Annotated in this window: 55 protein-coding genes and 1 tRNA gene (1 of these 56 only partly in view); 40 read left to right on the top strand and 16 right to left on the bottom strand. The window is 42.0% G+C overall.

Annotation, left to right across the window (positions count from 1 at the left end; all coding sequences use genetic code 11):
* From PNC201_RS05640 to PNC201_RS05675, 8 genes are all read left to right on the top strand, one after another.
* Positions 1-306, top strand: partial view of a DUF4402 domain-containing protein gene (locus tag PNC201_RS05640; RefSeq protein ID WP_233525220.1) — the 3' portion only. It extends 153 nt beyond the left edge of the window; only the last 306 of its 459 coding nucleotides appear in the window; its start codon lies beyond the left edge, outside the window; its stop codon occupies positions 304-306.
* Between the two features lie 63 nt (positions 307-369).
* Positions 370-1,092, top strand: coding sequence for a fimbria/pilus periplasmic chaperone (locus tag PNC201_RS05645; protein ID WP_017218096.1), 723 nt, complete (start codon positions 370-372; stop codon positions 1,090-1,092).
* A 19-nt stretch (positions 1,093-1,111) separates the two neighbouring features.
* Positions 1,112-4,054: a hypothetical protein gene (locus PNC201_RS05650; protein ID WP_233525221.1), complete on the top strand. Its 2,943-nt coding sequence runs from the start codon at positions 1,112-1,114 to the stop codon at positions 4,052-4,054.
* Complete coding sequence (locus PNC201_RS05655) at positions 4,041-4,646, top strand: SPOR domain-containing protein (RefSeq protein WP_102056449.1); 606 nt, start codon at positions 4,041-4,043, stop codon at positions 4,644-4,646. The genes PNC201_RS05650 and PNC201_RS05655 overlap by 14 nt, the downstream gene beginning before the upstream one ends.
* An 81-nt stretch (positions 4,647-4,727) precedes the next feature.
* Positions 4,728-5,282 carry a FlgO family outer membrane protein gene (locus PNC201_RS05660; RefSeq protein ID WP_233525246.1) on the top strand — a complete coding sequence of 185 codons (555 nt, stop codon included), beginning with the start codon at positions 4,728-4,730 and terminating at the stop codon, positions 5,280-5,282.
* A 14-nt stretch (positions 5,283-5,296) separates the two neighbouring features.
* The gene (locus tag PNC201_RS05665; protein ID WP_017218092.1) at positions 5,297-5,950 is read left to right on the top strand and encodes a FlgO family outer membrane protein; all 654 of its coding nucleotides are present in this window, start codon (positions 5,297-5,299) and stop codon (positions 5,948-5,950) included.
* Between the two features lie 10 nt (positions 5,951-5,960).
* A complete protein-coding gene (locus PNC201_RS05670; protein WP_233525222.1) occupies positions 5,961-6,602 on the top strand; it encodes a FlgO family outer membrane protein in 642 nt (213 codons plus the stop codon).
* A 333-nt stretch (positions 6,603-6,935) separates the two neighbouring features.
* Positions 6,936-7,010, top strand: a tRNA-Arg gene (locus tag PNC201_RS05675).
* A 108-nt stretch (positions 7,011-7,118) separates the two neighbouring features.
* On the opposite strand, the gene PNC201_RS05680 is transcribed toward PNC201_RS05675, so the two are convergent.
* Positions 7,119-8,315: a flagellar assembly protein T N-terminal domain-containing protein gene (locus PNC201_RS05680; protein WP_102056452.1), complete on the bottom strand. Its 1,197-nt coding sequence runs from the start codon at positions 8,313-8,315 to the stop codon at positions 7,119-7,121.
* A gap of 204 nt (positions 8,316-8,519) precedes the next feature.
* On the opposite strand from PNC201_RS05680, the gene PNC201_RS05685 reads away from it, so the two are divergent.
* The gene (locus PNC201_RS05685) at positions 8,520-8,996 is read left to right on the top strand and encodes an LPP20 family lipoprotein (protein WP_010606298.1); all 477 of its coding nucleotides are present in this window, start codon (positions 8,520-8,522) and stop codon (positions 8,994-8,996) included.
* Between the two features lie 74 nt (positions 8,997-9,070).
* Here the strand turns inward: PNC201_RS05685 and flgN are convergent, their stop codons facing one another.
* The 3 genes from flgN to flgA all read right to left on the bottom strand — a co-directional run bounded on the left by flgN (position 9,071) and on the right by flgA (position 10,595).
* A complete protein-coding gene (gene flgN, locus PNC201_RS05690; RefSeq protein WP_102056453.1) occupies positions 9,071-9,499 on the bottom strand; it encodes a flagellar protein FlgN in 429 nt (142 codons plus the stop codon).
* Positions 9,492-9,815 carry a flagellar biosynthesis anti-sigma factor FlgM gene (gene flgM / locus PNC201_RS05695; RefSeq protein ID WP_010369298.1) on the bottom strand — a complete coding sequence of 108 codons (324 nt, stop codon included), beginning with the start codon at positions 9,813-9,815 and terminating at the stop codon, positions 9,492-9,494. Before flgM ends, flgN begins: the two co-directional genes overlap by 8 nt.
* A 72-nt stretch (positions 9,816-9,887) precedes the next feature.
* Positions 9,888-10,595 carry a flagellar basal body P-ring formation chaperone FlgA gene (gene flgA, locus PNC201_RS05700; RefSeq protein WP_102056454.1) on the bottom strand — a complete coding sequence of 236 codons (708 nt, stop codon included), beginning with the start codon at positions 10,593-10,595 and terminating at the stop codon, positions 9,888-9,890.
* A gap of 140 nt (positions 10,596-10,735) precedes the next feature.
* Between flgA and PNC201_RS05705 the strand changes: the two genes are divergently transcribed.
* The 23 genes from PNC201_RS05705 to PNC201_RS05815 all read left to right on the top strand — a co-directional run bounded on the left by PNC201_RS05705 (position 10,736) and on the right by PNC201_RS05815 (position 34,969).
* The gene (locus PNC201_RS05705) at positions 10,736-11,668 is read left to right on the top strand and encodes a chemotaxis protein CheV (RefSeq protein WP_010606301.1); all 933 of its coding nucleotides are present in this window, start codon (positions 10,736-10,738) and stop codon (positions 11,666-11,668) included.
* Positions 11,669-11,683: 15 nt separating this feature from the next.
* Entirely contained in the window at positions 11,684-12,517 is an 834-nt protein-coding gene (locus PNC201_RS05710; RefSeq protein WP_010369291.1) for a CheR family methyltransferase, read from the top strand.
* Positions 12,518-12,797: 280 nt separating this feature from the next.
* On the top strand, positions 12,798-13,208 hold the full coding sequence (flgB, locus tag PNC201_RS05715; RefSeq protein WP_010369289.1) for a flagellar basal body rod protein FlgB: 411 nt from the start codon (positions 12,798-12,800) through the stop codon (positions 13,206-13,208).
* 2 nt (positions 13,209-13,210) lie between these two features.
* Positions 13,211-13,642 (top strand): flagellar basal body rod protein FlgC, encoded by a 432-nt coding sequence (flgC, locus tag PNC201_RS05720; protein WP_010606302.1) that lies wholly within the window; start codon positions 13,211-13,213, stop codon positions 13,640-13,642.
* Positions 13,643-13,659: 17 nt separating this feature from the next.
* Positions 13,660-14,343, top strand: coding sequence for a flagellar hook assembly protein FlgD (locus tag PNC201_RS05725; protein ID WP_010369284.1), 684 nt, complete (start codon positions 13,660-13,662; stop codon positions 14,341-14,343).
* A gap of 41 nt (positions 14,344-14,384) precedes the next feature.
* Positions 14,385-15,785, top strand: a complete 1,401-nt coding sequence (gene flgE, locus PNC201_RS05730; protein WP_102056455.1) for a flagellar hook protein FlgE — start codon at positions 14,385-14,387, stop codon at positions 15,783-15,785.
* 123 nt (positions 15,786-15,908) lie between these two features.
* Positions 15,909-16,673, top strand: a complete 765-nt coding sequence (locus tag PNC201_RS05735) for a flagellar basal body rod protein FlgF (RefSeq protein WP_102056456.1) — start codon at positions 15,909-15,911, stop codon at positions 16,671-16,673.
* A gap of 16 nt (positions 16,674-16,689) precedes the next feature.
* Positions 16,690-17,478: a flagellar basal-body rod protein FlgG gene (flgG, locus tag PNC201_RS05740; RefSeq protein ID WP_010606305.1), complete on the top strand. Its 789-nt coding sequence runs from the start codon at positions 16,690-16,692 to the stop codon at positions 17,476-17,478.
* A gap of 16 nt (positions 17,479-17,494) precedes the next feature.
* The gene (flgH, locus tag PNC201_RS05745) at positions 17,495-18,178 is read left to right on the top strand and encodes a flagellar basal body L-ring protein FlgH (RefSeq protein WP_010606306.1); all 684 of its coding nucleotides are present in this window, start codon (positions 17,495-17,497) and stop codon (positions 18,176-18,178) included.
* A gap of 19 nt (positions 18,179-18,197) precedes the next feature.
* Entirely contained in the window at positions 18,198-19,298 is a 1,101-nt protein-coding gene (locus tag PNC201_RS05750; protein ID WP_010606307.1) for a flagellar basal body P-ring protein FlgI, read from the top strand.
* Positions 19,299-19,407: 109 nt separating this feature from the next.
* On the top strand, positions 19,408-20,382 hold the full coding sequence (flgJ, locus tag PNC201_RS05755) for a flagellar assembly peptidoglycan hydrolase FlgJ (RefSeq protein WP_102056457.1): 975 nt from the start codon (positions 19,408-19,410) through the stop codon (positions 20,380-20,382).
* 1 nt (position 20,383) lies between these two features.
* The gene (flgK, locus tag PNC201_RS05760) at positions 20,384-22,396 is read left to right on the top strand and encodes a flagellar hook-associated protein FlgK (protein WP_102056458.1); all 2,013 of its coding nucleotides are present in this window, start codon (positions 20,384-20,386) and stop codon (positions 22,394-22,396) included.
* A gap of 2 nt (positions 22,397-22,398) precedes the next feature.
* On the top strand, positions 22,399-23,634 hold the full coding sequence (gene flgL, locus PNC201_RS05765; protein WP_102056459.1) for a flagellar hook-associated protein FlgL: 1,236 nt from the start codon (positions 22,399-22,401) through the stop codon (positions 23,632-23,634).
* A gap of 317 nt (positions 23,635-23,951) precedes the next feature.
* Positions 23,952-24,914 (top strand): flagellin N-terminal helical domain-containing protein, encoded by a 963-nt coding sequence (locus PNC201_RS05770; RefSeq protein ID WP_010369260.1) that lies wholly within the window; start codon positions 23,952-23,954, stop codon positions 24,912-24,914.
* Between the two features lie 504 nt (positions 24,915-25,418).
* Entirely contained in the window at positions 25,419-26,384 is a 966-nt protein-coding gene (locus tag PNC201_RS05775) for a flagellin N-terminal helical domain-containing protein (RefSeq protein ID WP_010369253.1), read from the top strand.
* A 162-nt stretch (positions 26,385-26,546) separates the two neighbouring features.
* On the top strand, positions 26,547-27,509 hold the full coding sequence (locus PNC201_RS05780; RefSeq protein ID WP_017218082.1) for a flagellin N-terminal helical domain-containing protein: 963 nt from the start codon (positions 26,547-26,549) through the stop codon (positions 27,507-27,509).
* An 82-nt stretch (positions 27,510-27,591) separates the two neighbouring features.
* Positions 27,592-28,002 (top strand): flagellar protein FlaG, encoded by a 411-nt coding sequence (locus tag PNC201_RS05785; protein WP_102056460.1) that lies wholly within the window; start codon positions 27,592-27,594, stop codon positions 28,000-28,002.
* Positions 28,003-28,020: 18 nt separating this feature from the next.
* Complete coding sequence (fliD, locus tag PNC201_RS05790; protein ID WP_010369248.1) at positions 28,021-29,430, top strand: flagellar filament capping protein FliD; 1,410 nt, start codon at positions 28,021-28,023, stop codon at positions 29,428-29,430.
* A 17-nt stretch (positions 29,431-29,447) separates the two neighbouring features.
* Positions 29,448-29,876, top strand: coding sequence for a flagellar export chaperone FliS (fliS, locus tag PNC201_RS05795; RefSeq protein WP_010369245.1), 429 nt, complete (start codon positions 29,448-29,450; stop codon positions 29,874-29,876).
* Positions 29,866-30,162, top strand: coding sequence for a hypothetical protein (locus tag PNC201_RS05800; RefSeq protein ID WP_010606314.1), 297 nt, complete (start codon positions 29,866-29,868; stop codon positions 30,160-30,162). Before fliS ends, PNC201_RS05800 begins: the two co-directional genes overlap by 11 nt.
* A gap of 18 nt (positions 30,163-30,180) precedes the next feature.
* Entirely contained in the window at positions 30,181-32,268 is a 2,088-nt protein-coding gene (locus tag PNC201_RS05805) for a motility associated factor glycosyltransferase family protein (protein WP_102056461.1), read from the top strand.
* Entirely contained in the window at positions 32,259-33,593 is a 1,335-nt protein-coding gene (locus tag PNC201_RS05810) for a DUF4910 domain-containing protein (protein WP_233525223.1), read from the top strand. The genes PNC201_RS05805 and PNC201_RS05810 overlap by 10 nt, the downstream gene beginning before the upstream one ends.
* On the top strand, positions 33,590-34,969 hold the full coding sequence (locus PNC201_RS05815) for an NAD(P)-binding protein (RefSeq protein ID WP_233525224.1): 1,380 nt from the start codon (positions 33,590-33,592) through the stop codon (positions 34,967-34,969). The genes PNC201_RS05810 and PNC201_RS05815 overlap by 4 nt, the downstream gene beginning before the upstream one ends.
* A gap of 13 nt (positions 34,970-34,982) precedes the next feature.
* Here the strand turns inward: PNC201_RS05815 and PNC201_RS05820 are convergent, their stop codons facing one another.
* Both PNC201_RS05820 and PNC201_RS05825 read right to left on the bottom strand, forming a co-directional pair.
* Complete coding sequence (locus PNC201_RS05820) at positions 34,983-35,960, bottom strand: GNAT family N-acetyltransferase (protein WP_102056464.1); 978 nt, start codon at positions 35,958-35,960, stop codon at positions 34,983-34,985.
* The gene (locus tag PNC201_RS05825; RefSeq protein WP_102056465.1) at positions 35,950-36,627 is read right to left on the bottom strand and encodes a class I SAM-dependent methyltransferase; all 678 of its coding nucleotides are present in this window, start codon (positions 36,625-36,627) and stop codon (positions 35,950-35,952) included. Before PNC201_RS05825 ends, PNC201_RS05820 begins: the two co-directional genes overlap by 11 nt.
* A 416-nt stretch (positions 36,628-37,043) precedes the next feature.
* Here PNC201_RS05825 and PNC201_RS05835 point away from each other — a divergent pair, with 416 nt between their 5' ends.
* Positions 37,044-38,126, top strand: coding sequence for an FkbM family methyltransferase (locus PNC201_RS05835; RefSeq protein ID WP_102056467.1), 1,083 nt, complete (start codon positions 37,044-37,046; stop codon positions 38,124-38,126).
* Complete coding sequence (locus PNC201_RS05840) at positions 38,123-39,283, top strand: hypothetical protein (protein ID WP_102056468.1); 1,161 nt, start codon at positions 38,123-38,125, stop codon at positions 39,281-39,283. The genes PNC201_RS05835 and PNC201_RS05840 overlap by 4 nt, the downstream gene beginning before the upstream one ends.
* A gap of 22 nt (positions 39,284-39,305) precedes the next feature.
* Here the strand turns inward: PNC201_RS05840 and PNC201_RS05845 are convergent, their stop codons facing one another.
* From PNC201_RS05845 to PNC201_RS05870, 6 genes are all read right to left on the bottom strand, one after another.
* Entirely contained in the window at positions 39,306-41,606 is a 2,301-nt protein-coding gene (locus PNC201_RS05845) for a glycosyltransferase (RefSeq protein ID WP_102056469.1), read from the bottom strand.
* Between the two features lie 12 nt (positions 41,607-41,618).
* Entirely contained in the window at positions 41,619-42,296 is a 678-nt protein-coding gene (locus tag PNC201_RS05850) for an acetyltransferase (RefSeq protein WP_102056470.1), read from the bottom strand.
* Between the two features lie 62 nt (positions 42,297-42,358).
* Positions 42,359-43,408 carry a DegT/DnrJ/EryC1/StrS family aminotransferase gene (locus tag PNC201_RS05855; protein ID WP_158299108.1) on the bottom strand — a complete coding sequence of 350 codons (1,050 nt, stop codon included), beginning with the start codon at positions 43,406-43,408 and terminating at the stop codon, positions 42,359-42,361.
* A gap of 29 nt (positions 43,409-43,437) precedes the next feature.
* Positions 43,438-44,310 carry a glucose-1-phosphate thymidylyltransferase RfbA gene (gene rfbA / locus PNC201_RS05860; protein WP_102056472.1) on the bottom strand — a complete coding sequence of 291 codons (873 nt, stop codon included), beginning with the start codon at positions 44,308-44,310 and terminating at the stop codon, positions 43,438-43,440.
* Positions 44,311-44,312: 2 nt separating this feature from the next.
* Complete coding sequence (locus PNC201_RS05865; protein WP_102056473.1) at positions 44,313-45,350, bottom strand: NAD-dependent epimerase/dehydratase family protein; 1,038 nt, start codon at positions 45,348-45,350, stop codon at positions 44,313-44,315.
* 50 nt (positions 45,351-45,400) lie between these two features.
* Entirely contained in the window at positions 45,401-46,126 is a 726-nt protein-coding gene (locus PNC201_RS05870) for a cytidylyltransferase domain-containing protein (RefSeq protein ID WP_102056474.1), read from the bottom strand.
* Positions 46,127-46,275: 149 nt separating this feature from the next.
* Between PNC201_RS05870 and pseI the strand changes: the two genes are divergently transcribed.
* From pseI to PNC201_RS05890, 4 genes are read left to right on the top strand one after another with little or no spacing between them, the layout of a single operon-like run.
* Positions 46,276-47,313, top strand: coding sequence for a pseudaminic acid synthase (gene pseI / locus PNC201_RS05875; RefSeq protein ID WP_102056475.1), 1,038 nt, complete (start codon positions 46,276-46,278; stop codon positions 47,311-47,313).
* The gene (locus tag PNC201_RS05880) at positions 47,310-47,579 is read left to right on the top strand and encodes a hypothetical protein (RefSeq protein WP_102056476.1); all 270 of its coding nucleotides are present in this window, start codon (positions 47,310-47,312) and stop codon (positions 47,577-47,579) included. The genes pseI and PNC201_RS05880 overlap by 4 nt, the downstream gene beginning before the upstream one ends.
* On the top strand, positions 47,560-49,122 hold the full coding sequence (locus tag PNC201_RS05885) for a pseudaminic acid biosynthesis protein PseG (protein WP_102056477.1): 1,563 nt from the start codon (positions 47,560-47,562) through the stop codon (positions 49,120-49,122). The genes PNC201_RS05880 and PNC201_RS05885 overlap by 20 nt, the downstream gene beginning before the upstream one ends.
* Complete coding sequence (locus PNC201_RS05890; RefSeq protein ID WP_102056478.1) at positions 49,119-50,627, top strand: class I adenylate-forming enzyme family protein; 1,509 nt, start codon at positions 49,119-49,121, stop codon at positions 50,625-50,627. The genes PNC201_RS05885 and PNC201_RS05890 overlap by 4 nt, the downstream gene beginning before the upstream one ends.
* 28 nt (positions 50,628-50,655) lie before the next feature.
* On the opposite strand, the gene PNC201_RS05895 is transcribed toward PNC201_RS05890, so the two are convergent.
* Genes PNC201_RS05895 through pseB form a run of 3 tightly spaced genes read right to left on the bottom strand, consistent with a single transcriptional unit; the run spans position 50,656 to position 53,979 of the window.
* Positions 50,656-51,789 carry a Gfo/Idh/MocA family protein gene (locus PNC201_RS05895; RefSeq protein ID WP_102056479.1) on the bottom strand — a complete coding sequence of 378 codons (1,134 nt, stop codon included), beginning with the start codon at positions 51,787-51,789 and terminating at the stop codon, positions 50,656-50,658.
* A gap of 10 nt (positions 51,790-51,799) precedes the next feature.
* Positions 51,800-52,981, bottom strand: a complete 1,182-nt coding sequence (gene pseC / locus PNC201_RS05900; RefSeq protein WP_102056480.1) for a UDP-4-amino-4,6-dideoxy-N-acetyl-beta-L-altrosamine transaminase — start codon at positions 52,979-52,981, stop codon at positions 51,800-51,802.
* Complete coding sequence (gene pseB, locus PNC201_RS05905) at positions 52,978-53,979, bottom strand: UDP-N-acetylglucosamine 4,6-dehydratase (inverting) (protein WP_102056481.1); 1,002 nt, start codon at positions 53,977-53,979, stop codon at positions 52,978-52,980. Before pseB ends, pseC begins: the two co-directional genes overlap by 4 nt.
* 223 nt (positions 53,980-54,202) lie before the next feature.
* On the opposite strand from pseB, the gene PNC201_RS05910 reads away from it, so the two are divergent.
* Positions 54,203-54,988 (top strand): flagellin N-terminal helical domain-containing protein, encoded by a 786-nt coding sequence (locus PNC201_RS05910; RefSeq protein WP_039492535.1) that lies wholly within the window; start codon positions 54,203-54,205, stop codon positions 54,986-54,988.
* Between the two features lie 148 nt (positions 54,989-55,136).
* Positions 55,137-56,576, top strand: coding sequence for a sigma-54 dependent transcriptional regulator (locus PNC201_RS05915; protein ID WP_102056482.1), 1,440 nt, complete (start codon positions 55,137-55,139; stop codon positions 56,574-56,576).
* Positions 56,577-56,844: 268 nt separating this feature from the next.
* Here the strand turns inward: PNC201_RS05915 and PNC201_RS05920 are convergent, their stop codons facing one another.
* Positions 56,845-57,444 (bottom strand): DNA-3-methyladenine glycosylase I, encoded by a 600-nt coding sequence (locus PNC201_RS05920; protein WP_102056483.1) that lies wholly within the window; start codon positions 57,442-57,444, stop codon positions 56,845-56,847.
* Positions 57,445-57,671 lie beyond the last annotated feature (227 nt).

A 57,671-nucleotide genomic window follows, 5' to 3' on the forward strand; every position in this document is an offset into this window, starting at 1 on the left:
CAAACCTCAAGCAATATTCTATTCGTAGAGTTTGGTCATGCGGCAGAAATCCTCTTGACCGATTTTCCTCACAATCGCCAAATTAGCGTCCAATCTACCATTTACAACGACTGGTTTGGATATTGGAATCTTGGTGCATCCGATGCCTTCCAATTGACAGAGCTGTATCACGAGAAGGCGATTTACACCGATAGTGTTGGGTCTGGTGAGTTTAAGGTCGGTGGTCAATTGCGCTTTGCTGGCAATGGTAAATCGCTATCGGATGGAGTGCAAACCTTGAACGTTGAAATAACTTTGTCTTACTAAATTATGAATAAATTAATATTAACGCTGCTTTTGTTTTGTTGCTGTAAAGTAAGCGCCAATCTGATGATCACCCCAACACGGGTTGCTTTCGAAGAGCGTCAGAGAATTGAGAGGGTTACAATCATTAATAATGGTGATGTGACCAAATCTTATCGACTTGAATTTCAAGAGAAGCTAGCACTTAAAGAAGGTGGTTATGCCAACTTTGCCGAGCAAAAAATGAACCCTATGGCTGCAAGCCATTTCATTCGTATTTCACCTAGGCAAGTAACACTAGGGCCTGGTGAGCGTCAGGTAATAAAGCTGGCTGTGCGCAGAAAGGCGAATATGGAACAAGGAGAGTATCGCTCACATTTGCTTTTTAGGGAGCTGCCGAATAATAAAGGCAAGCTGCAAGAAGGTATCAATATTGACGTGCTGATGAGCTATAGCATTCCGGTGATGCTACGAGTTGGCGATGCGAACCCGCAAGTACAGCTTGAGGATGTCATTGTAAGCAACGCGAAAAATGGTCGTCAGGCAATTACGGTACTACTTAATCGAACCGGGAAATATAGTAGCTTTGGCGAATTATCCGCTTATTGGCAGGGGAAAAATGACGTTAAACCAGTGCGGATCGGAGTATTAAATAAGTTTGCCGTATATCCAGAGCTTAATCAAAGGAGTGTAGAATTCTCGATAGACCCTGCAATTAAGCTTGGGCCATCAGGCAAGGTCTTAATCAAGTATGTGGGTGATGAGGAGTACACTGACCGCACCTTTGTAGATGATTCGGTATCTTTGTAGTTTAGGGTAAGCGAACGTAATGAGAGCCCCCGCTATTTGGCGCGCGTTACTAATTGGCATACTATGCTATCAACCTGCTATGGCATCGCAGGTTGATACTTTGCAACAGCTATTAGAACGGGTTGAACGAGTGAAAGCAAAACTTGCGATACAGCAAAGTGAGCGGGTGGTCTCTCGGGTTGATGTTGGTACGGAACTGTTTTTATCCGCTTATAAAGGAAATTTATATTTAGGTGAAGTGATCGCGGTGACGTCGGAACAAGGCGTCAATGTGGAACTCTTGAGCTTGTTTTCAGCTTTGGGCTTTGTGGTATCAGAAGATGTATCAGGAACTTTTGATGGCTGGTTCTTCGCACCTGAAAACACCTTTAGTCTTAATGCCAAAGCGCATTTAGTTGAGAGCAAAGGGCAGCGAACGCAATTGAGTGATAAGGAAGTTCAGGTTATCAATGGTGAGGTATTTCTCGCCGATTATATCGTTGCGACCTTATTCGATGTGAGCCTGTTTACCGATATACAGGATTTATCTCTTACGGTTAAAAGTAGGCTAATTCTGCCAATAGAAGCGCAGCAACAGCGATTAGGAAGAGAAGTTGTCAGGTTTGACCGCAATGCCAGCGCAACATTACCGTGGCGACCAAGTCCTTATCAAAGCATCGGTAAACCAGTGCTGGATGCTCAGATAAATGCGCAGGTGACTGAAGACATTAGTCAGACGTCTTATTCCCTTATTGGTTCGCAAGACATCGCCTATTGGCAAGCTCAGTATTTTATTGCTGGTAGAGAGGGAGATGTGATTAATCGCTCACGATTATCCCTAAACCGTGCTTCTAAAAAAGCCGATGTTTTACCGTTTGGCAACTTTACCAAGGTATCGCTCGGTGATGTACAGAGTGTTCAAGTTGGAGTTGATGCGCTAAATGAAGAAGGGCGAGGAGTGAACTTCAGTAACGCGCCGTTAGATAGCCGCACTAACCGTCAGCGTATTGTCATCTCAGGTCCTGTTCAGGTAGGGTGGGACGTAGAGCTTTATCGAAATGGATTGCTAATAGGGCAAGAAAATAATGTTCAATCTGGGCGCTATGAGTTTGAAAATATTGATTTACTATTTGGTGAAAATACCTTTGAACTGGTGATGTATGGAGGGCAAGGTCAAGTATCAAAAGAAGTGCAGACCTATTATGTTGAACAGAGCACCGTAAACGAAGATGAAGGCTTTTTTGCCGTATCAATTACTGAGACGGGCAAAAGTATACTGGGCGACAAGACTGCGGTATCAGGAGCATCAAGCTGGCAGGTAAATGGTCGATTTGACTACGGTCTTACTAAAAATTTTGCGGTGTATGCAGGCTTGCAGCATCGTCAAGGTGTAAAAAATAGCGCCTCAGAACAATACTTTTCTACAGGATTTAACACCAATATTAATAAACGACTATTACTGGATGTTGACTATAGTAAGAGCGAAGCGAACCAACGTCTCTCTGCAAATACTCGAACCCGTCTATTTGGCCAGCAGGTAGGTGCTAAATTTGAGCTAAAGGAAGATTTAGAACGGGATGAAAATGCGACCGAGATAAAATTAACGGCGGCGGGAGATTGGTCTCTTTTTGATGCCGCTAAAATTTACTATCGTGCTGAATACTTTCAGCTTAATAGAGCTAATATAGACACCACCGAGCAAGCGTCGCTGCTGTTTAGCACGGGGAATTATTGGGGCACTTTCAGTAACCAATTTGTGTGGCAAGCGCAGACAGATCAAGCCAGCGATGTGAGTGGCTACTTGCGCTGGCAGCGAAGGATTTTTGGGATATATAGTCGTTTTACTACTTGGTATGACATAAAACCTGCTAATGAAATTACAGCCGCTGAGCTAGAGTTGAGCAAAGCGCTAAGTCCTGAGCTTGCTCTTGGCATTACCTTATACAAAGACTTTGCTGCGGAATACTATAAAACCGAACTTGGATTGAGCTGGAACCATGATAAGTTTCGGTTGTTAACAGACTTGCAATACGATAACGATGATAACTGGCAACTAGGCCTCTCTGGACAAGTAAGTATTGGAGCAGGCGAAACCGTAGATCAGGTTTTTTTAACTGGCAAACGCTTGTCGCAGTTTGGCTCTTTGATGATTCGTGCTTTTATCGACCAAAATAATAACGGCTATCTTGACGATGGGGAGTTACCGCTGAAGGGGGTAACTATAAAAGCATTGCAAAACTTTGCACAAGGTAAAACTGACGACGACGGTGTGGCTCTATTACCCGCAATGGTTAATTACAAACGAACAGATATTATTGTTGACAAAGAAACGATCCCCGAACCCTTTTTAATTCCCGCTAACGATGGCTTTTCATTCACTCCAAGACCCGGTCATATTGAATATGTTGAAATACCATTTGTAAACTCGTCGGAAGTTGAAGGTATTGTTGAAATCAATGAGGGTACTGAGCGCCGACCTGCAGGGTTCACCACCGTTAGTTTACTTGATGAAATGGGTAACGAAGTCGCGCGCACTCAGACGGCATATGACGGCTACTATGTATTTACTAGTTTGAAGCCTGGGACTTACCGTACAGCGATAAGTGATGCGAAAAGGCTCGCGGTAGCCAGTACTCAACAGATAGAAGTGGAGTTAAGTGCAGAGGGAGACTTGCTGCTTGATGTAAATCACGAATTACAACGACAGCGCGCAACCACGCAAGAGTTTGCTGTAGTTGGACGCTTCAAGACATTAACGATATTAAAAGTGTATGCGGCGATTTTGGCTAAGCGTTATCCCGCGTTATTAAGCGGTGGTTTTGGGTATGCGCAACAAGAAGGCGACGCCACTTATTTACTTATATTAAGAGATGACACCACACAAAATGCGGCAAATATTTGCCAAAATCTACTTCCCTTCAAAGTTTCTTGCACGGTGGAAGCCTTAACTATTTATGAAAGAGAAAACAATGCAATCAATTAAGTGGCATCTCATTATGCTCAGTTTCGTTGCGTTAAGTGGTTGCCAAGCAACTGCGAGCAAGAGTCAACTTGACTCATTACAAATGAAGAAGCAGCTATCTTTACTGGAACAGCAGGTAAGCACCTTACAACAAGAAGTAGAACAGCTCAGAGCGCTAAAACAGCAGGTTGCTAAGTTTGAAGAAGTGCAGGAAGATTTAGATGTTATTGCGATGCAGCTATCAAATTCGCTTGCAAAGCAAAAGTATGCTGAGCTTTTAGCAGAGCAACCCGAGCAAGTGATAGAGCAAAAAACAAAGCCCACCGAGAAACAAGAACAGCCTGTCGAGATAGCTGAATTCGCAATTCAATTGGCCTCTACAACGGAATATACCAAGCTTAGGCAAACCTACGAGCAACTCAAGGATAAGTTACCGCAAGACTTTGCAACAAGCGAAGTGAATATCGAGCAAATAGATATTCAAAATACGAAATATTATCGGCTCAAATTAGGTGCATTTGCAGATAAGGCCTCTGCATACAAAGGTTGCCAGCAACTTAAGCGTGCAGGTTTAAGCTGTTTGGTTAGCCATTACACCAGTCATCGACTTTAAAACTTGGTGCGTATTTTGCATTTTATCCAATAAGTTTATCGTGGGCTTGGTGAAATGAAATATCTAGCACTCATAGTGATTATGTTGTTGGCAGGGTGTACAAACAGCCAACAGGTCGGCAAAAGAGAAGCGACCCAGCAGCAAGAAATCTTACCTGACTTAGATGGGTTTGGCGCTCAGTTAGCCGCGGAACTCGGGCGGTATGTACGGCCGTTCAAGCCGAACTCAACGGTTGCTGTGACAAGTTTTTTTAAGGCTAATCAGCTGGATGATACCGTTGCTGGGCAAGGTTCAGGCTTGAGCGTGGCCTTGCAAGAATCCCTCATGACCCATTTAAGTCAAATGGGGGCAGATGTCGTGGAATATCGACTCAGAAACGCTTTATCTTTACAAAGTTCTGCCGATAGTATGTTAAGTCGAGAATTGAATGTGCTGAATCAGCGCCAGAAAATTGACCTCGTGGTGGTCGGGACAATCGTAGAAAGTCGGGATATCTATTTGGTCAATGCGCGTCTGGTCGATACGTTACATAATCGAGCCGTCTCAGCCGCATCAATCAGCATTCCAAAAGCTGTTATGTGGGGTACGGAGCGTGTCACAAATCGTGACGGTCAGATTATACGAAGCCAATATTAGTGGAGATGAAAGTAATGAAAAAAGTATTAAGTTTGGTTTTGCCGCTTTCATTGATGGTTGGCTGTGCTCAGAGTAACTTTTTTGCGGTGGATAATGCTCAGGCTGAGCCCGTGCGTAATGGCTTTGAAAAATCTTCGATGTATCAAAGTAATCCAAACGGTATGAAACAATTCTCTGTTTCTCAGCAAATGGCTGGTAAAAATGTCACTCACTATGTCCAGTCTATTATGCAAGACATGGTTGCAAACTTGAAACACGTGAATGAGAAAACGCCGGTAGCAGTGACAAGCTTTGTATTTTTAGATAAAGAATTTGATAAAGGTTCCTTGCTGGGTAACCAGTTGGCTGAAAGCTTTATCCATGAGCTTCATGCATTTGGGATCCCTGTTGTGGACTTTAAAACAACAGACTATATCCGGGTGACACCTGAAGGCGATTTCATTTTTAGCCGTGACTTTTTAGAGCTATCTGACGACCATCCTTTTTTGTATGTGCTAGGTGGTACTTTGGTGAATCATCAGGGCGGGGTTATGGTTAATGCCAGAGTGGTTGGGCTTAGAAGTAAAAGTGTCGTGGGTTCTGCTCAAGGCTTTTTACCGCAAAACGTAGTTAACGCCCTACAAGATGGTGCGGCATACGATGGCATTCGTATAGAGCGTGCGAACTAATTCGGAGGCGATGATGAAAAATGTAGTGCTATTCGCGACGACACTTGCATTACTCGGTGGCTGCGAAATGACAAAACAAACGGCTTCCGAACCTACAGAAACGCAGCAATCCGACATGGAAATATTGTATGCCATGATGGAAGAGCAAGAGCGTAATGAAGATTCACAAGCCTCGGTATTGCAAGATATTGGTTTCGTTAGCTATCGTCATCGCAAAGAAATTGCTAACTACGCCAATCAAATTGCGTTGGAACTGTCAGATACTGTATTAGGGCAAAAGCCTGAGTCGATAGCGGTAGCCAGTTTTGTCAACTTTAATGAATCATTAAGGGATACAAACCAGCTAGGAAACCAATTGGCTGAGTCCTTAATGCATCAAATGCAAAAGCTGGGTTATCAAGCGTTAGACTTTAAAGCATTGGGGAAAATTGAAGTGACATCCAGTGGTGACTTGACTTTTTCGCGTAAAGCAAGCCGCTTGAAAAACACGCAATCTCCCAGCCATTTGCTCACAGGCACTATGGTTTACCGTCCACGAGGCGTGGAGGTAAATGCAAGATTGTTAGAGTTTAACACTAACTTAGTGATCGCAAGCACGGTGGTGACCATCCCGTATTTTATCCTTGATGATCAGGCAACCGCTGCAAGGTAGTACTTCAAATAGCGGTTTTTAGAAGAAAATACCGTTTAGGTTTTATTAAACGAAGAACTATCCTACTTCTTATTCACACCTCAAGTGAAGTAACTGATAGCGCAGTAGTGGGTCTTAACTGCTGCGTATTCACCTACTGAGCCAGCTCATTTATTACCGCGAATAAATTGACTATTAACCTTTAAAAGTTCATTAAGATCAGTATACTAAAGCGAAGTCACTGAGATGCAGTACAACAGAGAATCAACAATTCTCGACTTTCATTGGTATTAAGTACCGCAGATCCCGCTAGTGAAGGTCAAAAAAGGCGATTGTTATCTGACTTTAGAGATTGTCCCCATAGTTTAATGGATAAAACAAGGCCCTCCTAAGGCTTAGATGTAGGTTCGATTCCTACTGGGGACGCCATTGGTATCACTTTTGCGTGGAATTACCAAAGTAAATGGGCGGCGGAAGCATGATGTAGAGTGTGTAAAGTCGTCGAAAATCTTGTCAGCGTCATAGGTAGTCTTAACCTTACAGTTCAAACTCATTTTCATTTTCTATTTGAATTTCAACCAAATCATTAATTTGCACATTGTGAAGTGGGCGATTACTGATATTTACCGCAATGGCGTTTTGCGCATTCACCTGGATCACTTGCAGTTTATTAATGGTTTTAATTTGATGCATAAATATTTTACCATCGATATTAGTCAGCGGATTACTATGCGCTACGTTAAGGATCTGGCCATTCTCTAAGCCATGCATGCGGCCCAAATTAATAACGACTTGTTCATCATCGATATGTAGGATTTTGCCGTTGGTTGGTAAGCAGGCCACCGCTGCGTTTAAATCAGTTGCGATTTGTGTCAGCGTGGTTTGGATCTCATCAGCATAATCTGTCTGCCAAAAGCGCTCACTGTACACATCAATTAATTTGGTCTTCTTAAACGGCCACACGCCTTGAGTGGCATATTGCTTTTGCCACACCCTTTCATGAGAAAGTGCATCAAACAGCGCAAAGTCTACCTTGAAGCTTCTTAAATATTTATCACTTTGCCAAAATGCGAAGTCGCTATTAAGTTTATCGACACCTGCAATATCAGTAATTTGACTCAGTAATACAAATTGGCTGTTCGTATTTGCCGTAATGGTCTCGATTAGCTGTTCATTATAATCAAACCGCTGGCTGAAAAAGCGGTTAACGTCTATGGTCTGTGCGAAATAAGGAACAGGTTCTAAGCTCAACTTTTGTTCAGACATTGTCTGGTATAGGCGCTCGCTCACCGCTTTATTTATGTCAAAAATTTGACCTAGTGTTGCTTGGTGTTTATTTTTTAACTGACTTTGTGTGACTGCAACCTGTTTGTCGTAAGCACTAGTAGGGCACTGAGCACTCTGTGGGGTAATATCGATATGTAATGTCACCTGCCATGAGTCACCAACTTTTGCTTCAGCAATTACGTTGGCACTTTGGATTTCAGCATTTGAGCGGATCTTAAGTTGATCTTGGGTGAGTACACCATCGGTGACGGTTTGCACACTACTCACCGAAGCGCCAGAAAACAGCAAAGCTTGTGTGATGGCGTCATTTACCGCCTTTCTTTTGGCTTTTTGATGGTCGCCATTTTTAACGTCAGCTATGCCGGTAACTTCAAACCATTCAGCATAAGCTGGATGAACCAGGGTGATACACAACAGTGATAGACTGGTCGCGAATTGCTTTTTCATGTTTAAATGCCCAGATCAAAAACTACTCTTCAACTCAGCAATACCTGTGCCAAATTTTGGCAAGGTTCGTGCATAATCATACATTATGAAAGTTAATTTTATTTCTTGCCAATACTCAATGAAACCACGACAACCCTTGCGAGACCAAGATGTTGGGGAAGTGCTTAATTTTGATTGGTATATATTGTAGCGGAGTGTGGTGAAATGCGTATCACTAATTCTATCAGTTCAGTTGTTATGGTTTGTTCGCTAGCAGGGCTCAGCGGCTGTTCAAGCCTCGTTGATAAGCATATTGAATATGAAACAGTGCAACCGGAAACTTTTCCTGTTTTACGGGCTGTGGGGTACGCTCCTTTGAGTGCTCAGCCGGGTAAAACTGCGGGTGAGAAGCAGCTAATGGCCATTAAAGTGTCAAAATTAGAAGCGTATCGTGAATTGGCTGAGCAACTGTATGGCCAGAATTTGACATCCACTATTACGGTAAAAGGAGCGGTTGCGCAAAACGACGGTCTTAAGAGCCAAGTAAATGGACTTGTTCGTGGGGCTAAGGTGCTGAAAAGTTACGCAGTTGGTGATACTTACGCGACGGAGTTAGAGCTTGATATGAAACGCGTTTATGATTTGTATATTACTCAAGTCAAGCCGCAGAAAATTAAGAAGATATCTTATAGCTTTAAGTAAGCACTCATCACATATCGCTTACTTAATGCGCTTCACTTCGATTGTTCTTCAATACTAAAATACGACAGGCGTGGCTACGCCTTTAGGTTACGTACCAATTCACTGTCGCTACTTTTCACGCTGCCATCTTGACCATATGTAATCGAAGTTGGTGCGCCAATTAAGATCCCTTTTAGTTCACGTGTGCTTACATTAGCCTGATGAGCCGTTTTAGCATTGATTTCATTTTTGGTTTGGCACTCACTGAGTAGTGCTCGCACTTTAGCAACGAGCGGGGCTACTTCACTGCTTTCAAAGACGTGAGACTCAGTTTTTGACAATTCATTGTCGAGCTTTTGCAGTTTTGAAATGAGAGTTAGCTTTTCACGAGCGATTTCTTTTAAGTTGTCGCCACGCCGAGACGCGAGCTCGTCAAGCTCACGAGCCAGAAGCTGGGTCATCGCTTCTAGCGTCGAGATTTGTTCTGAAAGTTTGTGGTGGCAGAGCCGAACCAAATCATCCATATATTTCGAACTCAAATGCAGCTATGTTTTTGGCTAGTTTTTCCGCGTCAACTTGATACTTGCCTTCTGCAATCGCTTTTTTCAGTTCTTCGACTTTCTTGTCGTCAAAGCCTGATGACTGCTGCGCTTTTTCGTTGACCGTTTTCAGCTGTTGCGCTTGTGGAGTCAGGCTCACTGAATCCGCAGCTGCTTTCGGTGTAGCTGGTGATTTAACTGACGCACTATTAGCATCATTTCTTTGCAATTCAGCCTTCTGTTGCTTAACATTATTAGCAACGGATGTAGACTGATTCTGACCGTTAACTTGATTAACCATGATTGTAGACCCAATAAAATTATACTCTCAGCCTTGTTATCGGCGTTTAATAGTATTACTTTAGCAAATTTTTTATAAATTCACCTCTACTGTTTCCACTTCTATTACTCTAGCACGTAAGGTTTTGCCAGAGCGAGCGTTTTTAATATTAATAAGTTCACCACGGTTGCCATCTTGCTGCGCTTCTCCTTGAGTTTTGATCACAAGCCCACCTGATTTAGCAATAATCGTCACCGTATCGCCTTTGCAGACCATACAAATATGAGCCTGAGTAAAGGCTTGACCTTCTCTGATATTACGTTTGCTTCTACTGCCTATTAGTATCGACTTATCTTCTATATAGGAAACTCTACGAAAACGTTTCGGCTGATACTCTATTTTCACATCGCCATCCTGAATAACACGGCCTTTTTCTAACATGGTCGCGCTAACTAAAATAGGGAAGAGGTGATCGATACGCACGTGGACGTATTGAGTCCAGCTGAGGGTATCGTTGCATCTAATTTGTACTGTCACTTGAGTGTCAAAAGGCGGAGTCATTGCTGTACTATATTGCAACGGCGATTGACAATCCCTTGCTGGAATTCTTGAATCAAGTGGTATAGCAGTTAGTGATAGCTGGCTGTCGGGATCTTGCTCTACATTTGGTTCAACAAATTCTATTGCGCTTTGTTCTAAAGTTTTGTTGTCATATTGCTGACAATAACCATAGTCAACGCCTATAAAATAAGCGAACAAACAAAAAAACTGAATGTAATGGGTTTTTTTTAACAAACTCATGATGTTTCGACTATGCTTATGGGGTGAAACAAGGTATAAAGATTCTGCTTTAATAACTGCACCTAATCAAGGGTGGTAAACCATATCAGAGTCGAAGCAAAGATCGTTCCGATTAGCGGTTTATACAGTAGGAGATTGAAATGGCAGGTATTTTAGACTCGGTTAACCAACGTACACAGCTGGTTGGACAAAACCGTCTCGAGCTATTACTTTTTCGACTTCAAGGTCGACAGCGCTTCGGCATTAACGTTTTCAAAGTCCGAGAAGTGCTTCAATGTCCAGCATTGACAAGCATGCCCAAGTCAAACCCTTTGATTCGAGGGGTTGCTCATATTCGAGGCCAAACAATATCCGTAATTGACATGTCACTTGCGGTTGGTGGGCCTCCTATTCAAGATATTCGCAATTGTTTTATTGTAATTGCGGAATACAACCGTTCAGTTCAAGGCTTTTTAGTCAGTGCGGTAGAACGCATTGTGAATATGAACTGGGAAAAAATAATGCCCCCGCCATCTGGGGCAGGCCGTTATTCCTATTTGACAGCGGTTACAGAAATTGAAAACGAGCTAGTTGAAATATTAGACGTAGAAAAGATCCTCAATGAAATTTGCCCGATCAACACGGAAGTCAGTGCTGACATTGTCTCTGATGGTGAAATGCAAAAAGATTTAGGCGAACGTATTGTCTTTATCGCTGATGACTCTGCGGTTGCTCGTAATCAGGTCAAACGTGCATTGGAGCCATTAGGTGTTCAGACTGAGCTGGCAAAGAATGGTAAAGAAGCACTTATCAGGCTTCGTGAAATTGCCGAAATGGACTGTCAAAATAATGTCACCGAGCGAGTTGGGCTATTGATTTCTGACGTTGAAATGCCAGAAATGGATGGTTATACGCTAACGGCTGAAATAAAAGCTGATCCAAAATTAGCGCCATTGCATGTGATACTCCATACTTCACTGAGTGGTGTATTTAATCAGGCCATGATTGAGAAGGTTGGCGCTGATGATTTTATTGCTAAGTTTAACCCAGATGAATTAGCTTCAGCGGTTAAAAAATGGGTTCATTGTGATTAAAGCTGGTGGTAGCACTTGGAAAATAAGCATTTAGAGCAAAAAGAGTACGACCAATTTAGAACCTTTTTGGAGCAACAGTGCGGTATTGTACTGGGTGACAATAAATTGTACTTGGTCAAAAGCCGACTCGCTCCTCTGATGGCTCGCTTTGGTGTGGAAACACTATCGTCTTTAGTAGCTAAAACACTCAGTCCCCATGAGCGGCAATTGCGTGCCGCTGTGGTGGATGCGATGACAACGAATGAAACACTTTGGTTTAGGGATACTTATCCGTTCGAGCTAATTAAATCGAAAATCTTACCAGAGTTTAAAGACTTGAGACGTCCAGTTAAGATTTGGTCGGCGGCAAGTTCATCAGGACAAGAGCCATATTCAATTGCGATGTCTGCGAGTGAATATGTGAGTAAAAGCCCAGGCGCGCTGAAAATGGGTGTTCAGATCGTCGGTACAGACATTTCTAACACGATGCTTGATATGTGTAAGAATGCTGAATATGACGCGTTGGCGTTGGCGAGAGGGTTGTCGCCTGAGCGCAGAAAGAAGTTTTTTATGGATAGCGGTAATGGAATGGCTAAGGTAGTTGAACCTATCCGTAAAATGGTCAGCTTTAGACATTTAAACTTGCTAGATTCTTACGCGTTGATGGGTAAGTTTGATGTTATTTTCTGCCGTAACGTCCTGATCTATTTTTCACCTGAAGTGAAAGCCAAAATCATTTCGCAATTTGCTCAGTCGTTAAACCCGAATGGCTATTTGTTTTTAGGGGCGTCGGAATCGATGGCGGGGTTGAGTGACGACTTTAATATGATCCGTTGTAATCCTGGGATTATCTATCAGAAAAAGACTTAATACTCACATATAGCGGCAGGGATAGTCGCTATAGCTAGTATTTGCAATGTGTAACGTAATTCTAATAACCATCTCCTACCTTTTAGCCTCAAATTGCTTCAGCCAAGTTGTCAATTATTCGAATATTTGCTCTTATTTACGTTACCGACTCAACATTGATTCAAGTTTAATTATTCCAAAAATATAGTTTAATTGTATGAAATTTAAGGGATAAATTTAACCTTAAAACTGGCCTAAAGATTGCTTTGTCATACCTGAGTCAATTTTTTGGAGTCAGATAATGGCAATTAGTTTCGATAAAGCGTTGGGTATACATCAGCATACTATGCTGCTTCGCTCACAACGCGCTGAAATTCTAGCAAGCAATATCGCAAACGCAGACACTCCAGGATACAAAGCTAAAGATATCGACTTTGCTAGTGCTTTGAAAGCGGCAAAGACAATGCAAAGAAGCGGCAATGATATGGTTAGAACAGATGCAAAACACCTCAGTGGTGGTACTAAAATGAGTAACTCATCTGAACTATATCGTTCGCCAAATCAAGCAGATACAGGTGATGGTAACTCAGTAGATATACAAGTGGAACGAAATTTGTATGTACAGAATGCATTAGAGTACCAAGCCAGTTTGCAATTTCTTGGTGGTAAGTTCAGTGGCCTTAAGAAGGCACTCGGCGGACAAGGGGCATAATTATGAGTTTATATAACGTTTTCGATATTGCGGGTTCAGGGATGAGTGCACAGAATGTGCGACTAAATACCACCGCAAGTAATATCTCGAACGCAAACTCAGTGAGTTCTAGTCAAGATAATGTTTATCGCGCTAGACACCCTGTATTTGCCGCTGAACTTTCCAAAGCTTCAGCTTCCCAAAGCAATGTCGCGGGATCGTCAGTTGGAGTAAAAGTATTAGGTGTGGTTGAGAGCGATAAGCCGCTTCAAGTTGAATATAACCCAAACCACCCAAGTGCTGACGCAAATGGCTACATTTATAAACCGAATGTGAATGTGGTAGAGGAGATGGCAAACATGATTTCTGCTTCTCGCTCTTACCAAACCAATGTTCAAGTTGCAGATGCTGCAAAGCAAATGCTTAGTAAAACATTGCAACTAGGCCAGCGCTAAATTGGGAGTAACAGCTGATGAGTAATAATGTAAATGCCACTTCTTCAACGGGTGTAGATTCACTCTACTGGGACAGGCAGAAACAGGCCGAGGAGAAAAAGCCCAGAGATGAGCTATCGCAAGAAGATTTCTTCTCGCTGCTTACTCAACAGCTCTCTTTCCAAGATCCAAGTAAGCCTGCGGACAACGATCAAATGATCGCGCAGATGACAAGTTTTACCATGGCCGAGGGGATCTCAAAGTTAAATGAGAACTTTGACTCGTTAGCTGCATCGATGACTTCTAACTCGGCGCTTCAAGCATCAACGCTGATTGGTAAGAAAGCATTACTCGAATCAACGACGTTAGAACATGGTGACGATGCACTTACAAAAGGTTCTGTGATTGTACAGGAACCAGTTCAGAATCTATCAGTGGGTATCTATGATGAATCTGGAGCGCTTGTAAAGACGCTTGAATTTGGCGAACAAAGTGTGGGCGCTGTGCGATTCGATTGGGATGGTAAAAATAAAGACGGTGAGATGATGCCTCCAGGTGAATACACCATAAAAGCGGAGGGTATGATTGAAGGTGAATATCAAACTTTACCGTCGGCCACATTTAGAAATATAGACAGTGTTAATGTTAATGGTGCTAACGGCATCGTCATTAATACCAAAGAAGGCGCGGTGCGCTTAACTGATATTGCTGAAATAGCATAGTAGTTTTAAAGAATTAACCTTAAGAACTTAGAGGTGAGAGTATGAGTTTCAATATAGCACTGACAGGTATTGCCGCCGCGCAAAAAGACTTGGACGTAACAGCAAATAACATTGCTAACGTGAACACGACGGGTTTTAAAGAGTCTCGCGCAGAATTTGCTGATGTTTACGCGTCTTCGGTTTTTAGCTCTGGCAAAACGAAAAATGGCGATGGTGTACAAACTACCATGGTTGCACAGCAGTTTCACCAAGGATCATTAAAGTTTACGCAAAACTCGCTAGACTTGGCGATTGAGGGCGAAGGCTATTTTGCCATGTCAAACTCGCTCCAGTCACAAGATTTCACCTATTCTCGAGCGGGTGCATTTAAGCTCAACAAAGACAACTTTATCGTGAATGCTAAGGGTGATTACTTGCAAGGCTTTCCAGTCGATCCATCTACAGGTGATACCACGTCTTTGAGTTTAAGCACAACATCACCCGTTCAAATTCCAGATGCATCAGGTTCTCCTCGTGCAACATCGCAAATCTATACCTCGTTTAACCTAGATGCGACTGCGCAACCACCTACGATTGCTTTTGATCCTGAGCAACGTGCCTCATATAATTCAAGAACAGCAATTACGGTATATGACTCGTTGGGTGAATCACATACATTGCAGTTATTCTTCAGAAAAACAGCGGATAATGAGTGGTCTACTTACGCAACAATGGACGATAAACCTTTTAACCATAATGCGCAGCAAATTGATCCAGCAGCAACACCACCTGTTCCTTATACGCCAGTTAGTGTGTTCCGTTTCGATGCTAGCGGTATTCCATCACAGACGGCTGCCGATCCTTCAGCTACGCCGCTTGTTTTTAACAACAATACTGGCTCGACATTTAACCCCTTAAGTCTTGCTGGACCTCAAGATGCAGTTGACCCAACTATCGGTATGTCAAACTTGCTTGATAACGGTGCAACTTTTCCGAATGATATTGTTGTTAACTGGCGTGATGAAGCAAATACTGCTCAAAAGCTACCAACGCAATATTCATCAGGTCGATTTGAAGTCAAAGCATTGGAACAAGATGGTGCGACCGTCGGCCGTTTAGCAGGTATTGATATTGGTACTGATGGTAAAGTTGTGGCTTCATATACTAACGGCGACTCAACGTTCTTAGGGCAAGTCGCGCTAGTACGCTTCCCGAATTCTCAAGGCCTTCAGGCGATTGGTAATACTGAGTGGAAGAAGAGCCTATCTTCTGGTGAGCCACTTGCAGGCGAGCCAAACACAGGTACTCTCGGTGGTATTAGTTCATCTGCGTTAGAGCAATCGAACGTCAACCTCACAAACGAGTTAGTTGACCTTATCAGCGCCCAACGTAACTTCCAAGCGAACTCTCGAGCGCTTGAGGTTAACTCAACATTACAACAAAATATATTACAGATCCGATAATATATTATGCCCTCCAAAGGCTGCTACAAAGGCAGCCTTTTTTATGTCCGTCAAAAACATCTCGTCACTTTGGCACTGTGCTTGCATTAACTAGACTAAGTTTGAATTTTATAGGTCATCGTCATGGATAAAATGGTGTATATCGCAATGTCAGGCGCTAAGCAAAGCTTACGTGGTGTGGCACTTAAGGCGAATAACCTTGCTAATGCCAATACGACTGGCTTCAAAGCAGATTTTGCTCAAGCGCGCTCAATGCAGGCGTTTGGTGAAGGGCTACCTACACGGGTTTTTGCTATGCAAGAACGCCCAGGGACCAATATGACCGGTGGCGCAATCGTTGAAACTGGCCGTGAGCTAGATATTGCAGTAGATGATAAATCATGGATCAGTGTTGTTGATGCCTCGGGTGAAGAAGCTTACACCAAAGTCGGCACGCTCAATATTCGTAATGACGGCGCGTTGGTCACAGCTCATGGGCGTCAACTTATTGGCGAAGGTGGACCTATTGTCTTACCTATCCCCGTTGATAAAGTGGTGTTTAGTGACGATGGCTCTATTCAAGTGCGTCCACAAGGCGCTCCTGCTAACTTTCTTGAAGTGGTTGATCGGCTGAAAATTATTGAAGCAGATAATAATAAGCTGCAAAAAGGCAATGACGGCCTTTATAGACCAAAAGAGGATAAGCTAGAAGATGGGATCTGTGGCTTTTGTGAAATATCACCAACCGCAAAAGTGATGAGTGGCTTCTTAGAGATGTCCAACGTCAATCCCGTTCATGAGATGGTGGATATGATCAACCATCAAAGACAATTTGAAATGCAAATTAAGCTGATGAAAACAGCTGAAGAAATAGATGAGCGACACACTTCGCTCCTACGCATAGTTTAAGAGTGAGGTAGAGATCATGAATCCGGCATTGTGGATAAGTAAAACAGGCTTAGATGCTCAGCAAACTGATATTTCAGTTATTTCGAACAACTTGGCGAACGCCAGTACCGTCGGCTACAAAAAGAGTCGGGCGATATTCGAAGACTTATTATATCAAAACATCAATCAGCCAGGTGGCCGCAGCTCTCAAGATACAGAATTACCGTCTGGTTTGATGCTTGGTGCAGGTGCCAAAGTAGTCGCCAACCAAAAGAACTTTTCTCAAGGTAATATGTTAAGTACCGAAAACTCTTTGGATTGGATGATCCAAGGCCCGGGCTTTTTTGAGATTCAGATGCCAGATGGCACAACTGCGTATTCAAGAAACGGTCAGTTCACGACGGATGAAGAAGGTCGAATTGTTACCTCAGGTGCGGGTTTTCCTGTGTTACCTGAGATGAACGTACCCGACGATGCACAGTCAATTACTATTTCTCAAGATGGTGAAGTATCGGTGCGCGTTGCAGGACAAGCTGAAAACGTTGTTATCGGACAGTTGACGATCAGTGACTTTATTAATCCATCAGGTCTTGAACCGATTGGACAAAACTTGTACACAGAAACTGCGGTAAGTGGTGCACCAGTACAAGGTAATCCAAGCGTTGAAGGGCTAGGTAAGATTGTGCAAGGCGCACTTGAAACGTCAAACGTTAATGTGACCGAAGAGCTTGTAAATCTAATTGAGACACAACGCGTGTATGAGATGAACTCAAAAGTGATTTCAACGGTAGATCAGATGCTGAGCTACATTAATCAACAGCTGTAATTGGGTAGGGGGTATTATGCGTGCATTATATTTAGCCATCGTAACGGTCGCTGCATTATCTGGATGTAGTACAACACAAAATAAAAATGTGGTGCGTGACGATCCGTATTATGCGCCTATCTATCCCGAGGATAATCAAGCCCAAATGGTGGCAACAGGGTCATTATTTAATACGCAGTTTTCCAATGATCTTTATGCTGACAAAAAAGCGTTAAGAGTCGGCGATATTATTACCATCGTACTCAGAGAAACGACTCAGGCGACCAAAGCTGCAAATTCTGAGCTGGATAAATCCAGTGATTCGAGCTTAGACCCTGTGATTGGTCTTGGTGGCAATGCCATCAATATCGGAAAGGAAGCGATACAGTTTGGTGCTAAATCCAGTTCTTCTTTCTCTGGTGATTCGAAGTCTAATCAGTCAAATAGCTTATTCGGGAATATATCGGTCAATGTAACCCGAGTATTGCCTAACGGTAATTTAGTGATCCGCGGTGAAAAGTGGTTAACCCTCAATACTGGCGAGGAATTTATTCGCTTAGAAGGGTTGGTAAGACCTCAGGATGTGACCGCAGATAACACTGTTGAGTCTAATCGAGTGGCAAATGCCAGAATTCAATATTCAGGTAAAGGTGACCAACAAGAAGTGCAAAGTGCAGGTTGGTTAACGAGTTTCTTTATGAGCGCGCTGATGCCGTTTTAAGGTGCTGAAAATGAACAATATGCTTAAGAATATTTTGCTTATCGGTGCGGCCATTACGTTGGTTGGTTTTTCTTCTTTGGCTTCTGCTGAGCGAGTTAAAGACGTCAGTATGGTTGAAGGTGTTCGTTCAAACCAACTGGTTGGCTACGGCCTAGTTGTAGGCTTGCCTGGTACCGGTGAGCAAACCAGATTTACCGAGCAAAGCTTTAAAGCGATGTTGAATAGCTTTGGCATAACGATGCCCGCAAGCTTAAAGCCAAAAATTAAAAATGTTGCGGCTGTTGCGGTTCACGCAGATCTGCCACCTTTTGTTAAGCCCGGCCAAACCATTGACGTTACCGTTTCATCTATTGGTAGTGCTGGTAGTTTACGAGGCGGTACTTTACTTCAGACCTTTCTAAAAGGGGTCGATGGTAACGTATATGCAATTGCGCAAGGAAGTTTGATTGTTGGTGGTTTGGGTGCTGATGGTGCCGATGGGAGTCGAGTTGTGATCAATACGCCGACTGTTGGTCGGGTGGCAAACGGCGCGACAGTGGAGCGAGCGGTACCGAGTCCGTTTACTCAGGGTGATTACATTACCTTTAACTTGAATAGACCAGACTTTACTACTGCAAAACGCTTGGCCGATACTATCAATGGCCTTGTTGGACCAAATAGTGCAAAACCTATGGATGCAGCCTCAGTTCGAGTAATTGCACCAAGAGATCCGTCTCAGCGCGTTGCGTATTTATCTACGCTAGAGAATCTTGAATTCAAACCAGCGGATACCGCTGCGAAGATCATCGTTAACTCGCGCACTGGCACTATCGTTATCGGCAAAAATGTCAAGTTGCAGCCTGCGGCAATTACTCATGGCGGCCTTACCGTAACAATTGCTGAGCAGCAAAATGTGTCACAACCTAATGCGCTGGCGAATGGCGAAACAACAGTGACGCAGCAAAGCATTATCGACGTAAATCAGGATGACTCTCGAGCGTTTGTGTTTGACCCAGGCGTGAGTCTTGATGACTTGGTTAGGGCAATTAACCAGGTTGGCGCAGCACCTGGCGATTTAATGGCGATCCTTGAAGCGCTAAAAGAAGCAGGCGCGATAAATGGTCAATTAGTCGTCATTTGATGTTCCATTATTAATCAACTAGTTAGCCCCGCAATTGTGGGGCTTTTTTTTTGGCTCGGATTTTGCATTTCTATTTGTATAGTTATTAACGTCAAACAGTGCTGAGTGTATGAACACCGACCAATTGAAAAATCAAAGCTTTTTTGACCTAGGAAACCTTGATTCGATCCGTAAAGAGGCGCTGAAAGGTGCTGGCGATCAAGGTGCCTCAGATCAGGCATTGAAGAAGGCGGCACAACAGTTTGAGTCTATCTTTACGCAAATGTTGTTACAAAGCATGCGTAAAGCGAATGAGGCGCTAGAGGATAAAGACAGTCCATTTAACTCTAGTGGTGTCAAATTTTTTGAAGAAATGCATGATCAGCAACTTTCGATGCACTTATCTGAGCAAGGCAGCTTAGGACTGGCAGATCTGATTGTGCAGCAGTTGTCTCCTAACTCTGAAAAGTATAAGCCTGCCTCAGTAATGAGAGCTGACGGCGATATTTCCTTTAAAAAGCAGGCTACAGCGAGTGAGAGTGTGAATAAACCCGAACCGCAGGTTGTCAATGTAAAGGCAGATGCCTCAAGCGATGAACAAACAGGCTTTGGTTCTCCTGAGGAATTCGTCGACAGAATTTGGGAATACGCTCAAACAGCGGCGAAAAAGTTGGGCTTGAACCCTGCGGTAATGGTTGCACAAGCTGCACTGGAAACCGGTTGGGGTAAACACATCATCAGCAAAAAGGATGGTAGTAGCAGTTTTAATCTATTCAATATTAAAGCGGATAGCCGCTGGAGTGGTGAAAGCGCCAGAAAATCGACACTTGAATTTGAGCAAGGGTTACCGGTGCAAAAGCAAGCCGATTTCCGTGCTTATAAGTCGCTTGAACAAAGCTTTGATGATTATGTCAGTTTCCTAAAAGGTAATCCGAGATACGAGCAAGCCTTAAATAAGGCTGGTGATAGTCACGCCTATTTAAGTGAACTTCAAAATGCAGGCTATGCGACCGATCCGAATTATGCCAACAAAATTAAGTCAGTTTTAAAGCGTATTGATGTATCCGATTTCTTATCCGGTGCGCTAACAAAGGGAGTCAGATGAGATGTCATTTGATCTATTAAATATTGGTGCAGCAGGGGTTAGGGCTAACTCCGAGTTACTACAAACCACCAGTAAAAACATTGCTAACCTAAATACCAAAGGGTATATCCGTGAACGGACTGAGCACGGAACGATGATAGGTGGCATGGTTGGTCGTGGTGAAACGGTGCGTTTGATCAACCAATTTGCGCAGCAGCAATTAAATCGTGATATTTCTAATCAATCTTACTATGAGCAGTTTGTCACTGAGGCAAGCCGCGTTGATACGTTGTTTGCACAAGACTCAAACAGTCTGAGCAAGAGCATCAACTCGATGTTTAATAATTTACAAAGCGCGATTAACTTACCTTCATCGACAACTAACCGCTCTTTATTTATGACGGGCGCTCAAGGCCTAGTCGATCAAATGGATAGATTGTCAGGTATTGTTGTTGATCAAAACAGTATCGTGAACGAGCAATTGGATATTTTCTCGGAAGAAGCCAATAACCTTGTTCAAAAAATCAGTGAATTGAATAAACAAGTGGCGAGTAAGTCGGCGCTCAATCTTAACAATGTCGATCACAGCGTGCTTAATGAGCGAGATCAAGCAATTAAAGAGCTTGCTGAGCTCGTAGATATAGAAACACTCGACGGTGAAAATGGCGAGAAGCTCGTATTTTTAGGCACTGGGGATGCGCTTGTGATGCAAGGTGGTGCCTTCAATTTATTCGCGATGAAAGGCAATCCAGATCCTAATCATAAAGAACTAATCCTAGACATTAAAGATAAAAATGTTGTGCAACTCGAGTTAGATAGCGGCAGCTTGAAAGGCAAAATCGGCGGGTTACTGGCATTTAGAGATGAAGTGTTGATCCCGGCACAAAACCAACTAGGTCAAATTGGCCTCGCATTGGCAGATGCTTTTAATCAGCAAAATAGATTGGGAATGGACTTAGATGGCAATATAGGTGGAGATATATTTAAAATACCCACCGTGGGTGGCTTTGCTTACAGCGAAAATACAGGCACTGCAGCGCTTACGGCAACACTTGAGCCTGGGCGCGGCAATGAGTTGCCAGCTACCGATTTTCAAGTTACTTATACCAGTGCAACAACCGTTGAAATAACAGCTGTAGATGCCAAGGGCAATCCTATCGGTACGCCGACGACTGGTAATATTGCAGGTGGAGTCATCACAGGAACGGGCGATTATTTTGGCTTACAGATGAACGTAACTGGTAGTGGTGCAACAGGCGATAGATTTCTTGTGAAATTAAACCAACAGGCTGCAACTGGGTTGGAGCTTGCAACTCAAAGACCAGAAGCTCTCGCATTAGCGTCGCCAATTCGTACTGAAAAATCAGCAGACAATAATGGTACGGCGACCATTTCAGCTGGGGTTGTCACTGATACCGATCCAGCAACCAGTGCGTTTACTGCGGGAACGCCGCCAACGTTGAATGATGGTCCTTATACTTTGACTAAAACAGCCAATGCTAACGAATATACGTTAACCAGTAATTCAGGTACAACGCATACCTTTACGGCTCCTGCCGATGGTAAAGATATTCTCTCTGGAGTGGGAGTTGCACCTGCACCTTTTGATAATCTTGGCTTCACTTTCGATATCGAGGGTACACCGAATACCGGTGATAGTTTTGAGATTAGTTTTAACACCGGTGGTTTTGATGACAATCGTAATGGCGCGGCGCTCGATGGTCTGAAATCGTCGGATTTAGTTAGGCAAAATGTAGAGTCTACAGGTAGTACCGAAAGCCATAAAACCTTTAATGAAGCATATGCCGATATTGTCACTGGTGTAGGGGTTATTACCAATCAAGCGAAAACCAATGGCGCGGCATTTGAAGCGCTGGCTAATCAGTCGAGTGCATGGTTTGAGTCTCTATCGGGTGTAAACCTAGATGAAGAGGCGGCCAACTTGTTACGTTTTCAACAGTCTTACTCGGCTTCGGCTCAAGTCATTTCGGCAGCGAGAACTGTGTTCGATACCTTATTAAGTGCAGCGAGGTAATTATGCGTTTATCTCAAAATCAAATTTTTAATTCTAATCTTAATTCTATTTTGCGTAATCAGCAGGACGTGAATAAAGCAACACAGCAGCTGAACACGCAAAAGCGGGTACTGAGTGCTTCTGATGATGCTTCAGCGACTGCTAGAGCCATGCTTTTTGACGACCGGATCCAAGCAAACGATCAGTTTACCAAGAACCTGACTATGTTGTCTTCGAGATTAGATACTCAAGAATCAGTGCTTGAAAATATTAAAACGGCCATTGATAGCGCTTATGCGAAGTCAATACAGGCAGGTAACGGTGGGTTATCTGACGTTGACCGTGAAGCGATTGCTGATGAGCTAGAGTCCATCCAAGATACTATTTTGGATTTAATGAACTCAAAAAGTGAGGATGGTAAGTTTATATTTTCCGGCTACCAAGATAATACTCAAACCTACAGCTTTGATTCTGCCACTGGAAAGTACGTATATAACGGTGACCAAGGACAGCATAAAATAAAAGTTTCTGAAGGGGTTGAAATACGCTCAAGTGATAACGGTTTTGATGTATTTGAAAGTGCAGAGAAGCGACTGAATATTACGTCAAATACAGGTGTGGTTTCTGGTGGAATTACATCTGCATCGGTTTATGTAGATGAGCAAGCTGTGTTTGATAAGTTTCATAAAGCAAATTACAACGCCGATCCTAGTGCGCCTGCAGGTGCAAACACCTTTGACTTAGTGGTGACAGCGGGTACGCCAAATACTTACCAGCTTGAGCAGGGGGGAACGGTTATTTCAACAGGTAGCTTTGAAGGTAATTCGGTCAAAGTAGCAGGTATGGAATTTAAATATGAGGGTGCCGGTTCTGGTCAAATCAGTTTTGATTTAGAAAAGCCCCAGAAGGAAAACATTCTAAATACATTAGAATCTATGATTACGTCATTAAGAGACCCCAGTATTACGGGCGATGATTACAAACAGGTACTTGCAGATGGGATCTCTGGACTAGACAATGCCAAAATCAAGATATCGCAAGGACAAGCGGGGCTTGGTGGTAGGTTAAATGCTGCTAAGCTTGTATCTGATGCAAATTCAGACTTGGACGTAGATAATAAGGCAAATAAAGCGGCTTTAATAGAAGTCGATTTTTATTCTGCGATTTCAGAACTCACCAAGCATGAAACTGCGCTGCAGGCCTCTCAGGCAACATTTGGCCGCCTAACTAACCTTTCTCTATTAGACTATATTCGTTAAAAGACGGCCTTTACGGGCCGTTTACTCTCACACCGCTCTAAACTCAACTTTTCCTCGTAACAAGCTGAATAATAATACAGTTTTATATAATTACCTGACCGTAACCTAGGTGCGTCAAAACTTTGCCATATTTGTTTGAGCAATAATAAAAGCATATAGAAATCATGACGATAATTTTTTTTTAAAAAAAATACTAAAGGAAATTTTTTGCCGACCGATAACTTAATTAACCAAGCCGGAGAGTGAAAAACATTCAAAGGTTGGAAAAGAATCTAAGTTTGAGAGTGAAAGACTCGATTTAAAGTGGGAGAACCATCATGGCACTTTATGTAAATACTAACGTAAGTTCATTGAACGCACAAAGACAATTAATGCAATCTGGTAATTCACTAGATACATCATTCAAACGTCTATCATCAGGTTTTCGTATCAACAGCGCTGCTGATGATGCTGCAGGCCTACAGATTTCTGACCGTTTGAGTTCACAAATCAATGGTCTAAACCAAGGTAACCGAAACGCGAACGACGGCATTTCACTAGCGCAAACAGCCGAAGGTGCGATGGATGAAGTAACGTCAATGTTCCAGCGTATTCGTACACTGGCACAACAAGCATCAAACGGCTCAAATACAGACGAAGATCGTTTGGCGATTCAAGAAGAGATTCGTTCACTATCTGAGGAAGTAAACCGAGTCGCTGCTGACACGACCTTTGGTGGTCAAAACTTACTGGATGGCAGTTACTCAGCAAACTTTCAGGTAGGTGCTGATGCGGTACAAACTATCGGTTTCAGTATGCAGAATGTTGCTGGTACAGCAAATGATATGCAGGCAAACGGCGGTTTTACACTGTCAGGTATCGCGGGTATCGCAAGTGGAGTAACAGGTGTAGCACTAAGTGCAACAACAGGAACTATTAGTACAAACATTGGTACTGAAGCTGATGCAAAAGTATTCTCAGATGTATTCACAGCTGGCGGCATCTCAGTATCTTCGCAAGCGAATGCTCAGGCTGTACTAGCTGGTATGGATAACTTGATTGCGGTAGTTGATAAGAAACGTGCAGAGTTAGGTGCGGTTCAAAACCGATTCCAATCAACGATTCGTAACCAAGCAAATATCTCTGAGAACTTGTCGGCTGCGAAATCACGTATCAAAGATACTGACTTCGCTCAGGAAACTGCAAGCTTAACCAAGATGCAAATCCTTCAACAGGCTAGCCAAACAATCCTAAGTCAGGCTAACCAACGTCCTCAGGCTGCTTTAAGTCTTCTAGGATAACAGTTGGAAGGTAAAGGTGCCTAAGCCGAATGGGGTATTTGCTTAGGCACCGAATTGGATGATAAAGCGGAGGTGCTTAAATCCAATAGCGTTCATTAAAACAATGAACACGTTAATTAAAGCATTAAGTATGCCAACTTTATGCTAGAAAAATGACACTCACTCTCAAATTTATCTAAAGAGGCCAACTGGCCTCTTTTTATTTCCCTACACTTTGAGCTGAAGCCTCTCCACCCATCAAAAAAGCCGCGGCTAGATGCCGAAATGCTAGTTAGTCGTTCCTCGATAAACAAAGTATTTAATACCTATTTTTAAGTTCCCTGTGTTATTTAATCATAGCTTTGGATTTTTGGCCTGCTATTTGCTTGCTACTAGTTACAGTAAATTCTGGCGTCAAAGTGGCAATTGGTTGCCTTAGTTGGTTGAATACCCGATGCATAAGTGCCGCTTTGTCATTTAACTATCTATCAATTAGATATTGATTTGACAAAAAGAGAGTGAATTATGGCTTTATATGTAAATACAAATGTTAGTGCTATTAATGCACAGAGACAGCTAACTAACTCGGGCAATGAACTAGATACATCTTTCAAACGTTTGTCATCTGGTATGCGTATTAATAGTGCTGCTGACGATGCGGCCGGGTTACAAATCTCCGATCGATTACAATCTCAAATTTTAGGTTTAACCCAAGGGAACCGAAACGCCAATGACGGAATTTCATTGGCTCAGACCGCTGAAGGGGCAATGGATGAAATCACTTCTATGTTCCAACGTATCCGTACCCTATCTCAACAGGCAGCGAATGGTTCTAACACTGATGAAGATCGCTTAGCCATTCAAGAAGAAATTAGACAGTTAGCCTCTGAGGTTAATAGGGTAGCGTCTGATACCACTTTTGGTGGACAGAACTTACTTGACGGTTCTTATGCTGCTAATTTCCAAGTTGGTGGTGATGCGGTTCAAACTATTGGGTTTAGCATGCAATATGTAGGTGCGACAGCAAATAGTTTGGCTGACAATGGTGGCTTTACACTTTCTGGGATTGCAGGGGTAGCTAGTGGTGTTTCTGGCGCTGCATTAAGTGCAACAACTGCTACGATTAGTACAAATATTGGTACTGAGGCTGATGCCAAAGTGTTCTCAAATGTTTTCACAGCAGGAGGGATCTCGGTTTCTTCACAGGCCAATGCACAAGCTGTTATGGCAGGTATGGATGCGCTGATTGCGGTAGTTGATAAAAAGCGTGCAGAGTTGGGTGCTGTACAAAACCGATTCCAGTCAACAATACGGAACCAAGCTAATATTTCTGAAAACTTGTCGGCAGCAAAATCGCGAATTAAAGATGCTGACTTTGCACTAGAAACAGCCAAATTAACTAAGAATCAGATATTACAGCAAGCAAGTCAGACGATTCTCGGCCAGGCAAATCAGCGTCCACAAGCGGCACTGAGCCTACTTCAGGGCTAGAAATGAATAAAAAATAAAAAAATTACAAATAAAGCTCAAGCTTTCGCTTTAGCAGCCGATAGCAGAATTAGAGAACTATAAATTTAGGACTCTTATTCATCGTTGGTAGCAGGGTAGGGGTATCCCGCTCCAGCGAGTTATGTTGATAAAGCGGAGGCTATTATGGCTTTATATGTAAATACCAATGTGAGTTCATTGAACGCACAGCGGCAACTAAATAAATCCTCAGGTGCGTTAGATACATCCTTTCAACGCTTGTCGTCAGGTTTGCGCATTAACAGCGCAAAAGATGATGCTGCAGGTATGCAAATCACAAACCGTCTAAATGGTCAGATCAATGGTCTGAATCAGGGCATGAGAAACGCCAACGACGGTATTTCATTAGCGCAAACAGCCGAAGGTGCACTGGATGAAACCACTCAGATGTTCCAGCGTATTAGAACGCTTGCTCAGCAGGCTTCGAACGGTTCGAATACGGATGAAGATAGGCTTGCACTACAAGAGGAAATTCGTTCATTAGCTGAAGAAGTAAACCGCGTCGCTGCGGATACGACATTCGGTGGTCAAAACTTGCTTGATGGCAGTTATGATGCGAACTTCCAAGTCGGTGCCGATGCAGTTCAAACTATCGGCTTTAGTATGCAAAACGTAGCAGGTACTGCAAACGATTTACAAGCGGATGGCGGCTTCACACTGTCTGGTATCGCAGGCATTGCAAGTGGTGTAACTGGTGTGGCACTCAGTGCGACTACAGGTACAATTAGTACCACGATTGGTACCGAAGCAGATGCGAAAGTCTTCTCAAATGTATTCACGGCGGCTGGTATTTCTGTATCTTCGCAAGCGAATGCCCAGGCTGTATTAGCTGGTATGGATAACTTGATTGCGGTAGTTGATAAGAAACGCGCAGAGCTGGGTGCGGTTCAAAACCGATTCCAGTCAACTATTCGTAACCAATCGAATGTTGCTGAAAACTTAACGGCTGCACGTTCTCGGATCCAAGATACAGACTTCGCACAAGAGACTGCAAACTTGACTAAGATGCAGATTTTGCAACAAGCAAGTAGTTCTATCTTGAGCCAAGCGAATCAAAGACCGCAAGTAGCTTTATCGCTACTAGGTTAATTGATTAGTATTGTAGCGTCAGGTTTGTGAATAATTCTCAAACTTGGCGTATACTTTACGGTAAAAGGTTTGGAGGTGTGTTGTGAAAGAAGTTCAAGCGTCTACACCAAATGGATTCGTCAATCATACAAAACCAGAAGAATTAATTAGGACGGCATCTTCTGCTGAGACGACTCGTGCGGTTGAGTCTACTAGCAAAACAGAATCTAGTACGAAGCAAAGCGAGGAACAAGGTGCTGTAAAGCCTGACATTTTGGAAGAAATTAAAAACAACTTAGAAAAGCTGAATCAGTTTATTCCTGTTACAGCAACTAATTTGTCTTTCGAGTTTGACGAACGTGGAGATCCTCCCGTTGTAAAGGTGATCGATACGAACAATGATGAAGTAATACGGGAAATTCCTTCCGAGGAGTTTCGTGAAATGGCTAAAGCTCTCGAAGAGTTTGCCGATAAGGTGTCAAGTAGAGGATTGCTGTTTGATAAAACAGCTTAATATTGGGTTGGAGGTTGTATGCCATTAATTACATCTGCGGGTATAGGCTCGGGGCTTGACTTAGAAAGCATCATTAAAGCGACAATTGATGCTGAAAATGTTCCTAAGTTACAAGCGTTTGCCAAAAAAGAAGACTCTTTAAAAGTGGAGTTATCTGCGGTTGGTGAGTTAAAGTCAGCAATCTCTAAACTCAAAGATACGATGGCGAAGCTTGCAGATCCTGACAACTTTGGTAAGCGAGTAGCAAACATTACCCAACCTAGTGGCGGAGATATAATCAGCGTTACTCCAACATCAGATATATCCGTAGGAAACTTTAAAGTTGCCGTCAAACAATTGGCAGAGGGTAGCCGAATCATTTCAGCAGACGACGCATTTGCATCGACTGATGCGGTCGTTAGTGCATCCGGAGGTACACTTTCGTTCGGAGCTGGGCCAGATAAGTCATTTGATTTAGATGTGACAGCGGGAATGACACTTGCTGAACTCAGAGACGCAATAAACTCTTCTGAGTCTAATTTCGGGATAACCGCGAATATCGTGAATACGGGTAATGTTGGTTCCAAGCTTGTACTTACTTCCAATGTCACCGGCGACAATAACGACTTAACAATAACTTCGGATACTGCAGAGCTTGATGCAATCAGCACAACTGCATCTGGTGGTGGTGCTGGTGGAATGACAACAGTTCAAGCTGCGCAAAACGCAATTATTACTGTTGATGGCCTTGAAGTGACAAGTGATAGCAACACATTCAAGGATGCGGTGCAAGACATGACGATTAGAGCCCTTGAAGTTAGTGAAGGTAACGATACTGATGGTTATGCGACAGCTAAATTAAATATTGATTACGATCGTGAATCTATTAGCAAAATGATTGACGAGTTTATTGCAAATTATAATAATTTGATTGGCACTATTGGTCTTCACACTCGAGTTGGTAGACCGTTAAACGGTGACTCCTCAATGAGGACATTGAGCGACCAGATGATATCGACTCTATCGTCAGAGCTTACAGACGCAGGTCCATTTGGTTCCATTTTTGATATTGGCCTAGGCGTTAAAAAAGATGGATATCTTGAAAAATCTTCACTGGTAAGAAGTCTTAATGAAGCTATGGACGATAACTACGATGATATTGGCAAGGCTTTTGCAGGTGATAACGGTGTAGCTAAACAACTTGAAGAGTTGCTAGGTAATTACGTCGATTCTAAAGGCATATTGAAGCAACGTGAGACGAGCTTAAATAGCCAGTTAGATGATTTAGAAGATGACGTCCTGAATCATGAATATCGAATGAAATCGATGGAAGAAGGGTTACGTCAAAAATATGCTGGTCTAGACGTGTTGATTGCTCAAATGCAACAAACACAGTCCTATTTAGGTGCTCAATTAGCAAATTTACCTGGCTTCACTAAATCTAAGTAAACTAAGAGGCATGTGATATGTATAACGCCCGAGTCAAAAATTACCAAAGAGAAGCATTGAAAACGAGAGTTGCAGGTGCAGACCGTTATGAAATAATTCAAATGTTGATGGCTGGTGCCGTTGAAAAAATGGTACTTGCAAAGGTATCTATTGAAAAGCGTCACCTCGAAGCCAAAGCAGAACATATTTCTAAGGCTTCAGCCATCATTGAAGCACTTCGTGGAAGCTTAGACTTTGAAGTTGGTGGCGAAGTAACAGAAAATCTGTATGCCCTCTATTCATACATGTTAGACAGGTTGTTAGATGCTAGCATGCAAAATGACCCCGCTATAGTTGATGAAGTATCGAATTTGCTGAAGGAAATCAAGTCTGCTTGGGACGCGATTCCAATTGATGTACGTAAGCAGACACTGGATGCTAACGGCGCGGATGCTAATGTCGGCTGAGTTAGCTCACATAGAAGCAACCCTCAATAAGCTGGATGCTGCTTGTCAGGCAGGTGAGTTGGAAGAGGCTCAATGTCTTTTCATTCAGATAGACAAACAGCTCCGGACAACATTAACAGCTGATGTGTTAGCTGATTCAGAACAAGCTCAACAATCGGCTTTAGTCATATTCAATCATATCCAATCAATAATGAGCCAGTTGCAGCAGGAAAAAAGCGCTGTTGCAAAAGAACTATCACAAGTTATTGGCAATAAAAAAAAGATCAAAGCGTATAAAAATATTTAATACGACACCGGCAAATGTATGAACAAAGACCCCTTATCACAACAATTAGAGTCTCTGAGTGAGCAACTTTCGGATACCGCTGCTCATCAGGCTAAAGAAGCCAAGTTTGCTGAAGAAGCTAACGAACGTTTTAATCTAAATTTAAAAAGTTTCGAAAAATATTTCCCCAGTATTGCACAGACCATCAAGGAGTATCATGTTCGTGAAGACTTTTGTCTGCACGTGACTGCATCAGGGCATGGTAACTTTATTCCAAAGGGCTGCACAGCGCCAATTTATTCTCAGTCACCGATAGAACAAACCCAAACTCAAGTTGAGAAGCAGCTCAGTAAACCTGTACTAAGTCTTACTGATTATACCGGATACGGTCAAAATCAAGAAGATGATCGCCTGCATGTCCGTTATATGACCGAACTGACTAATTTGATGGTTGATATTCGAAACCAAGGCGAAGAAAAACTAACTAATTTACCTGAACATTTCCCAACAGCAATTATTTTTGGTATTGGTTTGGGGTATCACATCCCATTATTGTTTGAACGGACTCAGTTTGATTATACTTTCCTAATAGAGCCCGACTTTGAGCAGTTTTTTGCGAGCCTATTTTGTACCGACTGGTACCAGATTATTTCAGATATTGACGAGCAGGGTGGATGCTTATTTTTTCACTTGGGAGTTGACCACAGTACGTTTATCCGAGACATTGAAAAAATAGCGGAAGATGTTGGTGCATTTGCTCTTGTTAGAAGCTTTTGTTATCAGCACACACCAGATGCACGATTGAATGTGCTTATTCAACAATGGGCGAAGGATTATTTCCGCTTTCAGTTTGGACACGGGTTTTACAATGACGCCGTGACAGGATTAGCTCACAGCATTCACCATGTTAGAAACAAAGCGGCATGGCTTACCAAAGCAAGCACAAGCTTAAATAAAGACACACCTGTTTTCATTATAGGCAATGGTCCTTCGTTAGATGAAGCTGAAGATTTTATTAAGCGCAATCACAAAAAAGCAATTGTAATTGCTGCAGGCACATCGATCGCCACTTTGTACAGAAAGGGGATCCCAGTTGATTTCCACGTTTTAGTAGAAAGGCCATATTCAAATTACAAAATCTTTGGTGATATTGTTCCACCAGAGGTTTATCAAAATACCAATCTAATCGGGTTAAGCACCTTATACCCAGATACAAATAAAAGATACAAATGGGCTGGCATCGCTGCGAAAGGCTCTGAGGCTGGTACTTCGATGATGGACATTATCGCATTGCGCTATATGTCACAGACTTTGCCAAAAATCCCGTATAGTAATCCAGTTGTTGCGAATACCGCTTTATCATTTGCCTTGTATTTAGGGTTTAGAAATGTGTACCTATTTGGCGTTGATAATGGAAAAGACCCAAGAGGTGCTCATCACAGTAAAGACAGTATTTACAGGCCTAATAATGGCGATGATGAATCTTTAGGCCACGCTCACTTGGAGATACAGGGCCACACTTTAGAAGGTAACCTCGGTGGTACCGTTGTATCAAACGATCTATTTATGATCGCTCATGCCCAACTAGAAAAGCTGCTTAATTATTATGATGTCAATACATGTTTAAATATCGGGAGCGGCGCTAAAATTGAAAAGGCACTACCAGTAAAAGCAGATGACTTACTCGATATTGAAGAAGATTATGATATTACTGAAACTGTAGAGTTAATTAAGTCTGATTGCTTTGATGTATTTAATCTTGATGATGTAAGTGACGAATTTATTGCACTAGATAGCCTTAATGAACTTGTTTTGCATATTTGTGAGATAGCGTCAGAACCCGTGAAGTCTAGGCAAGAAGCAGCGGATCAGCTAAGACGTCAATCACGCTATTTGTTTTCATATCGAGACTCTATTCTGGGACACCTATTTCACTTGGTAAAAGGGTCGCTACTGTATTATCACTGTCCGATGATAACCTTACTTTATACATACGAAGATGAAACTTTTTGTTTAGCACAATATGAAAGGTTGAATCAGCTTTGGATGAGTTATATCGAGGAAATTTATACTCATTTTTGTGATCATTACACTGAAAAATGTGATCTAGGAAAGGAGTGGCAGTAGTGCACTACGAAGAAAGTGAGCAATTTTACAGTGACCTTTATGACGAGTTGTTTCCAATCTTAAGGTCTATCACAGGGCCTGGGCTCAGACAAAGTTACGACATTTTTGGACGATATATGCCATTGGAGAGACTATCTATTCCAACTGGTACTGCTTTATTTGACTGGCAGGCCCCTCAGGAGTGGCACTGTGATGAGGCTTACTTGGTGGGCCCTGACGGCGAACGTATTGCTGACATAAAACGGTTTAACCTTGAAGTTGTTAATTATTCTGAGCCAGTAGATAAGATCTTAACGCTAGAAGAACTCCAGCCTCACCTGTATAGCTTACCTGAATTACCAGAAGCTGTTCCCTATGTTACTAGTTATTATAAAAAGCGGTGGGGCTTTTGCCTGAGCCAGACACGTAGAGACGAACTAAAGGCTGGTCAGTATCGAGCTGTAATTAAAAGCAAATTTGTGGACGGTCATTTAGATATCGAGCACACGCTGCTTGCAGGGCAATCTAAACAGGAAGTGCTACTTAGCTCTTATCTATGTCACCCCTCTATGGCGAACAATGAGCTTAGTGGTCCTCTGGTGTTGCTTGGGCTTTATCATCGAATAAAGCAATGGCCAACGCGCCGCTACTCATATCGTTTTGCGCTTCACCCCGAGACCATTGGAAGTTTGGGGATGTTACATGTAATGCAAAATCATTTCCGCCAAAACTTAGTTTCAGGGCTTGTACTGAATTGCTTGGGCGGAAGTCCACGGGAGCTAGTGTTTAAGCACAGTCGAAATGATAATGGGTTATTAGATAAGCTGCTTTATCATCTTAGCGAAGAAGGATATGGCCATAGCAATATTCCGTTCACACCACTGAGTGGCTCTGATGAGCGTCAGTATAATGCCCCTGGGTTCCAGTTTCCAGTTTGTTGCGTCAGCCGCAGTTTCCACACAGGTTACAAAGAATACCATACATCATTAGATAACAAAGAATATATGGGGATCAAGCCGTTATTAGATAGCATAGACAAACTGGAAAAGATCTTCCTAGCCTTTGAGCAAAGTGCGCGGTTTGAAAACACGCATCCTTATGGTGAGCCCAATTTGGGTAGTCGTGATTTATACCCAACTCTCAGTTTTTTTAGTGAAGAGCGAACCCGCCAGCTGGATGAACTAAATCATATCAAGATGTTACTTTGCTACAGCGACGGGGAACATGACACGATAGATATTGCACGTAAGTACAGTCAACCGGTTACGGAGTTTGCAAGTGCAATCAGTAAACTTGAGGGGCATGCGCTGCTAAAAATGTTATCTCCTAATAGGGAGGAGTCATGATGGCAAATAGTCAAGCGGTAGTCGTTGGGGGAGGTATATGTGGTCTGGTCGCAGCTTTACTGTTAAAACGACGCTTTACCAATGTGGTACTGATTGAACAGGCAGAAACCGTTGGTGGTTTGTTTTGTTCCGTGAAAGATAGCTCTGGTGCTGCTTACGATATGGGTTCGCATATACCTAATGCTACAGGAATAGAAGAGCTTGATAAGATTTTGTTTTCGGATGCTGATAGTGGCAGTTGGAATAAAATATCTAGACTACGCTCAGGAAACTTCTTCGGCGGTAGTTGGGATTTGAACAGTCCATTTCCAGATGCGACTAAGTTACCAAAAGAGACTTACTTAAGTGGCTGCGGTGAACTGATCAATTGTACAGAACTACCGGATACTGACCTGATTTACGATTATTGTGTAGACTCCTTAGGCATTGTTTTTACTGAAAGTATTGTGCTGCCTATTTTAGAAAAGCTCTATGGTAAGGATGCGCCACTGAAGGAGTTAACAATGGCCGCGGGGTTGTTTGGATTTACACGCATTCTTGCATTACCTGCAGATGTGACTGCGAACCTCAAGCAGTTACCAGCATTTGATGCTAAGCTTGGATACCAGCGTGAATCTGACTTTCAAAAACGTAAGGTGCAAGATAACCTCGGTGAGGTAACCTATTACTATCCAACCAAGGGGGAGGGGATTGGTTACTGGGTAACGCAACTGCAACAGCAGGTTGAACAAGCAGGAGTAGAAATCATTACTTCAGAGCGAGTTACGCAAATAGTGCATCGCAACAGTAAGGTTACCAACTTGGTGTTAGCTAATACTGAGCGAGTGTTAAAGTGTGACTTTTTATTCTGGAGTGCTCCACCTTTCATTGCCTTGAGAGCAATGGGGCTGACGCCTTCCAGAGGCCAAATTACCTTGCGAACTGCGCTGATTTTTCACCTAAATTTTGACCGTCCTTTACTAGATAGAAATTCCCATTATCTTTGGGTTTGGGATCCAGACTGCGCTATTTTTCGTTTGACGTTATATCCAAACTTAATTGGCCGAAGCACACATCATCACATATCTGCGGAGATTTTGTGCAGTCCTGATGAAGTAAGTTCCTTTACAGAAGCTGAGATTATCAAGCAACTCAAGGAGATGGGGATTGTTGACCCAGAAGCGAAGCTTGTAAGCGGTCATACTCAAGTGATCAATAACACTTTTCCAGTTCCAACAACAGAGTTTCAGGCCGTTAATCAGCAGAACTACGAGACATTGATAAACTGCGTCGACAACGTCGTTGTTTCGGGTCGTTTCAGTGGAAAATGCTGGCGTCAGGCTGAGGTATTGATTGAGGCTTATGAGTCAATTATGCGGGCAGCCGACGCGAGTTAAGCGTCGGCCGGTGTTAGCCAAGCCTGATATGAAAATATGGTTCGATATTGCCACCGAAACTCAATTTGAACCAGCCCCTCTGCGGACTGTTAATCCCCTCTAAATCCAATCGCGAGATACCTTTTTGCGCTAGTAGCGGGAAGGCTTGCCACAAAACAGCCGTCCCAGTATGGCTATCGCGCATGTCTGGGTGGTTTGCGCCGTAAAAATAGTAAGCAGTATCTTGATGAATTAAATAGGTCGCAAAACTACCGATTTTTTGGTCCTGAGTTTGTGCTTGATACATACATAGCAGCCCCTGTTCAGCTAAGCTTTTTATTCTTAGTGCTAGTGACGACAATTGCCTACCATCGACCTCAATTCCCTGACGCGCCATGGTCAACCCATAATATTGAGCGAACAAATCAAAGTCTTGTGACGGCTGGAGTGTTACTCCTTTTTTAATGCCATAGCGTATCTCCTGACGCCTTGATACTGAGCTATTGCTGTAGTTATCAGACTGTTCAAGTTCTACTTCTGTGGTGTTAAATTCATCGAGTTCAAGTATAGAAGTATAGCGCGGCACAGCAGCAAACATAGGGCCGTCATTATGATAATTGATCCACAAAAAGGCACGAATATCTTTAATGGCCGGGTGCAATTTGAGCTGCACCTGAGTGTAGTGCTCTGTGAGGTACTCGGCAATATATTCTTGCGCTGCGAACAACTCGGAGTGGCCCTGAGCACGATTAAGGTGACTGATATTGCGATGCGCTATGCCGTCATGGATAACATCATGGTGGCCGATGACCTGAGTTTCGCTTTCATCTACGATCAGTAGCACAGCGGCTATTTTTTCCTTGCCTTTACAGCAATAATAGGCGTGATACTTCACACCCAGCAGCGCAATAAACTGGCTATGAATAAACGGACTACCATGGGGAGATGTGGCGATAAAGCTGTCCCAGTGATGGTCCAGCTCACAACGCTCAAGAGTAAACTTATTCTTCATGAGTTGGCTTTTTCAGTACCATACTCCAAGCAGCATGTACTCCATCGCTGCCGTACTCGCTAGACTGAGCGTGACTGAGTGACACAATTTCAAATCGCGATACTAGCTGGTGGATGAGGTCTGCGTTAAAGAAATTGACGTTTCCAACACCTGCAAATGGTCCCCAAGTGTAGCCTGTTTTAGTATATTCATCGACCGACTCAGGCGCTTTAGCATAATCAGAGTGCTCAGTGCTAAACCAGTCAGTGATCAGTAATACACCGCCAGGCTTAAGCTTATCGTAAGCCTCATCTAGGTAGCGCTGAATGCTACTGGCTGGATTGTGTACGGATGCGCCCCGGTCGACGATTAAGTCGAACTGTGTTTGAAAGGGCCAGGGTTGTGTAAAGTCACCCACATACAGATTATTTGAAATGTTAGTGAATCTTTGTTTCAGCTCACCAATAATGAAATCGCTGCCATCAATAGCATAAACGTTGGGACAATAACTTAGAAAAAAGGGAAAGTTTGCGCCAGCACCACATCCGACTTCCAAAATAGTAAAGTCTGGATTGCCCTCGCGTAGCTTAGTGTTGCGCAGAGCTCCGCTCACAATTTCGCTCCATGGCCAAACGGACATGTGCTGATTACTGCGGTAAAGTTGATCCCAGTTTTGACAAAATGACATAAAAAGCTCCTTTAATTGTTTACTACAACCTAGCAATTTTCATTCCAGTATTTTCTGGTGTTATAAATTGATCAGAGCTATGGTCTGAATTTGGCATCTTGAATTTATACGTAAAGTACGCGCTAAAGAGATTGTAACTTTCCTCAAGCTTGCCTCTAATGATAGCATGAGCAAGTGATATAGTTGATAATGTTTGTAAAAATGTGGAAGAATCAAACATGTTTCTCCATAAGGTATAGAGTAAGGAATGATTGACATGCTCTGGAAAGGCGTTTGTCAATCAAGCGAGTTGAATTGATTATAATTTATGTGAGGAGTTCTCTTTTTGGTTGGTTGAATTTCAATCAATTCAGCTAGTAGCTATATTTTCAGGAAACTGCGTTTTTGGTAGTTTCCGTAACTCGTTGGAGATATTTATGTCTGATTTTCATTTAAAGCTAATCAAAGAAATTAATCGGCAATCTAGACAAAAACCTGATAATGCGTGTGTCAACAGGTTTAGACCTCATGTCAGCTCGAGGGTAAAACTCATACACTATTTCCAAGTTATAATGAACAATTTACAGCGAACTTTCTCAAAGTTAACCAAAAGTTATCTTTCTAGGTATGAGCCGACACTACTTTTGCTGGATCAGAACAATTACTTTGTAAATAGTATTTATTGTTTTGAAAAAGCTTATGAAAAGCTAGGGGATGAAGCTAGTAAAGAAAAATATCTCAGTTATATTTCCTTCAATTATATCAGAAGGTACGGTGCTCGATTACCTTTCGATATAGAAAGCTTTGATGCTTATGAGCGGGAATTATCGAGCATAGTTGACACAGATGGATATCAATTGATCTCAGTAAATGAAAATGAGGTATATCTACCTTTTGATCCTATCGGGTTTACTATCAATTTTAAACTTCAGCAGTATGCTTACCAGAACAGAGTAGTCATTGAAAATGGGGATGTGGTCTTGGACTGTGGTGCTGCTAATGGAGACACTGCGCTTTATTTTACCGCTTATGGTGCTAGTAAAGTGTATTCATTCGAATTTCTAAAAGAAAATATCATAAAATTCAACAATACAATGTTGCGAAATAAAGCTTTTAGCAATCTTATTGAGTTAGTTGAGCGCGCCTTATGGGATGAAAGTAACATACGATTAAGCTTTTCAGAAAATGGTAATGCAACCTCAGTCCAGAAATGTTCAAGTAACGAAGGTGATACGGTTCAAACAATCACTATTGATGAATTCACTGCCCAAAAAGGAACTCATGTTGATTTTATTAAAATGGATATTGAAGGGGCTGAACTTAATGCACTTAGAGGTGCGAAAGAAACAATCTTGAAATATAAACCCAAGCTAGCTATTTGTGTCTATCATAAAGATGATGATTTAGTCAGTATACCTGATTTTATTGATAGCCTTAATTGTGATTATGAGATGTATTTTGATTATTATACAGATACTGGTGCAGAAGCGGTACTTTACGCAAGAGCAGTGGATAAATGAGGAAAAAATATATAGTGTTCGCCCCTAGCTATGATGAAAACGTGGGCGGTTCGATTTCCATGCATAGGCTTTGTCACCTTTTAAATACTCAAGGTGAAGAGGCGTATTTATGGCATGATGGAAAGTCAAAATTGATTAAAAATAAAGACTTTATTACACCTGATATATGCACTAAACAGCTTGATGATTTTATCGTTGTATATATGGATGTTGTGAGTGGAAATCCGCTTGATTGTCCTCATGTGGTTAGATGGTTTCTTAATAAACCTGGTTTTTTCACCGGAAACATAAACTATGGTGAGCAGGAACTCTATTTTTTCTTCCAAGAAGTATTCAAACATGAGCAATACATAGCAAAAGAAAAGCTATATGTTGCCTATTTTCTCACTGATTTATTCAAGAATGAACAACGAGGTAGCAGAGAAGGAAGCTGTTATATGATGCGTAAAGGTGCAGGTAGAAAAATCCAGCATAATATCGATAATTCAATTATGTTAGACGGTAAGTCCCACCAAGAAATTGCAGAAATTTTCAATCAAAAAAAGTATTTTTATTGTTATGACTTACACTCAGCTTACACATATTTTTCCGCATTGTGTGGGTGCATTCCAATTGTTGTTCCACAAGACGGATTGAGTGAACGTGATTGGCAGCCAGAAGAGAGATTGAGGTATGGAGTGGCTTATGGAGACTCGGTAGAGCAATTATTTTATGCTAAAAAAACAAGAGCTCATTTAATAAAGCTTATCGATGACTTAGCAGTTGAGTCAGAAAGTTACGTTGAACAATTTATTGAAACCTCTCAAACTTTTTTTGCTGAAAATGGTAAATCTAAAGCTCAGCTTGATAATGAAAAGTTAGGCTACTTTGAGGCTTTAAAAAACAGTCAAAACCAAGTAGTTTTTTTTGGCGCTTCAGAGGCTCTCAGGAGTATGTACGCAGTGCTAAACATGAAGAATGTGCACTGTGACTTTATATGTGACAATTCTGTGGATAAGCACGGAAAACAATTTCTCGGAAAGTGTATTAGCGATCCAAATGTCATCCTTAATCGAGACGGTCACTTTGATGTCTTAATTACAACGTCCTATCATAAAGAAATCAGAGTACAGCTTCAGCAATATCAAAGTGTAAACAATATTTATAGCCTTTTTTAATAAAGGCTATAAATATATTGAACTAAAAAATAACCTTATCAAAAAGTCTACTCTCGGGTATATTATACTTAGTAAGCTGATTTTTTATCTGCTGGTAGCTTTGTGAAGCTGCTATGATAATCGGTAGGGCTGATGATGCAGCTTTTTCTGGTGTATACACAGGGTAACCCATAAACTTTTCAGAGTTCTTATATTCTTGATCAATAATGAAAAACTCAATGTTTGCTTTGTTGAAAAACAGTGATCTTTCAACTAAAAACTTTGCTTGCCAACCGGTTCCCCAGAGAATTATTTTCTGATTCTTTTCAGGATCTGCCAGGTAGTTATCGAAGCCATATAGTGCTAGCTTGCTTTTTACTCTATAAAGTTGATCGTTATCGATAGTTGCAAGCCTAGCAATAAGCAAATCATCGAAAAATACGTTGTTATGTCCGCGAGTCCGAAGACCTCCAAATATCATTGTAGCAGCGAAAACAACTTGATCTGTCAAACATTCACTGTTGAAATCACAGCTAATTTGAAAACAGCTGAGCTCAAATATATTTCCTTTAGTTACCTTATCGAGGTAGCTTTGTATTTCCTCATGTGAACTATTATCATTCCTTAAAATATACTTGATAGTAATATTCTCTGGTTTCTTCTTTGCATACTTAGCTAAATTCTGTAAGGTCTCGTTGAGCTTACTTTTCCCTCGTATTTTCTCAAATGTATGATCCGTCCCGGCATCAATACTAGTCACAATTCGAACATTTGGGTTGTCGAGACATTGAAATAAAGTGTCTGAATATTTTATCGAGTTCGTTAGAACTCGTTGGATAGCTGTGGGGGCTTGAGCCAATAATGTGGGTAGTAGGGTATCAAACTCTCTACCAAGGCTGGGCTCACCTCCCCCCCAGATAATCGTCTCGCAGTTATATAGATACGCCCTTCCTGCAGTTGAGTCTAGAAGTTGCATTAAATCATAAGTTGGCTTCTTGCCACCATAATATTTCTCACTGCAGTAGCTACATTTGAGATTGCAAACTGAGTGGTGCTCCAATGAAAGGTATTTTATGTAGTCCATATTACTTTTATCCCATTGCTTAAACTCGAGATAAGGACAGCCATCGCACGCTGTGGACTCCCCACTGTTCAGTTCAGTCTTTAAGGCTTTTTTTGCTTTTTGAATATCCTCAATCGACACATTTGCTTGAATATTGTCGATTAATACTACATCTCCACGGATCTCATTGTTAATAAAGAATCTTTTACAGCATGCTCTAACTTGGTCAGGCGCTAAAAAGAGAGAGTGTTCTAAGTCTTTACAGCTCCACGTTTTAACGCTGAGGTTATTAACCTCGTCTAGCAACATTTGTTGCTGAGATGTTGAATCTAAAGTATTAAACGACAGGAGAGTTTTAGTTATTTGGTGATATTGTGTTTGATTAAACTCAAAACCAGTTGGCAGTCGCCGCGTCAATTCGTCGCGTAAAGTAAGCAAAATTTCTTTCATTTTTTGGCGCTCCACTTTTGCTAACAGCTTTGTATTCCTTATTCTTGTTGCAACTAGAGCTATAAGTCCATTATGAAATGCATCTTGAAACTTTAAATTTTGTCCTTCAGCTTCCAGTAATTTCCACATTTCATCAAATGCTCTGAAAAAACCATAGACATGTTTGGTTGAAATTGAGTTCACTATTGAGTTATCTCGAGAGTTTTTTATGTACACTCTTTCATCCAGAAACGTCAGGTCTCGACATTTCCAATAGAGTTTAAATAAGAAGTCGACATCCTCGTGGTAACCAGCTGAAAACAGAATATTGTTCTTCTTAATCAGATCTTTTTGTACTGCACTAAAAATAACCGAGCCATCCATCTTAAGTGCCAAGTAGTCAGAAAGCATGTCAGTTTTTTCTTTAACTAGAGAAGATCTGTCTTTTTTAAGTTTGATTTGATCGGATTTACTGTCTGACCAGCAAAAAGAAATGATATCTGCGCCGTGTGGACTGGAATTAAACAGTAGTAATTGTCCTAATCCGTCTAAACAAAGTGTGTCATCTGAATCAACAAACAATAACCAGTCACCAATTGCATTATCAATAGCAAAATTTCTGGCAGTTCCGGGCCCTCTGTTTTGTTCGAGACCATGTAGTTGGACTGGCAAAGTGAGAGGCATCAATTTTTCTTGAATAATTTCTTTGGTCTTATCTTGAGAGCCATCATCAACGATAATCCATTCAATCTGTGGAAATTGTTTCAGTACGTTTATTACATGCTCGGTAAACTTCTCAACATGCATTTCAGCATTATAGATTGGGGTAATTATGGAGTACTTGATAGACATATGCTTGCTCTCCTAGCGGCTTCGATAGATATTCGAAAGCTGCAAAAATTGTTTGCTCATAATGGCAAGTTTTTCAGTCTGCCTAACAGCAAAAGTATCATACTTTTCGGTAGTTTTAACCACAAGCGAGCCAGCCCCAATGAAGTTATACTCTGCTATTTCAATATTATTTCCAATATTTGCGCCGACTCCGATTACAGTGTTATCTCCGATAACCACATCTCCAGCGATTGTGACACCAGAGTTTATCCAAACATTATTGCCAATTCGGCAGCCATGACCAATATTTACTCCAGTGGAAATAAAAGTATTTTCACCAACCACTGTACCTGCATGTATAGAGGTGTTGTCCAATATTGCACTACCCGCACCAATTGAAACGTTATGTTGTGTGATTTGAGGGTTTAGGATCAGTTTAGCGGGCAGGTAGCCTTTGTGCTTTAATTCATTGAATTTTCGTTGCCGAACTTCATTCATATCTTGAAAACCAATCGCTACTACAAAGTGGGATTGTTCGGGAATAGTGTTTTTTTCAATTGCTTCAAGTGAATGAACAGGAAGGTCCAAGAATGTATCTGTGGTACGGTAATTATCATCTACAGCGAATCCAACAACTTGATAAAACTCTTTAAAATAGGCGAAAAGTGTGAGTGCCATATTCCCACATCCAACGATGAATAAAGGTTTCATCTAAAACCTCCTTTGCTAATAAACTCGGTATAACGATGTACAATTGTGTATTTCTCAATACTTTAAGGAATGAAGTCACAAATCTTTTCTATTTGTGTATTTTTCTGACCGTAATATAAAGGTAAGCATAATATTCTTTGAGATACACTTTCGGCGTTGGGCATTGATACTTCGGTTTGTTTCTTAACCACAATAGGCATTCTATTTAGAGAAGGATAAAAATACCTTCTGGGGTAAATATTGGCGTTATTCATTCTATTCAAAGTCAGCTCAAGTTTGGAAACCTGATCAAATAAAATCGGCATGTAGGAGGGTGAAACTTTTTCACTATTGGTGTAGGTTTGAAATGACACATTAGATTGTAGCTGTGAGTTGTAAAAGTCTTTTTGCCTAGCTCTATCTTCCTCAATTAATGGTAGGTCATCGAGTATGGCTAAGCCCATGGCTGCGTGAAACTCACTTAGCTTTCCATTTATGCCGGGTTTAGATGCTAGTTCTCCATCAAGACCAAAGTTAATCATCTGCTTTGCAGTTTCTAGCTCTCTGTCATTTTTAAAAACAAGCGCGCCTCCTTCAACTGTATGGAATAGCTTTGTCGCGTGTAAGCTAAAGCAACTGATATCGCCATAGGTTAGAATACTTTTGCCTTTATCGTCCAGCGTAGTGAGGGCGTGAGCTGCATCGTAAATAAGACTGAACTTATATTTCTCTTGTAGTTTCTGTAAATGCTCCACTTCACATGAGTTACCAAATGTATGTACAGGCACAACGCAGTCTATTTTCTTACCTGAAGAAAGTTGTTCTTCGAGTAAATATGGATCCATATTCCATGTTTTAGAGTCTATATCGCAAAAGTCGACGTGGGCTCCTTGCCACTCCAAAGCTGAATAGGTAGCTTGAAAAGTAAATGGCGTAGAAATAACGTTCTTTTGCTGTAAGTTCTTTATTCTAAATGCAATTTGAAGGGCCATAGTACCGCTTGAGACCAGCAATAAGTTTTTTACGCCGAGGTATGCTTCAAGTCTTGCAGTGAGTTCTTTGACTAAAGGACCGTTATTAGTAAGCCATTTCCGTTCATAGATCCCCTCTATGTACTTGATGTACTTTTTCATAGAGGGTAAATAAGGTGAGGTTACATGTATCATTTCAGATCACTCAGTACTTTTGATAAGTACTCTCCGTAGGTAGTATTCTCATATTTAACACTAGCACTCTCAAGCATGGATGCTGGAATCCAACCTTTTTGAAAAGCAATTTCCTCAAGACATGCTATTTTAAATCCTTGCCGTTTTTCAATGGATTGTATGAAGACAGATGCTTCCATCAAACTTTCACTAGTACCCATATCTAACCATGCATAACCTCGACCTAACACTTCTACAGACAATTCATTTCTATCGATATAAACATTTAGTAAGTCCGTGATTTCTAACTCACCACGCGCAGAGGTATTAAGTTGTTTAACATGGTCAATAGCATTTTTATTAAACATGTATAATCCGGTTGCGACTGTGTTCGATTTAGGTTCCGTTGGCTTTTCTTCAATTGAGTCAACTTGGTTGAATTGGTTGTATGATATTACCCCAAAACTACTTGGGTTTTTAACCTCATATGCAAAAGCGGTAGCTTTATCGAAACTTGCTTTTGCATTTTTTAATCGGGGTGTGAGTCCTGGACCGAAAAAGAAGTTGTCTCCTAGTATTAGACAAAAAGCTGAGTCACTTAGAAATGCACTAGCTTGCTTTATTCCGTCAGAAATACCAGCCGCTCTGGACTGATTTATATACTCAATTTTTAAACCTAGATTGGAACCATCGCCTAGTAATCGTTCGAATGCAGGACGATCAATCTCGCGGCATACAATACCAATCTCCCTAATTTCTGCCAGCATTAGCACTGAGATTGGATAAAATATCATCGGCTTATCGAACACTGGCAAGAGATGTTTATTAATACCTAGGGTGACAGGAAACATGCGAGAGCCAGTCCCCCCAGCTAAAACTAATCCTTTCATACTTAATCCCTATCAAGGTGTAAAATGTTACCGTTTAGCTCAGTCTGTTTGACTATTTGATGCCATTTAATAAGAGACTTATACCAATCTAGAGTGATTGTATCTGGGGTATCTTCCAATTCCCCACTTGCCAACTTAGTTAAAATTTCTTCTACACCAAAACTGATATTGTATTTGGGTTGCCACCCAAGGACTCTTTGGATCTTATTAAAGTTGACCTCATAGCTGCGTTGGTCTGGGTCTCCATACCACTTTATACTCACTTTAGTTTTAAAAATATTCTCAGCAACTTTGCAAACGCTATCTGCGAGCTCATAAAGTTGGTAGTTTTGTTCATTACCGCCAACATTGAAGATTTCACCATTAATTAATTCTGTTGGGGTATCTAGCAATAAACACATCAATTCTGAGGTATCTTTCACATGGAGCATGGGACGTTTTTGGGTACCATCTCGCATTAAGGGGAGATAGCCATTCTTAAATACCCCAAGTGCCATACCATTAACAGCTAAATCAAAACGCATTCTAGGGCTAAAGCCGAATAACGTTGCTTGACGTAGTACTGTCACACAAAAAGAAGAATCAGCTAAAGTTAGCACATCCGCTTCAGCCCGTTCATTTGCTATAGCATATGTAGTTAGTGCATTTGTTTTGGATGTTTCATCGACCTGGGCTTCTTGGTATCCGTAGATACTGCAACTTGATGGTAAAATGTATTGCTTGACACCTTGTTGTTTGGCCAGTTTAGCGGTGTTAGCTCTAGCCTTGTGATTTATATCAAAAGTAATATTTTGAAATAATTCACCACTGGGATCATTTGAGAGAGCAACTAGATCTATTACAACATCTATATCGGTGAACACATCAGCAGTAAGTATGCGGCAATCAAGTTTTAGTTTAGACAAACGCTCATGCTGAGGTAGCCGATCGCCAAAATAAAATCGATCTATTGCAGTTACTTTACAACCCTGTTCAAGCAATAGTTGGACTAGTACGCTACCAACATAGCCTGATGCGCCTGTAACTAGTACATTTTTCATATTTTATGCTCGAGTAAGTTTATTGTTTAACATTAGCAAAATTTGTGCCGCTAATAAATTTTTTGTTCTACATGTTGGTTGATTTTTGTGATATCAGGTCGGGTGAGTAACGCCTTTAGTAGCTGTTCGAATGTAAAATCAGTTTTGTAGTTGAAGAATTCGAACAACTTGTTGAGCATTTTATAGTCATCAGGTTCGTCTAAAGTGATTCGGTAATGGCTAAAGTCTTGAGTGGCGCTAATGTTATAGACTTGAATATTTTTGAATTTTGCCATACCGAGGGTTACGTGTTCTCTATCAGGCCTATTGCTTGCTTTTTGGTGAGTCAGTTTTAAGAGTGAAAATGAGAATACACAAGTGTCTAGCCCTCTTGGAAATCCAGAGTGAGGACCAAGAGAGACCATGTCGTGGTCATTGGCTTTAAATTTATTTATTGCTGCTAATACTAAGTTTATATCGATGAAAGGACAGTCACTTGTCAGCCTAACGATGACATCGTTATCTGTTGCCCCAAATGACTCTGCAGCTTCGTAGTAGCGGGAGAGTACATCCTCTGTTGAACCTTTGTAAAATTTGATCTTGTTTTTTATGCACACCTCAATTATTGGAGTTTCGGAACCATCATTTGTAGTGGCTACAATGATATTTTCCTGTAGCAGTGATAAGCGCTTTAGCATGGTTTCTAACACTGACTGAGTTCCAAAAGGCAGCAATACTTTACCTGGAAGACGGCTAGATGTCATTCTGGCTTGAATTATGACAAATAATTTACTCATCAAGTGATAATTTTCTTGGACTTAATTCCTTGAAACGATAGCATATTAAGGCGAGCTGTAAAGCTTTGTTGATATCAGCCGATATCCTTAAAAGCAAAAATCAGAATAATTGATTGAAACTTTAACAAACGAAATGTCGGAGGATAAATTTGTTTGAGCAAAAATTGAGAATCCACGACAAGGTCATTGGACATGATTCTCCCTGCTATATTATCGCAGAGATGTCGGCGAACCATGGGCAGTGCTTAATCAAAGCGAAAGAACTAGTGCATGCGGCATATGAATCCGGCGCTGATGCAATAAAATTGCAAACCTATACAGCAGACACCTTAACAATGGACTGCAAACTGCCGCATTTTGAAGCCACGGGACCTTGGAAAGGTCAGTATCTTCACGATCTATACAAAACAGCTTACATGCCATGGGATTTTCATGCTGAGCTTTTCGAGCTAGCTGCTAAACTTGGCTTGACGTGTTTCTCATCGCCGTTCGATAAAACCGCGGTAGATTTGTTAAGTCAGTTAGATGCGCCTGCATATAAAATCGCTTCGCCAGAATTGATCGATCACCAGCTTATCCGAGATGTCGCTGCAACAGGTAAGCCTGTAATTATATCTACCGGGGGCGCGACGCTACCAGAAATAGCTGAGGCTGTGAAAGTAGCTGAAGAGGCGGGTGTAACTGAGCTTGGGCTGATGAAATGTACGAGTACCTACCCAGCCCCTGCTGAGACGATAAATTTACGCACAATTCCACATATGAGAGAAGCATTTAAATGTCCTGTGGGGTTATCCGATCATACGCTTGGCAATGATGTACCTTTGGCATCAGTTGCGGTAGGGGCATGCATGATTGAAAAGCACTTTGTGCTCGATAAAAGTGACAACACCGCGGATAGCTTTTTTTCAATGACACCAGATGAATTGAAGGCGCTAGTCCATGGTGTTAGACAGATTGAAAAAGCGATGGGAGAGGTTAATTATCCTACTGAAGCGTCAAAAGCGCGTCGCTGTGTCTACATTATAAAAGATATTAAATCAGGCGAGCGCTTGACTGCCGAACATTTAAGGCAGATGCGCCCCGGTGGCGGTGAAATCATGCCAAAAGAGTTATCAAGACTAATTGGTCGTACTGTGAACAGAAAACTACGCTGTGGTGAGCAGCTAGCATGGAGTGATTTATTGTGAGCAAAACAAGAGCTGAGCTAATATATTCTATCCAACAGTTCTTATTAATAAGAGGCGTAATGGTAGATGATACTATCATCGAAAATCACAATTTTATTAGAGAAGGAAGCCTTGATTCGTTTGAAATATTAACTTTAATTATGCAATTGGAAAGTGAGCTGTGTATACCGATACCGATAGAGCTATTATTGGAGCAAGGTAATACAGAAATAGGGAAATTAGTAGACTCACTGGTTAAGCTTGTTAATGATCGCGATAAGAGTTGATACCTTATGTGGCCTTGGTCACTTTATGCGTTGTAAGTGGTTAGCGTTAGCGCTTCAAGATTGTGGCAAAGAGGTGATAGTTCTCGTCGATAAACCGGTTTCCGAGCAGTTATCACTTGAGCTAAAGAGCAACATAAAAACTTTACCTTTTGCACAAACACAAAAAGAAGATGCTCACAATACTTTGAAGGTACTTTCTGAGATACAAGAGCCGGTTGAAAGCGTTATCGTAGACTGCTACCGTTTTGACTCAGAGTGGGAATTAGAAGCTGCGAAACAGATCCCTTCCATCATCGTAGTGGACGATTTAGAAAGAGCGCATAGTGCTAAGCTACTTATTGATAGCAAGTGGTGTGGTGATAAGACTGGTGAGCGCTACGCAAGCTCGCAGTATAAGCTACTAGGCCCTGATTTTGCTATGCTGTCACCGGCATATCAACACTGTACACATCAAGAGCGTAAGCCAAATCGTGTGATGTTTTCTCTTGGCGGTGGAGGGGATTGGTATAGTGTTTCTGACTGGATAGCCTTGTTGCTAAATATGGCACCGGAAATTGAAATTGACGTTATCTTAGGGCCGATGGCTGAGAGAGTAGAGGCGTTAACTCTGCTTGCGAATACGACTTCTCGATTGCAGCTAATTCGGCAACCGGCTTCTCTTGTGTCTTATTATCAAAGTTGTAGTCTATTTGTGGGAGCACTTGGTACTTCGCTTTATGAGCTGGCCGCAACCAATACGCCAGCGTTGACGTTTTCGATTGCTCCAAATCAAGACAATCAACAAAACGCGCTTGATGACTTAGGTCATTATTTTCATGTACCAGAGCTCTTGACGCGAAAGGCTAGTGAGGTTGTCGCGTTAATTTTGACGTTAGTGAAACAGTCTACGCGAATAATAAAAGCGCGAGAGACTGCACCGGTTAAGGTAGATGGCCGAGGGGCAATTCGAGTCGCAGAGTTGGTTTTAGCGAATGACATCAGATCTTCTGTGACACAAAGAACTCTACATAGCCAAGAGGAAAATGTATGCCAGCTAACCGCACAGGTGAAGATCCGTCAAGTCAACGACTCAGACGTAAATAGATACCTTGCAGCGAGGAATTTACCAGATAACACTTGGCGTATGACAATTACTTCTGGTATTGACGTGCTGGAGCATTATCAGTGGTGGTTTGCTAACAGTAGAGAGTCATTTGTGATGGAGTCTAACGGCAAACCGTTACTATACGTTTGGCATCAAATGCATAATATTGAAGCACAAGAATATCTGGTTGGTGGGTGGTTTGCAGCCTCTGATGAGGTGAACTTTGCCCACGCACAAATGGTTTTGGAGTGGCAACTCCGTGAAACCGCAGCTAAATATCCTAAAGCCATTTGGCTTGCGGTAATAAACAAAGAAAATAAGTTTGTGAATCTGCTCAACCAGCGTGCGGGCTTCGTGTCTATCGAACATGATGAAAAGAAAATGCGCGCAACGCAACAGTTGTTTCCAAATGCATCGCTCTGCGAGTTTAATTATGTTGGTAAAGAGGTAAATACATGACAAAGAGTATTTACGAGTTATTCGAAGAAAATGTTAAACAGACTCCCAAGAAAGCAGCGGTTGTCTATCTAGATCAGCAAGTGAGCTATGAGGAGCTGAATCGACAGGTATTAAAGTTAAGTGCACACTTTGTACGGTCGGGTCTTACCCCCGGTCAACGAGTGGGTGTATTTGCGCCTAATGGCATCGAATTTGTCGTAACACTACTCGCTATTGCTAAGCTGGGAATCGCAGCTGTACCATTACCAATTAGCCTCAAAGGTAATGCATTAATAACAGCGCTGAAGAAAACGCCGGTTGCCATGGTTGTGGCATGGCCGACGATAAGTAAAATATTACTCGATGCCAATTTGATAGAGCCTAGTAACTTGGTAACTCTTGGTAAAGCCGTGAGTGAAGAGTTAAGTTGGGAAGCGGTTCAATCTTGTGAAAAATTAGATGACTTGCAACATGGTGTTGATCTTGATGCGCCGTTTATTTTGACGATGACCTCAGGCTCCACTGGGCAGCCGAAACCAATTGTGTTAAGCCAAGCATGTAAAATAAACCGCGCTATGGATGCAACTATCCAATATTACGGTTTGACCAAACAAGATGTGATCCTAGTAGCAACGCCAATGTATCATTCTTTAGCACAAAGAGGGGTGCTAATGCCGTTAATGCTTGGCGCTACAACCGTTGTTATGCCCAAGTTTAATCTTTCACAATGGCTAAGTGCGATTGAGCAGTATAAGGTCAGTTTTTTGTTTGCCGTAGCTGCTCAACTAGAAAGTTTGATTGCAAAAGGTACATCTGGTGCAGATTTAAGTTCTTTGAAATGTATCGTTTCATCATCTGCTGTGCTTGAGGATACGACCAAAAAGCGTTTATTAGGTATGCTAAGCTGTCGCTTTCATGAGTGCTACGGCGCTTCAGAAGTGGGTGTGGTCACTGATTTTGCGGTTTCAGAAAATCCTGAGCAAAGTGGTAGTGTTGGCAAAGCACTGCCATTTGTCTCATTGAAAATTACGGATGATCAAGGGTGTGAAGTCGCAGCTGGTCAAGTAGGAGAAATATGCTGTAACACTTCTACCATTTTTGGTGGCTACCTAAAAATGCCAGATCAAACTCGGGCGGCTTTTTATGTGGGAGATTTCTTTAAAACCGGAGACTTAGGTTATGTGGATGAGCACGGATACCTCTACTACGTTGGCCGTAAAAAAGAGGTGATTTCTAGCGGTGGGATAAATGTATTCCCTCAAGATATAGAGACAGTTGTCAAATCAATAGAAGGCGTAGAAGATTGCGTTGCGTTTGGGATAAAAGACGCGCTATTGGGCGAAATTGTAAAAGTGGTCATAGAGCAAAACCAAGACACCGACTTAATTCCTGTAATTAGAAAAGCGTGCTTGCAAGAGCTAACTGACTATCAACAGCCTAGATTTATAGAAAGAGTGGAAGCTTTACCGAGAAACCAGATGGGAAAAGTGCTTCGTAACGACGTTAAGACACAATTTAGTCAATAGAGTTAATAACCTAAGCAGGCGAAGTCAACTACTTCACCTGCTGCCATGTACCACTTTCAGCGGAGCGCTTTGCGGCTTCAAATAACGCCAAGCCTTGCTTGGCTTGCTCAAACCCAAAAACGTACTCTGAACGGCTTGGTTGCTTGCTTAAGTGTAATTGGAGTGCTCCCGCAATATCGCTATATAAATTGGCAAAGGCCTCAACAAAACCGGTGGGGTGGCCAGGTTTCATCCGATTATATCGAAATTGATTCGCATACTGGCATTGGCCTGCTCTATCTAACACTTCCCGACGCCCATCATTATAGTTAAGTTCTAATTCATCAGGATTTAACTGAAACCAGCGAGCACTTCCTTTGGTGCCATACACGCGTACGGACAGACCATTTCTATGACCAATTGCTGTTTTAGACATCCACATTGAGCCAACGATACCATTTGGGTATTTCAAGAGCATATTAACGTCATCAACTAATCCTTTGAACTCGGAGTGATTAGCAAATTGCGCGCAGGTGGCTTCAGGCTCGACTTCTAATAGATAGCTAGATAAATGGTGAAGGTGCACACCTAAATCGAGACAGATAGTGGGGACGTCGTAATCTTTTAAACGCCATGATTGAGGTTGGCTAGGCTTACCTGCGATATCTGGTGGGCGTTTAAAGCCTTCTTGGGGCATTTCAAGATGAATTTTTTGTATTTCTCCAAGCGCACCATTAGAAATGATATGCTTGAGCTCCCTCACCATAGCATAACCACTGTAGTTGAAAGTTACTGCAAGAAAGTGTTTTTTGGGATCGTAACAAGCTTCAATTTCCTTCGCCTCAGCCAATCCACAAGTCAATGACTTTTCACTAATCACGGCTAAGTCTCTTGCCAATAAGGCCTTTAACACCTCAGTGTGATGAGGGGTTGGTGTTAAAATAACAAAAGCGTCTACCGCGTTTTGCTCTGCTAAAATTAACTCCTTCCAGCAGTTATAGGTACGCTCTGTACTTATATTCCATTGCTCAGCCGTGTGCTGATTGACCTTAGCATCTCGGCTAAATGCACCCGCGACGACCTGAAACTTATTATCTAAATGTGCTGCAGAAAAATGTACATAGCCGACTGCAGAGTTATTACCTCCGCCAATAAAAGCCAGTTGCAATGGTCTATTATTCATAATCTTTCCTTTAGCTTTCATCACTGTTGGTACACTCAAGATAAAGCGCTTCAATTGTGCTAATGATATACTCTTGTTGGGTTAAAGTGAGGGTTGGATACAAAGGTAAAGTGATTGCACTGTAGTAGTAGGATTCAGCTTCAGCGCAATAGCCTGCCTTAAAGCCTAAATTCTGATAATAGGGCTGCAGGTATATTGGAATATAATGAACATGCGCAAAAACTCCTTTATTCCGAAGCGCGCTGACCATAAAGTTATGCTGTTCAGGCGTACAACTTTCGAGTCTAATAACATATAAGTGATAGGCAGAAACTGAGCTTTCAGAGCACGCGAGAGGCGTGATCCCAATACTATCGGCAAATAGCGTATCGTACGTGTTAGCAAGGTTATTTCGCTGCTTAACAAATGCATCGACCTTAGTAAGCTGTGCTATCCCTAAACTCGCATGTAAATCCGTCATACGGTAGTTAAAGCCTAAATCTTGCTGTTGGTAGTACCAGACCCCATGGCTGGGTTCATTAAATTCGTCAGGATTTCCAGTAATACCATGACTGCGAAGCATCGTCATCGTATTAGCCAGCGCTGGGTCGTTTGTCAGCGCAGCACCACCCTCAGCCGAGGTAATTATTTTTACCGGATGAAAGCTAAAAACGCAGATATCGGAGTACTCACAACAACCCACCTTTTTATCATGATAGGAACCCCCAATAGCATGTGATGCGTCTTCAATCACTTTAAAACCATACTGCACAGCTAATTGATGGATTGCCTTCATATCGCATGATTGCCCTGCAAAATGCACCGGTATAACTACTTTGGGGAGTTGGTTTTGTTGCTTTGCTAGTGCTAGCTTATCACTGAGTGCTTGAATGCTCATATTACCGGTACTGACTTCAATATCGACAAAATCGACACTTGCTCCGCAATAGAGTGCGCAATTAGATGAAGCAACAAATGAGTTTGGTGAGGTCCAAACAATATCACCGTCGCCAACCCCAAGCGCAAGGCAGGCAATATGAAGTGCGGATGTTGCACTGTTTACCGCAACAGCGTAAGTTGCTCCGGTATAACTGCAAAGTTTTTGCTCAAACTCTGGCACTTTAGGGCCTTGTGTTAACCAGTCAGACTGCAGTACTTCGATAACTGCGTCAATATCCGCTTGGTCTATTGATTGCTTTCCGTATGGGATCATAATATTGCTTGTAGGTTAAACGCTTCTATCTCTTCCACGCTCATATAAACCGGGTTAGTCAAAGAGTTGTATTCAAATCCAGGTTGCACCGCTTTTCCTTGCTCACCAAGCGCATTAAGGTCAAAAGAATTACTTCTGCTACTAAACTTGATCCCCGGAGCAATAACAAAATGATCAGAAAATTCAAAAGTATCAAAACTTAAATCCTGAGGACACATTACTTCGTGAAGCTTTTCGCCAGGGCGTATCCCGATAATTTTTTGAGGTACATTGGGCGCCATTGCAGTTGCTAGGTCAACAATCCGAATCGATGGAATTTTTGGCACAAAGATTTCGCCGCCAAGCATCCGCTCAAAATTCTTAAGTACGAAGTCAACGCCTTGCTGAAGGCTAATCCAAAAGCGAGTCATATCTGCATGAGTAATAGGAATATGACCTTTCCCTTCATCAATAAACTTTTGGAATACCGGGACCACCGAACCTCTTGAACAAACCACATTGCCATACCGAACAACAGAGAATCGAGTTTTATGTCCGCCAGCCATATTATTGGCGGCGACAAAAAGTTTATCTGACGCTAATTTTGTAGCGCCGTACAAGTTGATTGGATTAGCTGCTTTATCGGTAGAAAGTGCGATTACCTTTTCGACGTCATTATCTAAAGCGGCTTCAATCACATTTTCGGCACCATTGATATTGGTTTTGATACACTCCATCGGGTTGTATTCGGCAGCAGGTACTTGTTTTAACGCCGCGGCATGAATCACATAATCAACCCCTTGCATTGCTCGGCGCAACCTGTCTTTGTCTCGTACATCGCCGATAAAGTAGCGCATACAACGTTGATTAAACTCTTGTTGCATTTCGAACTGTTTTAGCTCGTCGCGCGAAAATATGATGATTTTCTTTGGCTTATAACGATCTAACAATGTTTTGACATATTTTTTGCCAAAAGAGCCTGTGCCGCCGGTTATTAATATGGTTTTATTATCAAACATAGGGTGTCCACCTACAGGTGCAATCAAAACTTTACAGTATCGGGTATCGAAACTGCTTTAGATATCTTATCGATACAATAAATTAGCTACTACTCAATACTTTATATCACTTCTATGTGTTTTGCAGTATTTATGCCAGTCATTGCAGGAAATTTAACGACTATGGTGACTTTTTGCTCACAATAGCGTAGATTTAACCTAATGATAGTGAATGGGGGTATATATGAAAATCCAATCACAAAGTACTGCTTTTTTTAATCGCACGGAGCAGACTGCTAATAAACTCAATCAACAACTGGCTTCTGGTAAGAAAGTTAATTCTGCTGCAGACGATGCTGCGGCTTTGCAGATCATTAATCGTTTGACGTCTCAACAGGACGGCTACAGTCAATCTATTCGTAACGCATATGATGGTATCTCGTATTCGCAAACCGCTGACTCGGCATTATCTGGTGTGAATGATGCGGTTTCCCGAATTAGAGAATTATCGATTCAAGCCGGTAATGGGGCGCTGACAGATAGTGACCGTCAAGCATTGCAAGAGGAAGTATCGCAGTTGCAAACGCAAATCAGCGAAACGTTTGAAAACACTACATTTGGTGGCGCACAAATTTTTGACGGTGAGTCTCGTAGTTTTCAGGTAGGTCCCGACGCTAATACCACTCAGTCGCTACAGCAGACTGATGGTGGTTTTGCCAGTGCAATATTGAGTGTGGACATTTCGACGCAGGCGGGCGCACAAGCAGCCATTGATGCGGCAGATACAGTCTCTGAGGATTTAAACAGCCAACGCGCGGAGCTTGGCGCATTTGAAAATGCGGTATCTAGTACAATTCGCTCTGCAAGTAACCAACGTGAGAACATTGCGGCGAGCCAAAGTCGAATTCAAGACACCGATTACGCGCAAGCGGTGAGCGATCAAGTTGCCAACGATATTTTATCGCAAGCTTCTATTGCTTTGCGTGGTCAAGCTAATCAGTCTGCATCATCGGTACTAGGTTTATTATAAATTAATACCAAAGTATTGATATAGAACAGCTCTAGTGGCGATTTTTTGGCGTTAATGTCAAAAAGTTGCCACTTAGGTATTGCATCCCCCTTAATCTCTCTTACAATCTAACTATTGAAAAAATTTTAAGTAGATTGGTTCTCAAGCAATGGTCTTGATCTTAGATAACAACAACAAAAGAGCGATCGGATTAGGTGCGGCACTTAGTTTTGTCGGTCAAGCAAATGAAGTGCTGGCCGAAGACCGTTATGAGCCCAAGATCCTTGATAACAACCAAGAACCAATTTTTGTGCTAGGCGCTTTGCAAAGCTTAACACACGAAGCGTTGATAAAATCTCATCCCGCCGTCCCGTTTTTATTAATAGGTGAAACGCTCAGGCCGCTACTTGCATTACCGAATGTAATAGGGCTCATCACCGAACCCTTTGGGCAAGAAGTCACGATGCAATTGCTACATGACTGTCAGCAATATTTACGCATGCTTCCAAATAAAGAGAACAAGCTACTAAATAAGAGCTTTGATGGTTTAGTTGGGGAAACCGAAGCGGTTAAAAACGTTCGTTTCTTGATTTCTCAAGTGGCTAAAACCGACGCCAATGTCCTTATTTTGGGTGAATCGGGAACCGGTAAGGAAGTGGTTGCACGTAACGTACACTTATTGTCTAAACGTGCGCAGGGACCATTTGTGCCAGTTAACTGTGGTGCTATCCCTGGAGAGCTGTTAGAAAGCGAGCTTTTTGGTCATGAAAAAGGTGCGTTTACTGGCGCGATTTCAGCCAGAAAAGGGCGCTTTGAACTTGCGCAAGGCGGTACGCTTTTTCTCGATGAAATCGGTGATATGCCACTGCAAATGCAGGTGAAATTGTTACGAGTTTTGCAAGAACGCACCTATGAACGAGTCGGGGGCACAAAGCCTATTCAGGCAGATGTTCGTGTGATTGCCGCGACGCACCGGAATCTTGAAACCATGATTGAAGATGGCAAGTTTCGCGAAGACTTATTTTATAGACTCAATGTATTCCCCATTGAAAACCCCTCTTTAAACGAGCGTGCGGAAGATATTGCGCTACTGCTAAAAGAACTAACGCGTAGAGTAAATGAGCAAACGGGCAATTCGGTTAAGTTTACGGATAGAGCCGTAGACAGCTTAAAGTCGCACGCTTGGCCTGGGAATATTCGAGAGCTTGCAAACCTTGTGGAACGAATGGTGATTATGTTCCCAGACAAGGTTGTCGATGTGACGGATTTACCACAAAAGTACCGCTATATAGAAGTCGAAGCGTTTGAGCCTGAATATCCAGAAGAACTATTAGAAAAAGATGCGTTCAACGAACTATTTAGCGATGGTTTTAGTGACGACGAAGAAGACATGGTCGCGGAAGATTTTGCGCCGCAAGCACCGAATGTTGGCTTACTGCCGGACGAGGGGATAGAGTTAAAAGAATATTTAGCAGAGCTTGAAATTGATTTGATCACTCAAGCTTTAGAGCGCTACGATTATGTGGTTGCTCGAGCGGCTGAAATCTTGGGCGTTCGCCGTACAACATTAGTTGAGAAGATGAAAAAGTATAATCTCAATCGTGACTGATAGTTCATCAATTACTACCTAACCTGAACTCGGGATAAGAAGTAAGTTAATCTACTAAAATCACTAAATTCAAAAGCGAAGTATCACTCTAGCCAGAAGTTATTTCTTAATACAAGGCAAATTTGTGCGTCAATAGCTGGCCTATTGCAAGCAAATTTAACGCAGTAGTAAGGGATAACAGCTGCTAGAGAACAAGTTGTTATTCCAAGTTCAGGTTACCTAATCAACTCAGCAAGGCCGCTTAATATGCGGCCTTGTACTTTATTGTTTAAAGTCGAGTAAAATCCAAGTCTTGATAACTGGCAATAATGGTTTGTTTGCAAAAACAGTTATCGGCATGGTCGTTAACCATGCCGCAAGCTTGCATATGCGCATACACGGTCGTTGAGCCTAAAAACTTAAACCCACGTTTTTTTAAGTCCTTGGCAAATTTGTCGCTGAGTTCAGTGGTGGCAACGGCATCGTGTTTGTCACGCATGGGGTTGATAACAGGCTTGTAATTAACAAATTGCCACTGGTATTTTGCAAAGCTGCCAAACTCTTGCTGAATTTCAATAAATCGCTTAGCGTTGTTTATCGTTGCTGCGATTTTTGCGCGGTTTCTGATAATTCCGTCAAATGCTAATAGCTGCTCGATATCTTGCTCTGTCATCTGGCTCACTTTATGTACATCAAAATCGTGGAATGCTTTTCTATAGCCTTCACGTTTTTTTAAAATGGTATACCAGCTTAAGCCAGCTTGCGCAGATTCCAATGTGATAAACTCAAACAAGCTCTGGTCATCCAGTACAGGTCTTCCCCATTCCTTATCATGGTACTCAACATAATCGGGTTTGCTCTCGTCCACCCAGCCGCATCGTATTGTCATTGTTGGCTCTCTTCTATCTAATTGTGAATATGAATAAGCTAAATGATTTACTACGCCAACTACTCATTGCGGCTTCACATTTGGCTTTCAAAAACTCTAGCATAATGCTGTATATAAAAACAGTGTCAATAAATTGATATTGTTAAGTGTTCTGTAACTCTATGTTTTATATCAAATATAAAGTTGGATCGTTTTTTGCTTTTATCCATTGAGTTTATTTTTAAGAG

This window comes from Pseudoalteromonas sp. NC201 (assembly GCF_002850255.1).
GTDB lineage: Bacteria > Pseudomonadota > Gammaproteobacteria > Enterobacterales > Alteromonadaceae > Pseudoalteromonas.

Excerpts from the sequence above, each read along its gene's own strand:
- PNC201_RS05645 (WP_017218096.1), top strand. The coding sequence starts at position 370 with ATGATCACCCCAACACGGGTTGCTTTCGAAGAGCGTCAGAGAATTGAG.
- PNC201_RS05650 (WP_233525221.1), top strand. The coding sequence starts at position 1,112 with ATGAGAGCCCCCGCTATTTGGCGCGCGTTACTAATTGGCATACTATGC.
- PNC201_RS05655 (WP_102056449.1), top strand. The coding sequence starts at position 4,041 with ATGCAATCAATTAAGTGGCATCTCATTATGCTCAGTTTCGTTGCGTTA.
- PNC201_RS05660 (WP_233525246.1), top strand. The coding sequence starts at position 4,728 with ATGTTGTTGGCAGGGTGTACAAACAGCCAACAGGTCGGCAAAAGAGAA.
- PNC201_RS05665 (WP_017218092.1), top strand. The coding sequence starts at position 5,297 with ATGAAAAAAGTATTAAGTTTGGTTTTGCCGCTTTCATTGATGGTTGGC.
- PNC201_RS05670 (WP_233525222.1), top strand. The coding sequence starts at position 5,961 with ATGATGAAAAATGTAGTGCTATTCGCGACGACACTTGCATTACTCGGT.
- PNC201_RS05680 (WP_102056452.1), bottom strand. The coding sequence starts at position 8,315 with ATGAAAAAGCAATTCGCGACCAGTCTATCACTGTTGTGTATCACCCTG.
- PNC201_RS05685 (WP_010606298.1), top strand. The coding sequence starts at position 8,520 with ATGCGTATCACTAATTCTATCAGTTCAGTTGTTATGGTTTGTTCGCTA.
- flgN (WP_102056453.1), bottom strand. The coding sequence starts at position 9,499 with ATGGATGATTTGGTTCGGCTCTGCCACCACAAACTTTCAGAACAAATC.
- flgM (WP_010369298.1), bottom strand. The coding sequence starts at position 9,815 with ATGGTTAATCAAGTTAACGGTCAGAATCAGTCTACATCCGTTGCTAAT.
- flgA (WP_102056454.1), bottom strand. The coding sequence starts at position 10,595 with ATGAGTTTGTTAAAAAAAACCCATTACATTCAGTTTTTTTGTTTGTTC.
- PNC201_RS05705 (WP_010606301.1), top strand. The coding sequence starts at position 10,736 with ATGGCAGGTATTTTAGACTCGGTTAACCAACGTACACAGCTGGTTGGA.
- flgB (WP_010369289.1), top strand. The coding sequence starts at position 12,798 with ATGGCAATTAGTTTCGATAAAGCGTTGGGTATACATCAGCATACTATG.
- flgC (WP_010606302.1), top strand. The coding sequence starts at position 13,211 with ATGAGTTTATATAACGTTTTCGATATTGCGGGTTCAGGGATGAGTGCA.
- PNC201_RS05725 (WP_010369284.1), top strand. The coding sequence starts at position 13,660 with ATGAGTAATAATGTAAATGCCACTTCTTCAACGGGTGTAGATTCACTC.
- flgE (WP_102056455.1), top strand. The coding sequence starts at position 14,385 with ATGAGTTTCAATATAGCACTGACAGGTATTGCCGCCGCGCAAAAAGAC.
- PNC201_RS05735 (WP_102056456.1), top strand. The coding sequence starts at position 15,909 with ATGGATAAAATGGTGTATATCGCAATGTCAGGCGCTAAGCAAAGCTTA.
- flgG (WP_010606305.1), top strand. The coding sequence starts at position 16,690 with ATGAATCCGGCATTGTGGATAAGTAAAACAGGCTTAGATGCTCAGCAA.
- flgH (WP_010606306.1), top strand. The coding sequence starts at position 17,495 with ATGCGTGCATTATATTTAGCCATCGTAACGGTCGCTGCATTATCTGGA.
- PNC201_RS05750 (WP_010606307.1), top strand. The coding sequence starts at position 18,198 with ATGCTTAAGAATATTTTGCTTATCGGTGCGGCCATTACGTTGGTTGGT.
- flgJ (WP_102056457.1), top strand. The coding sequence starts at position 19,408 with ATGAACACCGACCAATTGAAAAATCAAAGCTTTTTTGACCTAGGAAAC.
- flgK (WP_102056458.1), top strand. The coding sequence starts at position 20,384 with ATGTCATTTGATCTATTAAATATTGGTGCAGCAGGGGTTAGGGCTAAC.
- flgL (WP_102056459.1), top strand. The coding sequence starts at position 22,399 with ATGCGTTTATCTCAAAATCAAATTTTTAATTCTAATCTTAATTCTATT.
- PNC201_RS05770 (WP_010369260.1), top strand. The coding sequence starts at position 23,952 with ATGGCACTTTATGTAAATACTAACGTAAGTTCATTGAACGCACAAAGA.
- PNC201_RS05775 (WP_010369253.1), top strand. The coding sequence starts at position 25,419 with ATGGCTTTATATGTAAATACAAATGTTAGTGCTATTAATGCACAGAGA.
- PNC201_RS05780 (WP_017218082.1), top strand. The coding sequence starts at position 26,547 with ATGGCTTTATATGTAAATACCAATGTGAGTTCATTGAACGCACAGCGG.
- fliD (WP_010369248.1), top strand. The coding sequence starts at position 28,021 with ATGCCATTAATTACATCTGCGGGTATAGGCTCGGGGCTTGACTTAGAA.
- fliS (WP_010369245.1), top strand. The coding sequence starts at position 29,448 with ATGTATAACGCCCGAGTCAAAAATTACCAAAGAGAAGCATTGAAAACG.
- PNC201_RS05800 (WP_010606314.1), top strand. The coding sequence starts at position 29,866 with ATGTCGGCTGAGTTAGCTCACATAGAAGCAACCCTCAATAAGCTGGAT.
- PNC201_RS05805 (WP_102056461.1), top strand. The coding sequence starts at position 30,181 with ATGAACAAAGACCCCTTATCACAACAATTAGAGTCTCTGAGTGAGCAA.
- PNC201_RS05815 (WP_233525224.1), top strand. The coding sequence starts at position 33,590 with ATGATGGCAAATAGTCAAGCGGTAGTCGTTGGGGGAGGTATATGTGGT.
- PNC201_RS05820 (WP_102056464.1), bottom strand. The coding sequence starts at position 35,960 with ATGAAGAATAAGTTTACTCTTGAGCGTTGTGAGCTGGACCATCACTGG.
- PNC201_RS05825 (WP_102056465.1), bottom strand. The coding sequence starts at position 36,627 with ATGTCATTTTGTCAAAACTGGGATCAACTTTACCGCAGTAATCAGCAC.
- PNC201_RS05835 (WP_102056467.1), top strand. The coding sequence starts at position 37,044 with ATGTCTGATTTTCATTTAAAGCTAATCAAAGAAATTAATCGGCAATCT.
- PNC201_RS05840 (WP_102056468.1), top strand. The coding sequence starts at position 38,123 with ATGAGGAAAAAATATATAGTGTTCGCCCCTAGCTATGATGAAAACGTG.
- PNC201_RS05845 (WP_102056469.1), bottom strand. The coding sequence starts at position 41,606 with ATGTCTATCAAGTACTCCATAATTACCCCAATCTATAATGCTGAAATG.
- PNC201_RS05850 (WP_102056470.1), bottom strand. The coding sequence starts at position 42,296 with ATGAAACCTTTATTCATCGTTGGATGTGGGAATATGGCACTCACACTT.
- PNC201_RS05855 (WP_158299108.1), bottom strand. The coding sequence starts at position 43,408 with ATGAAAAAGTACATCAAGTACATAGAGGGGATCTATGAACGGAAATGG.
- rfbA (WP_102056472.1), bottom strand. The coding sequence starts at position 44,310 with ATGAAAGGATTAGTTTTAGCTGGGGGGACTGGCTCTCGCATGTTTCCT.
- PNC201_RS05865 (WP_102056473.1), bottom strand. The coding sequence starts at position 45,350 with ATGAAAAATGTACTAGTTACAGGCGCATCAGGCTATGTTGGTAGCGTA.
- PNC201_RS05870 (WP_102056474.1), bottom strand. The coding sequence starts at position 46,126 with ATGAGTAAATTATTTGTCATAATTCAAGCCAGAATGACATCTAGCCGT.
- PNC201_RS05885 (WP_102056477.1), top strand. The coding sequence starts at position 47,560 with ATGATCGCGATAAGAGTTGATACCTTATGTGGCCTTGGTCACTTTATG.
- PNC201_RS05890 (WP_102056478.1), top strand. The coding sequence starts at position 49,119 with ATGACAAAGAGTATTTACGAGTTATTCGAAGAAAATGTTAAACAGACT.
- PNC201_RS05895 (WP_102056479.1), bottom strand. The coding sequence starts at position 51,789 with ATGAATAATAGACCATTGCAACTGGCTTTTATTGGCGGAGGTAATAAC.
- pseC (WP_102056480.1), bottom strand. The coding sequence starts at position 52,981 with ATGATCCCATACGGAAAGCAATCAATAGACCAAGCGGATATTGACGCA.
- pseB (WP_102056481.1), bottom strand. The coding sequence starts at position 53,979 with ATGTTTGATAATAAAACCATATTAATAACCGGCGGCACAGGCTCTTTT.
- PNC201_RS05910 (WP_039492535.1), top strand. The coding sequence starts at position 54,203 with ATGAAAATCCAATCACAAAGTACTGCTTTTTTTAATCGCACGGAGCAG.
- PNC201_RS05915 (WP_102056482.1), top strand. The coding sequence starts at position 55,137 with ATGGTCTTGATCTTAGATAACAACAACAAAAGAGCGATCGGATTAGGT.
- PNC201_RS05920 (WP_102056483.1), bottom strand. The coding sequence starts at position 57,444 with ATGACAATACGATGCGGCTGGGTGGACGAGAGCAAACCCGATTATGTT.